The organism is Chromobacterium sp. CV08, assembly GCF_051129845.1.
Lineage (GTDB): Bacteria > Pseudomonadota > Gammaproteobacteria > Burkholderiales > Chromobacteriaceae > Chromobacterium.
In genome coordinates, this window is sequence record NZ_CP150453.1 from 1,127,867 (window position 1) to 1,185,192 (window position 57,326).

Annotated in this window: 52 protein-coding genes and 1 tRNA gene (2 of these 53 running past the window's edge); 39 read left to right on the forward strand and 14 right to left on the reverse strand. The window is 59.5% G+C overall.

The annotated features are described in order from the left end of the window. Positions 1–135, reverse strand: the 5' end (the start) of a protein-coding gene (locus WNM05_RS05300; RefSeq protein WP_021478751.1) for an adenine phosphoribosyltransferase. Its footprint begins 423 nt before the window's first position; only the first 135 of its 558 coding nucleotides appear in the window; the start codon lies at positions 133–135; its stop codon lies off the left edge, out of view. Positions 136–240: 105 nt separating this feature from the next. After that, positions 241–1,554: an NCS2 family permease gene (locus WNM05_RS05305; RefSeq protein ID WP_434635119.1), complete on the reverse strand. Its 1,314-nt coding sequence runs from the start codon at positions 1,552–1,554 to the stop codon at positions 241–243. Between the two features lie 145 nt (positions 1,555–1,699). On the opposite strand from WNM05_RS05305, the gene gmk reads away from it, so the two are divergent. From gmk to WNM05_RS05380, 15 genes are all read left to right on the forward strand, one after another. Further along, on the forward strand, positions 1,700–2,332 hold the full coding sequence (gene gmk, locus WNM05_RS05310) for a guanylate kinase (protein WP_434633118.1): 633 nt from the start codon (positions 1,700–1,702) through the stop codon (positions 2,330–2,332). An 81-nt stretch (positions 2,333–2,413) separates the two neighbouring features. Beyond that, positions 2,414–2,620 carry a DNA-directed RNA polymerase subunit omega gene (gene rpoZ / locus WNM05_RS05315; RefSeq protein ID WP_043578754.1) on the forward strand — a complete coding sequence of 69 codons (207 nt, stop codon included), beginning with the start codon at positions 2,414–2,416 and terminating at the stop codon, positions 2,618–2,620. 20 nt (positions 2,621–2,640) lie between these two features. Continuing rightward, positions 2,641–4,797, forward strand: a complete 2,157-nt coding sequence (locus tag WNM05_RS05320) for a RelA/SpoT family protein (protein ID WP_434633122.1) — start codon at positions 2,641–2,643, stop codon at positions 4,795–4,797. Next, positions 4,794–5,003, forward strand: a complete 210-nt coding sequence (gene thiS, locus WNM05_RS05325; protein WP_434633124.1) for a sulfur carrier protein ThiS — start codon at positions 4,794–4,796, stop codon at positions 5,001–5,003. Before WNM05_RS05320 ends, thiS begins: the two co-directional genes overlap by 4 nt. Positions 5,004–5,051: 48 nt before the next feature. Beyond that, positions 5,052–5,846, forward strand: a complete 795-nt coding sequence (locus WNM05_RS05330) for a thiazole synthase (RefSeq protein ID WP_434633126.1) — start codon at positions 5,052–5,054, stop codon at positions 5,844–5,846. 163 nt (positions 5,847–6,009) lie between these two features. After that, complete coding sequence (gene rpsU / locus WNM05_RS05335) at positions 6,010–6,222, forward strand: 30S ribosomal protein S21 (RefSeq protein ID WP_043578765.1); 213 nt, start codon at positions 6,010–6,012, stop codon at positions 6,220–6,222. A gap of 116 nt (positions 6,223–6,338) precedes the next feature. Next, the gene (locus WNM05_RS05340; RefSeq protein ID WP_434633130.1) at positions 6,339–6,785 is read left to right on the forward strand and encodes a GatB/YqeY domain-containing protein; all 447 of its coding nucleotides are present in this window, start codon (positions 6,339–6,341) and stop codon (positions 6,783–6,785) included. A gap of 17 nt (positions 6,786–6,802) precedes the next feature. Then, positions 6,803–8,593, forward strand: a complete 1,791-nt coding sequence (dnaG, locus tag WNM05_RS05345; protein ID WP_434633132.1) for a DNA primase — start codon at positions 6,803–6,805, stop codon at positions 8,591–8,593. 77 nt (positions 8,594–8,670) lie between these two features. Beyond that, positions 8,671–10,602 (forward strand): RNA polymerase sigma factor RpoD, encoded by a 1,932-nt coding sequence (gene rpoD, locus WNM05_RS05350; protein WP_434633135.1) that lies wholly within the window; start codon positions 8,671–8,673, stop codon positions 10,600–10,602. A gap of 92 nt (positions 10,603–10,694) precedes the next feature. Next, positions 10,695–10,773: transfer RNA gene (locus tag WNM05_RS05355), tRNA-Ile, on the forward strand. A 286-nt stretch (positions 10,774–11,059) separates the two neighbouring features. Further along, the gene (locus WNM05_RS05360) at positions 11,060–11,902 is read left to right on the forward strand and encodes a hypothetical protein (RefSeq protein WP_434633138.1); all 843 of its coding nucleotides are present in this window, start codon (positions 11,060–11,062) and stop codon (positions 11,900–11,902) included. Between the two features lie 329 nt (positions 11,903–12,231). Beyond that, positions 12,232–12,441 carry a hypothetical protein gene (locus WNM05_RS05365; RefSeq protein ID WP_434633141.1) on the forward strand — a complete coding sequence of 70 codons (210 nt, stop codon included), beginning with the start codon at positions 12,232–12,234 and terminating at the stop codon, positions 12,439–12,441. Beyond that, a complete protein-coding gene (locus tag WNM05_RS05370; protein ID WP_434633142.1) occupies positions 12,438–13,955 on the forward strand; it encodes a YfjI family protein in 1,518 nt (505 codons plus the stop codon). Before WNM05_RS05365 ends, WNM05_RS05370 begins: the two co-directional genes overlap by 4 nt. Positions 13,956–14,615: 660 nt before the next feature. After that, positions 14,616–15,224 carry a YagK/YfjJ domain-containing protein gene (locus WNM05_RS05375; RefSeq protein WP_434633144.1) on the forward strand — a complete coding sequence of 203 codons (609 nt, stop codon included), beginning with the start codon at positions 14,616–14,618 and terminating at the stop codon, positions 15,222–15,224. Between the two features lie 84 nt (positions 15,225–15,308). Further along, positions 15,309–15,617 carry an H-NS family nucleoid-associated regulatory protein gene (locus WNM05_RS05380; RefSeq protein WP_434633145.1) on the forward strand — a complete coding sequence of 103 codons (309 nt, stop codon included), beginning with the start codon at positions 15,309–15,311 and terminating at the stop codon, positions 15,615–15,617. Between the two features lie 797 nt (positions 15,618–16,414). Here WNM05_RS05380 and WNM05_RS05385 read toward each other — a convergent pair. From WNM05_RS05385 to WNM05_RS05395, 3 genes are read right to left on the reverse strand one after another with little or no spacing between them, the layout of a single operon-like run. Then, complete coding sequence (locus WNM05_RS05385) at positions 16,415–17,464, reverse strand: SEL1-like repeat protein (protein WP_434633147.1); 1,050 nt, start codon at positions 17,462–17,464, stop codon at positions 16,415–16,417. Further along, positions 17,457–19,397: a phospholipase D-like domain-containing protein gene (locus WNM05_RS05390; protein ID WP_434633150.1), complete on the reverse strand. Its 1,941-nt coding sequence runs from the start codon at positions 19,395–19,397 to the stop codon at positions 17,457–17,459. The genes WNM05_RS05385 and WNM05_RS05390 overlap by 8 nt, the downstream gene beginning before the upstream one ends. Further along, positions 19,394–22,324 carry a type VI secretion system Vgr family protein gene (locus WNM05_RS05395; protein WP_434633152.1) on the reverse strand — a complete coding sequence of 977 codons (2,931 nt, stop codon included), beginning with the start codon at positions 22,322–22,324 and terminating at the stop codon, positions 19,394–19,396. The genes WNM05_RS05390 and WNM05_RS05395 overlap by 4 nt, the downstream gene beginning before the upstream one ends. 515 nt (positions 22,325–22,839) lie before the next feature. Here WNM05_RS05395 and WNM05_RS05400 point away from each other — a divergent pair. From WNM05_RS05400 to WNM05_RS05450, 11 genes are all read left to right on the forward strand, one after another. After that, complete coding sequence (locus WNM05_RS05400; protein ID WP_434633154.1) at positions 22,840–25,581, forward strand: DUF499 domain-containing protein; 2,742 nt, start codon at positions 22,840–22,842, stop codon at positions 25,579–25,581. Then, positions 25,581–26,588 carry a hypothetical protein gene (locus WNM05_RS05405; RefSeq protein ID WP_434633155.1) on the forward strand — a complete coding sequence of 336 codons (1,008 nt, stop codon included), beginning with the start codon at positions 25,581–25,583 and terminating at the stop codon, positions 26,586–26,588. The genes WNM05_RS05400 and WNM05_RS05405 overlap by 1 nt, the downstream gene beginning before the upstream one ends. A 10-nt stretch (positions 26,589–26,598) precedes the next feature. After that, positions 26,599–27,528: a hypothetical protein gene (locus WNM05_RS05410; RefSeq protein WP_434633157.1), complete on the forward strand. Its 930-nt coding sequence runs from the start codon at positions 26,599–26,601 to the stop codon at positions 27,526–27,528. 2 nt (positions 27,529–27,530) lie between these two features. After that, entirely contained in the window at positions 27,531–30,734 is a 3,204-nt protein-coding gene (locus WNM05_RS05415) for a hypothetical protein (protein ID WP_434633158.1), read from the forward strand. Next, entirely contained in the window at positions 30,734–31,246 is a 513-nt protein-coding gene (locus WNM05_RS05420; RefSeq protein WP_434633160.1) for a hypothetical protein, read from the forward strand. Before WNM05_RS05415 ends, WNM05_RS05420 begins: the two co-directional genes overlap by 1 nt. A 9-nt stretch (positions 31,247–31,255) precedes the next feature. Beyond that, a complete protein-coding gene (locus tag WNM05_RS05425; protein ID WP_434633161.1) occupies positions 31,256–34,066 on the forward strand; it encodes a DEAD/DEAH box helicase in 2,811 nt (936 codons plus the stop codon). 158 nt (positions 34,067–34,224) lie between these two features. Then, a complete protein-coding gene (locus tag WNM05_RS05430; protein WP_434633163.1) occupies positions 34,225–35,178 on the forward strand; it encodes a DUF932 domain-containing protein in 954 nt (317 codons plus the stop codon). Positions 35,179–35,190: 12 nt separating this feature from the next. Continuing rightward, on the forward strand, positions 35,191–35,484 hold the full coding sequence (locus WNM05_RS05435; protein ID WP_434633165.1) for a hypothetical protein: 294 nt from the start codon (positions 35,191–35,193) through the stop codon (positions 35,482–35,484). Positions 35,485–35,494: 10 nt separating this feature from the next. Continuing rightward, a complete protein-coding gene (locus WNM05_RS05440) occupies positions 35,495–35,725 on the forward strand; it encodes a hypothetical protein (RefSeq protein WP_434633166.1) in 231 nt (76 codons plus the stop codon). Between the two features lie 88 nt (positions 35,726–35,813). Then, the gene (locus WNM05_RS05445) at positions 35,814–36,797 is read left to right on the forward strand and encodes a YqaJ viral recombinase family protein (RefSeq protein WP_434633168.1); all 984 of its coding nucleotides are present in this window, start codon (positions 35,814–35,816) and stop codon (positions 36,795–36,797) included. Further along, the gene (locus WNM05_RS05450; RefSeq protein ID WP_434633170.1) at positions 36,794–37,699 is read left to right on the forward strand and encodes a hypothetical protein; all 906 of its coding nucleotides are present in this window, start codon (positions 36,794–36,796) and stop codon (positions 37,697–37,699) included. The genes WNM05_RS05445 and WNM05_RS05450 overlap by 4 nt, the downstream gene beginning before the upstream one ends. On the opposite strand, the gene WNM05_RS05455 is transcribed toward WNM05_RS05450, so the two are convergent. Further along, entirely contained in the window at positions 37,688–37,993 is a 306-nt protein-coding gene (locus tag WNM05_RS05455; protein ID WP_210563788.1) for a helix-turn-helix domain-containing protein, read from the reverse strand. The two genes, WNM05_RS05450 and WNM05_RS05455, sit on opposite strands and share 12 nt — an antisense overlap. Before the next feature lie 198 nt (positions 37,994–38,191). On the opposite strand from WNM05_RS05455, the gene WNM05_RS05460 reads away from it, so the two are divergent. Next, positions 38,192–38,392 carry a hypothetical protein gene (locus WNM05_RS05460; protein WP_434633172.1) on the forward strand — a complete coding sequence of 67 codons (201 nt, stop codon included), beginning with the start codon at positions 38,192–38,194 and terminating at the stop codon, positions 38,390–38,392. 70 nt (positions 38,393–38,462) lie between these two features. Here the strand turns inward: WNM05_RS05460 and WNM05_RS05465 are convergent, their stop codons facing one another. Then, positions 38,463–38,810, reverse strand: a complete 348-nt coding sequence (locus tag WNM05_RS05465) for a helix-turn-helix domain-containing protein (protein ID WP_434633174.1) — start codon at positions 38,808–38,810, stop codon at positions 38,463–38,465. Between the two features lie 172 nt (positions 38,811–38,982). Here WNM05_RS05465 and WNM05_RS05470 point away from each other — a divergent pair, with 172 nt between their 5' ends. The 4 genes from WNM05_RS05470 (at position 38,983) to WNM05_RS05485 (ending at position 42,039) form a co-directional block, all read left to right on the forward strand. After that, the gene (locus tag WNM05_RS05470; RefSeq protein ID WP_434633176.1) at positions 38,983–40,611 is read left to right on the forward strand and encodes a hypothetical protein; all 1,629 of its coding nucleotides are present in this window, start codon (positions 38,983–38,985) and stop codon (positions 40,609–40,611) included. Between the two features lie 54 nt (positions 40,612–40,665). Next, positions 40,666–41,115, forward strand: a complete 450-nt coding sequence (locus WNM05_RS05475) for a hypothetical protein (protein WP_434633178.1) — start codon at positions 40,666–40,668, stop codon at positions 41,113–41,115. A 62-nt stretch (positions 41,116–41,177) separates the two neighbouring features. Continuing rightward, the gene (locus WNM05_RS05480; RefSeq protein ID WP_047238968.1) at positions 41,178–41,447 is read left to right on the forward strand and encodes a hypothetical protein; all 270 of its coding nucleotides are present in this window, start codon (positions 41,178–41,180) and stop codon (positions 41,445–41,447) included. Between the two features lie 97 nt (positions 41,448–41,544). Beyond that, entirely contained in the window at positions 41,545–42,039 is a 495-nt protein-coding gene (locus tag WNM05_RS05485) for a DUF3768 domain-containing protein (protein WP_434633180.1), read from the forward strand. Between the two features lie 12 nt (positions 42,040–42,051). On the opposite strand, the gene WNM05_RS05490 is transcribed toward WNM05_RS05485, so the two are convergent. Then, the gene (locus WNM05_RS05490; RefSeq protein ID WP_081541839.1) at positions 42,052–43,338 is read right to left on the reverse strand and encodes a tyrosine-type recombinase/integrase; all 1,287 of its coding nucleotides are present in this window, start codon (positions 43,336–43,338) and stop codon (positions 42,052–42,054) included. 541 nt (positions 43,339–43,879) lie between these two features. Between WNM05_RS05490 and WNM05_RS05495 the strand changes: the two genes are divergently transcribed. After that, entirely contained in the window at positions 43,880–44,203 is a 324-nt protein-coding gene (locus WNM05_RS05495; protein ID WP_434633182.1) for a hypothetical protein, read from the forward strand. 168 nt (positions 44,204–44,371) lie between these two features. Further along, positions 44,372–44,701: a hypothetical protein gene (locus WNM05_RS05500; RefSeq protein WP_434633184.1), complete on the forward strand. Its 330-nt coding sequence runs from the start codon at positions 44,372–44,374 to the stop codon at positions 44,699–44,701. A 39-nt stretch (positions 44,702–44,740) separates the two neighbouring features. Here the strand turns inward: WNM05_RS05500 and mltA are convergent, their stop codons facing one another. Beyond that, entirely contained in the window at positions 44,741–45,997 is a 1,257-nt protein-coding gene (gene mltA, locus WNM05_RS05505; RefSeq protein WP_434633186.1) for a murein transglycosylase A, read from the reverse strand. Between the two features lie 189 nt (positions 45,998–46,186). On the opposite strand from mltA, the gene WNM05_RS05510 reads away from it, so the two are divergent. Further along, entirely contained in the window at positions 46,187–46,507 is a 321-nt protein-coding gene (locus WNM05_RS05510; RefSeq protein WP_434633188.1) for a BON domain-containing protein, read from the forward strand. A gap of 64 nt (positions 46,508–46,571) precedes the next feature. Here the strand turns inward: WNM05_RS05510 and lysA are convergent, their stop codons facing one another. Beyond that, positions 46,572–47,798 carry a diaminopimelate decarboxylase gene (gene lysA, locus WNM05_RS05515; RefSeq protein ID WP_434633191.1) on the reverse strand — a complete coding sequence of 409 codons (1,227 nt, stop codon included), beginning with the start codon at positions 47,796–47,798 and terminating at the stop codon, positions 46,572–46,574. Between the two features lie 121 nt (positions 47,799–47,919). Between lysA and WNM05_RS05520 the strand changes: the two genes are divergently transcribed. Then, positions 47,920–48,837 (forward strand): LysR family transcriptional regulator, encoded by a 918-nt coding sequence (locus WNM05_RS05520; protein WP_434633194.1) that lies wholly within the window; start codon positions 47,920–47,922, stop codon positions 48,835–48,837. 253 nt (positions 48,838–49,090) lie between these two features. Here WNM05_RS05520 and WNM05_RS05525 read toward each other — a convergent pair whose 3' ends face one another. Continuing rightward, positions 49,091–50,062 (reverse strand): hypothetical protein, encoded by a 972-nt coding sequence (locus WNM05_RS05525; protein ID WP_434633196.1) that lies wholly within the window; start codon positions 50,060–50,062, stop codon positions 49,091–49,093. A gap of 515 nt (positions 50,063–50,577) precedes the next feature. Here WNM05_RS05525 and dtpA point away from each other — a divergent pair. Continuing rightward, positions 50,578–52,065: a dipeptide/tripeptide permease DtpA gene (gene dtpA, locus WNM05_RS05530; RefSeq protein WP_434633198.1), complete on the forward strand. Its 1,488-nt coding sequence runs from the start codon at positions 50,578–50,580 to the stop codon at positions 52,063–52,065. A gap of 49 nt (positions 52,066–52,114) precedes the next feature. Here the strand turns inward: dtpA and WNM05_RS05535 are convergent, their stop codons facing one another. Further along, positions 52,115–52,822: an alanyl-tRNA editing protein gene (locus tag WNM05_RS05535; protein ID WP_434633200.1), complete on the reverse strand. Its 708-nt coding sequence runs from the start codon at positions 52,820–52,822 to the stop codon at positions 52,115–52,117. Between the two features lie 125 nt (positions 52,823–52,947). Here WNM05_RS05535 and WNM05_RS05540 point away from each other — a divergent pair, with 125 nt between their 5' ends. Both WNM05_RS05540 and WNM05_RS05545 read left to right on the forward strand, forming a co-directional pair. Continuing rightward, positions 52,948–53,934, forward strand: a complete 987-nt coding sequence (locus WNM05_RS05540; protein WP_434633203.1) for a GNAT family N-acetyltransferase — start codon at positions 52,948–52,950, stop codon at positions 53,932–53,934. A gap of 66 nt (positions 53,935–54,000) precedes the next feature. Beyond that, the gene (locus WNM05_RS05545; protein WP_434633206.1) at positions 54,001–54,678 is read left to right on the forward strand and encodes a pseudouridine synthase; all 678 of its coding nucleotides are present in this window, start codon (positions 54,001–54,003) and stop codon (positions 54,676–54,678) included. Positions 54,679–54,737: 59 nt separating this feature from the next. Here WNM05_RS05545 and queF read toward each other — a convergent pair whose 3' ends face one another. Together queF and murJ are read right to left on the reverse strand one after the other, a co-directional pair. Next, positions 54,738–55,571 (reverse strand): NADPH-dependent 7-cyano-7-deazaguanine reductase QueF, encoded by an 834-nt coding sequence (queF, locus tag WNM05_RS05550; protein WP_434633209.1) that lies wholly within the window; start codon positions 55,569–55,571, stop codon positions 54,738–54,740. 43 nt (positions 55,572–55,614) lie between these two features. Continuing rightward, positions 55,615–57,150 (reverse strand): murein biosynthesis integral membrane protein MurJ, encoded by a 1,536-nt coding sequence (gene murJ / locus WNM05_RS05555; protein ID WP_434633212.1) that lies wholly within the window; start codon positions 57,148–57,150, stop codon positions 55,615–55,617. A gap of 131 nt (positions 57,151–57,281) precedes the next feature. On the opposite strand from murJ, the gene rpsT reads away from it, so the two are divergent. After that, positions 57,282–57,326, forward strand: partial view of a 30S ribosomal protein S20 gene (gene rpsT / locus WNM05_RS05560; protein ID WP_101706965.1) — the 5' portion only. The gene runs 219 nt beyond the window's last position; 45 of the gene's 264 nt are visible here — the first part of the coding sequence; its start codon is at positions 57,282–57,284; its stop codon lies off the right edge, out of view.

Here is a 57,326-nt window from a genome sequence, read left to right on the forward strand (position 1 = left end):
CATGCGGAAGGTCTTCGGGTTCTGCAGCAGCGGCGTGATGTCGCGGAACATCACGCCCTGTTGCGGCCAGTTCGGCACGGTGCGGATCCAGCCTTTCAGATAGCTGGAGTAGTCGAGATTGCTGAGGTTTTCCATGGGTCTATTGTACTTCGAAATCAAGAGACTGTGCCGACTGGCGTCGTTCAGGAAAAACGGCCCGCCGCAAGCGGCAGGCCGTCGGATGGGCCGATTATTGTGCGTTCAGTGGAAGAACGCCAGCTTGAAGATCCACAGCGCGGCGATCACCAGCACCGCCGGCTTCAGATCGGCGAAGCGGCCGGCCAGGATCTTGATCACGGCGTAGCTGATGAAGCCGAAGGCGATGCCGTCGGCGATCGAGAAGGTGAACGGCATCGCCAGCGCGGTCATCACCGCCGGCGCCGACTCGGTCAGGTCGTTCCACTCGATCTCGGCGAGGCCGCGCGCCATCAGCACGGCGACGTAGCACAGCGCCGGCGCGGTCGCGTAGGCCGGCACGGTGGCGGCCAGCGGCGACAGCCACAGCGCGGCCAGGAACAGCAGGGCCACGACGACGGCGGTCAGACCGGTGCGGCCGCCGACGGCGGTGCCGGCCGCCGACTCGATGTAGGCGGTGGTCGACGAGGTGCCCATCACCGCGCCGGCGGTGATGGCGATGGAGTCGGCCATCAGCGCGCGCTTCAGCCTGGGCAGCTTGCCGTCCTTGTCCAGCAGGCCGGCGCGGTGCGACACGCCGACCAGGGTGCCGGTGGTGTCGAACAGGTCGACGAAGAAGAACACGAAGATCACGCCTATCAGGCCGGCGTTGAGCGCGCCCTGGATGTCCATCGCCATGAAGGTCGGCGCCATGCTGGGCACCGGGGCGACGATGCCCTTGAACGGCGACAGGCCGAGCGCGATCGACAGCACGGTCACCACCAGGATGCCGATGATGATGGAGCCGGGCACCTTGCGGTATTCCAGCGCGACGATCAGGAAGAAGCCGAAGATGGCCAGCAGCGCCGTCGGCTTGTGGATGTCGCCCAGCGTCAGATAGGTTTCCGGATGCGGCGCGATCACGCCGGCGTTCTTCAGCGCGATGATGGCGAGGAACATGCCGACGCCGGCCGAGATGGCGAACTTCAGCGACTGCGGAATCGCGTTGACGATGGCTTCGCGCACCTTGAACAGGCTGACCGCCAGGAAGACGATGCCGGAGATGAACACCGCGCCCAGCGCGGTCTCCCACGACAGGCCCATGCCCTTGACCACGCTGAAGGTGAAATAGGCGTTCAGGCCCATGCCGGGCGCCAGCGCGATCGGGTAGTTGGCGACCAGGCCCATGATGGCGGTGCCGAGCGCGGCGGCCAGGCAGGTGGCGACGAATACCGCGTTCAGGTCCATGCCGGTCGACGACAGGATCAGCGGGTTGACCAGCACGATATAGGCCATGGTCAGGAAGGTGGTGAATCCGGCGATGACTTCGGTCCGGACCGTCGTGCCGTGTTCCTTGAGCTTGAACAAGCTTTCCAGCAGTTGCATGAAGGAGCGCTCCAGGCGGGTTACATTGATGAAAAACGCGGCATTATCGGCCCGCGGGTGTCCAAACGCCTAAATCTTGACGTGAAAATATGTCATCGCTTAACAATGGCAGCCCCGCTGTGCTATCCTGAAAAATTACTCTTTGGCAAACGTTTGTTCTATGAGCCAGCCCATCGGTAACATATACATCGTGGTGGCGCCGTCCGGCGCCGGCAAGACTTCGCTGGTGGCGGCGCTGTTGCAGGCCGAGCCCAGCGTCGAGCTGTCGATCTCGTACAGCACCCGGGCGGCGCGCAAGGGCGAGGTCGACGGCCAGCACTACCATTTCGTCGAGCGCGCGGTGTTCGACGACATGATCGCGCGCGGCGACTTCCTCGAGTATGCCGAGGTCTACGGCAATTACTACGGCACCAGCGCCCCGTGGATACGCGGACGGCTGGAGGCCGGCCGCGACATCCTGCTGGAAATCGACTGGCAGGGCGCCGAGCAGGTGCGCGAGGTGTTTCCGGACGCCATCGGCATCTTCATCGCGCCGCCGTCGATAGAAGAGCTGGAGCGCCGCCTGCGCGGCCGCGACACCGATGCCGAGGAAGTGATACTGCGCCGGCTGGCCTCGGCCCGCGCCGAGATCGACAAGGTCGCCGAGTACGACTACATCGTCGTCAACGACGACTTCGAGCGCGCCCGGCTGGACCTGATCAGCATCGTCCGCGCCCAACGCCTGAAGAGCGGCCCGCAGTGCCGCCGCCTGGCCGACATGTTCCGCCGCATGGGCACGGCCGGCGCGCAGTAAAAATAGTTCCGCCCTGGCTGTCTTGCCAAGGCGAAAATTCGATATAGTGAACCCTGTAACCGTCATTTAGCTGAGGAAGCCATGGCCCGTATTACCGTTGACGACTGCCTGGACCGCATCCAGAACCGTTTTGACCTGACCCTGGCCGCCGCCTACCGCGCGCGCCAAGTGGCGTCCGGCGCCAGCGCCTTTGTCGAGCCGGGCCGCCACAAGCCGACCGTGGTCGCCCTGCGTGAGATCGCCGCCGGCCATGTCGGCAAGGAAATCCTCAACCGCGGCAAGGCCTGATTGCCGGACGGAGCAAGACGATGGGCACCGGCATTGAGACAGGCATAGACTACAACGCCCTGATCGAGTCCGAGGCGGCTGCGTTTTTCGACAGCGCCGCGCGCTACCTCAAGCCGGAAGACATCGAAATGCTCAGGCTGGCCTTCCAGGTCAGCCGCGAGGCGCACGAAGGGCAGACCCGCAAGAGCGGCGAGCCCTACATCACGCACCCGCTGTCGGTGGCGACGATGCTGTGCGAGTGGCGGCTGGACGTGCAGGGCCTGGCCGCCGCGCTGCTGCACGACGTGCTCGAGGACACCGGCGTCACCAAGCCGACGCTGATCGAGAAGTTCGGCAAGATCGTCGCCGACCTGGTCGACGGCCTGTCCAAGCTGGAGCGTCTCGAATACCAGACCAAGGAGGCGGCCCAGGCCGAAAGCTTCCGCAAGATGGTGCTGGCGATGGCGCGCGACATCCGCGTCATCATCGTCAAGCTGGCGGACCGGCTGCACAATATGCGCACGCTGGACTCGATGCGCGAGGACAAGCGCCGCCGCATCGCGCTGGAAACGCTGGAAATCTACGCGCCTATCGCCAACCGCATCGGCCTGAACAAGGTCTACCGCGAACTGCAGGACCTGGCGTTCAAGCATCTGCATCCGCATCGCTACGGCGTGCTGTCCAAGGCGGTGCGCGCTGCGCGCGGCAACCGCCGCGAGGTGGTCAACAAGATATTGCAGGCGGTCAGCCAGCGGCTGGTGCAGAGCAATATCGAGGCCACGATCAAGGGCCGCGAGAAGAATCTCTACAGCATCTACAAGAAAATGCAGGAGAAGCACCTGTCCTTCTCCGAGGTGCTGGACATCTACGGCTTCCGCGTCGTCGTCAACGACATCCCGGCCTGCTATCTGGCGCTGGGCGCGCTGCACAGCCTGTACAAGCCGATTCCCGGCAAATTCAAGGATTACATCGCCATTCCCAAGGGCAATGGCTACCAGAGCCTGCACACCACGCTGTTCGGCCCGTACGGCACGCCGGTGGAGATGCAGATCCGCACCCGCGAGATGCACAATGTCGCCGAGGCCGGCGTCGCCTCGCACTGGATGTACAAGAGCGGCGAGGGCGTCAACACCGCGCAGCAGCGCACCCACCAGTGGCTGCAGAAGCTGTTGGACATGCAGGAGGAGAGCGACGACGCCGTCGAGTTCCTCGAGCACATCAAGATCGACCTGTTCCCGGACGAGGTCTATGTGTTCACGCCCAAGGGCAAGATCATGGTGATGCCTCAGGGCGCCACCCCGGTCGACTTCGCCTACGCGGTGCACACCGACATCGGCCACCGCTGCATCGCCGCCCGCGTCAACCATGCGCTGGTGCCGTTGCGCACCGTGCTGCGCAACGGCGACACGGTGGAGATCATCACGTCCACGCAGGCCAAGCCCAATCCGTCGTGGCTGGCCTTCGTGCAGAGCGGCCGCGCCCGCTCCGGCATACGCAACTACCTGAAGAGCCTCCAGCGCGAGGAGGCGGTGGCGCTGGGCGAGAAGCTGCTCAGGCAGGCGGTCGGCGCGCTGGCGTCGACGCCGCTGGCGGTCGGCGACGAGTTGCGCGCCGAATACCTGTCCAGCTACGGCGAGAAGCTGTCCGGCTTCGACGACGTGCTGGCCGAGATCGGCACCGGCAAGCTGCTGCCCATCGTCGTCGCGCGTCGGATGCTGGAGCTGGCCGGCGAGCGGCTGGGCGAGGGCGTGCGCGTCGGTCCGATCACCATCCGCGGCAACGAGACCGGGATGGTGCAGCTGTCCAGCTGCTGCAACCCGTTGCCGGGCGACGACATCCTCGGCGTCATCACCAAGGGCCAGGGCCTGGTCATACACCGCGTCGACTGTCCGAACGCCCGCCGCGCCGACCACGACAAATTGCTGGAAGTGAACTGGGAGGCGCAACGCGACCGGATGTTCGGCGTCACTGTCGGCGTGCTGTCGCGCAACGAGCGCGGCGCCCTGGCCGACATCGCCACCGCGATCTCGCAGGCCTCGGCCAATATCGAGAGCGCCGACACCCAGGACAGCAGCCGCGACGGCGACAGCCTGTTCAATATCCACTTCCGCCTGCAGGTGGAAGGCGTGGAACACCTGGAACGCGTGCTTGCCGCCGTCCGCCAGCTGGCGGTGGTGCAGCGCGTGGAGAGAAGATGAGCCAACTGAATCTGCGTATCAACGGCGAAGACAGGAGCTTCGCCGGCATCGCCACGTTTGCCGAGCTGATCGAGGCCCTGCAGCTGACCGGCAAGCGCATCGCCATCGAGCGCAACGGCGAGATCGTGCCGCGCAGCCGCCATGCCGAGGCGACGCTGGCCGACGGCGATCAACTGGAAATCGTGGTGGCCGTCGGCGGCGGTTAGCGCGCCGACGGGGCCGTGCTGGGAACGGATCAAGCAAGGGGAGTGCAGGTGAACGATCAACTGGTGATAGCCGGCAGGGCGTACGACTCGCGGCTGCTGGTGGGGACCGGAAAGTACCGGGATTTCGAGCAGACCGCGGCGGCGCTGGACGCGTCCGGCACGCAAATCGTCACGGCGGCGATACGCCGGGTCAATCTGGGGCAGAACGCTAAGGAACCGAATTTACTGGACTTTTTGCCGAAAGACCGGTATAAACTCCTCCCCAATACGGCGGGATGCTATTCCGCCGACGACGCGATCCGCACGCTGCGGCTCGCGCGGGAGCTTCTCGACGACCATCGTTTCGTGAAGCTGGAAGTGCTCGGGGACCCGAACAGCCTCTACCCGAATGTCAGGGAGACGCTGAAGGCCGCCGAGGTGCTGGTGGCCGAGGGCTTCGAAGTCCTGGTCTATACCTCGGACGATCCCATCGTCGCGCGCGAGCTGGAGCAGATAGGCTGCTGCGCGATCATGCCGCTGGCCAGCCTGATAGGCTCGGGCATGGGCATATTGAATCCGTGGAACCTGCAGCTGATCATCGAACAGTCCAAGGTCCCGGTGATCGTCGACGCCGGCGTGGGTACGGCGTCCGACGCCGCCATCGCGATGGAACTGGGCTGCGATGGCGTGTTGATGAATACCGCGATCGCCGCCGCCCGTGAACCGGTGCGGATGGCGCACGCAATGAAACTGGCCGTGGAAGCTGGCCGCGCCGCCTATCTGGCCGGCCGGATGCCGAAACGTTTTTATAGTGCAACGCCGAGTTCTCCTAGTGAGGGGGTGATTTCTTCCGTCAAGCCGTGACGTTTCTTCGGCCCTTAGCCGGGCGCGCCGCAGGCGCGAAACGCCACAAGATGGCCTGACGTGGCTTTTAGACTTTTATAAATGCGTCAACATTGCTAAAATGCTGTTTTTACAGGCAGCGGCCCCGGTCGCGCCCTAAAGAAATCTAAGGACCCTTAAGTAAATGCCGAATATTCGCGTTAAAGAGAACGAACCGTTTGAAGTTGCTCTGCGTCGCTTCAAGCGCGCTGTGGAAAAGACTGGCCTGCTGACCGAACTGCGCGCCCGCGAGTTCTACGAAAAGCCGACCACCGAGCGCAAGCGCAAGCACGCCGCCGCCGTGAAGCGCCACTACAAGCGCATCCGCAGCCAAATGCTGCCGCCGAAACTCTACTAAGAGCTTCCCCGGCACCAAGCAGGACCGCAGGCCATGCCTGCGGTTTTGCCATTTGTACTTCCCGAATTCCTCCCCCGCTGCCGCCGGCAGTGCCCGTATCCTGTAGAGAGCCCGATATGAGTCTCAAAGCCCGCATCACCGACGACATGAAGTCCGCCATGAAGGCCAAGGAAGCCGGCCGTCTGGCCGCGATCCGCCTGCTGCTGGCCGGCGTCAAGCAGAAGGAAGTGGACGAGCGCATCGAGCTGGACGACGCCGGCGTCACCGCCGTCATCGACAAGATGATCAAGCAGCGTCGCGACTCGATCGCCCAGTACCAGGCGGCGCAGCGCCAGGACCTGGTCGACAAGGAGCAGGCCGAGATGGATGTGCTGATCGGCTATATGCCGCAGCCGCTGTCCCAGGCCGAGATCGAGGCGCTGATCGCGAAGGCGGTCGCCGATACCGGCGCCGCCGGCATGCAGGACATGGGCAAGGTGATGGGCGCGTTGCGTCCGCAGCTGGCCGGCCGCGCCGACATGGCGCAGGTATCGGCGCTGATCAAGTCCAAGCTGAGCGCCTGAAGCCCGGGTAGCAGGGTTTGATTCCGCAGGACTTCATCGACCAGCTGTTGTCCCGCGTCGACATCGTCGACGTGGTGGACCGCTACGTCCCGCTGAAACGGGGCGGCCAGAACTATATGGCCTGCTGCCCCTTTCACAAGGAAAAGTCGCCCTCATTTACCGTCAGTCCCAGCAAGCAGTTCTACCACTGCTTCGGCTGCGGCGCGCACGGCTCGGCCATCGGCTTCGTCATGGAGTATCAGGGCATCGGCTTCATCGATGCCGTCAAGATGCTGGCCGAAGGCATAGGCATGCAGGTGCCGAACGAGCGCAGCGCCAATCCGGAGGCCAGCCGCAAGGCGCGCGAGAAGCAGGTGTCGCTGGAGCAGCTGATGCAGCAGGCCAGCGATTTCTACCGGCGCGAGCTGAAGGGCGCGGCCAACGCCGTCGCCTACTGCAAGGGACGGGGGCTGTCCGGCGAGGTCGCCGCGCGCTTCGGCCTCGGCTATGCGCCGGACGGCTGGCAGAACCTCGAAGCCGCTGTCGAGAACTATCAGGACGACAAGCTGGTCGAGGCCGGCCTGGTCATCGTCGCCGAGGACAGCGGCCGCCGTTACGACCGCTTCCGCGACCGGCTGATGTTCCCGATACGCAATCAGCGCGGCGCCATCGTCGGCTTCGGCGGCCGGGTGCTGGGCAAGGGCGAGCCGAAATACCTGAACTCGCCGGAGACGCCGCTGTTCGAGAAGGGCCGGGAATTGTACGGCCTGTACGAGGCAAGGCAGGCGATACGGGAGAAAAACCGCGTTCTGGTGGTCGAAGGCTATATGGACGTGGTGGCGCTGGCCCAGTACGGCGTCGGCTACGCGGTGGCCACGCTGGGCACCGCCACCACCGGCGAGCATGTGCGCAAGCTGTTGAAGCACACCGATCAGGTCTATTTCTGCTTCGACGGCGACGCCGCCGGCCAGAAGGCGGCCTGGCGGGCGCTGGAGAACAGCCTGCCGCAGTTGGTGGACGGCAAGGCGCTGAGCTTTCTGTTCCTGCCGACCGAGCACGATCCGGACAGCTATGTGCGCGAATTCGGCTCCGATGCGTTTGAGGAATTGTTGACCCGGGAAAGCCTGCCCTTGTCGACCTACTTCACCCGCGAGCTGTGCCGCGGCGTCAATCTGGCCACGCCGGAAGGCAAGGCCGACCTGATCCGTCAGGCGACGCCGCTGTTGGCGCAGATCGCCGCGCCGGCGCTCGGCTACATGATGCGCAAGCGGCTGGCCGAAGTGGCCGGCATGGAAGTCGACGAACTGGACATGCTGACCGGCGGCAAGCCGCAGCGGTCGGAACGCAAGGGCGGCGGTCGCCGCGACTACAAGCTGCCGGCCGAGTCGCAGCGACAGATCAACACCACCATGGTCAAGAAGCTGATCAAGTGGTTGCTGATGAATCCGGGTTGGGCCGGCGACGTCAAGCTGCCGGACAGCCTGGCGCTGTCGGACGAGCTGGCCTGCTTCGCGATGCTGGCGGAGCGGGCGCAGGAGCACGGCGAGTCGCCGAACACCGCCCAGCTGATCGAAGGTTTGCGCGGCACGCCGTACGAGGGCCTGATCGACAGCGTGCTGCAGCAGGCGATGCAGGATCCGGACGAGTTCGCCGACCCCAGCGCCGACGACAGGCAGTTGTTCCAGGACGGCAACGGCAGGCTGCTGAAAATGCTGCATGCGGCGCAACTGGAGCGGCTAAAACTGAAGGACCGGAACGAAGGACTGAGCCCGGAGGAGAAGGTGCTGATGGGCAGGTTGCTGCAGGAAATGTTCTCGCCGCCGAACTAGCGGGTTCGGCGGAATAATCCAAGTAGTTGTGTTATAATCAACTGTTTTTTTCGGCTTTTTTTCAAGCAGGAAGCGAAATGGCGGCCTCTCCCGAAAACCAGAAAGATGTGCAGGACAGCCAGCAGGAAGTGATGAGCCTGGAAGAGCAGCGGAAACGCCTGCGCCAGCTGATCGCCCTGGGCAAGGAGCGTGGGTATCTGACCTACGCCGAAATCAACGACCACCTGCCGGAAGACGTATCCGACGCCGAGCAGATCGAGAACATCGTCACGATGATTTCCGGTCTCGGCATCCAGGTATATGAAGAAGCGCCGGACGCCGAAACCTTGCTGATGTCCGACGCCACCCCGTCGGTGGCGGACGAGGATGCCGTGGAAGAGGCCGAGGCGGCCCTGTCCTCGGTGGACTCCGAATTCGGCCGCACCACCGACCCGGTGCGCATGTATATGCGCGAGATGGGCTCGGTCGAGCTGCTGACCCGCGAGGGCGAGATCGAGATCGCCAAGCGGATCGAGGACGGCCTCAAGTACATGATCCAGGCCATCTCCGCCTGCCCCGGCACCATCGCCGAGGTGCTGGAGCTGATGGAACGCGTGGCGCGCGAGGAAATCCGCGTAGACGAAGTCGTCGACGGCTTCATCGATCTGAACGCCCCGACCGAGGACGACGGCCAGTTCGCCGAGCCTGAGGACAGCGACGACCTGCTGGATGAAGAGGACGAAGAGGATGAGGACGAGGACGGCGCCGCCGTCGACGCCGACGCCGATGCCGCCGCGAATCTGGAAGAACTGAAGCAGCAGGCGCTGGAGCACTTCGCCGGCGTCCGCCTGCTGTTCGACAAGATGGTCAAGGCGCTGAACGCCAAGGGTTCGCAGAGCAAGGAATATCTGGAGCTGCAGGACGCGATCACCACCGAGTTCATGCTGGTGCGCTTCGCCACCCGCCAGGTCGAGAGCCTGTGCGAGTCGCTGCGCGGCCGCGTCAACGAGATCCGCACCTACGAGCGCGATATCCAGGACATCTGCGTCAGCCGCGTGCGCATGGATCGCGCCCACTTCATCAAGGTGTTCCCGGGTAACGAGACCAATCTCGACTGGGTCGAGGACGAGATCGATTCCGGCAAGGCCTGGAGCGAGGCGCTGACCCGCTTCAAGCACGCGATCATCGAGAAGCAGACCCGCCTGTCCGATCTGCAGGACAAGGCGATGCTGACGATCAAGGCGCTGAAGGAAATCAACCGCCAGATGTCGGCGGGCGAGTCCAAGGCGCGCCGCGCCAAGAAGGAAATGATCGAGGCCAACCTGCGTCTGGTGATTTCGATCGCGAAGAAGTATACCAACCGCGGCCTGCAGTTCCTCGACCTGATCCAGGAAGGCAATATCGGCCTGATGAAGGCGGTGGACAAGTTCGAATACCGCCGCGGCTACAAGTTCTCGACCTATGCCACCTGGTGGATCCGTCAGGCGATCACCCGCTCGATCGCCGACCAGGCGCGGACCATCCGCATCCCGGTGCACATGATCGAGACGATCAACAAGATGAACCGCATCTCGCGTCAGATCCTGCAGGAAACCGGCCGCGAGCCGGATCCGGCGGAACTGGCCGAGAAGATGGAGATGCCGGAAGAGAAGATCCGCAAGATCATGAAGATCTCGAAGGAGCCGATCTCGATGGAAACGCCGATCGGCGACGACGACGATTCCCATCTCGGCGACTTCATCGAGGACCAGAACAACCTGGCCCCGTCCGACGCGGCGATGTACTCCAGCCTGAAGGACGCGACCAAGGAAGTGCTGGACACCTTGACGCCGCGCGAGGCCAAGGTGCTGCGGATGCGCTTCGGCATCGACATGAACACCGACCACACGCTGGAAGAGGTCGGCAAGCAGTTCGACGTGACCCGCGAGCGTATTCGCCAGATCGAGGCGAAGGCATTGCGCAAGCTGCGCCACCCGACCCGTTCCGAGCGTCTGCGCAGCTTCCTGGACAATGAGCCGGGCGGCCAGTAAGCACCGCGGTTGAAATGCAGCGAATCCCCAAGCGTCTTGAATAAAGGGCTTGGGGATTTTTGTTTTTCTCGCTATAATTGCCCACTCTTTCAGGGCCTCTAGCTCATGCTTGGTTAGAGCAGCGGACTCATAATCCGTTGGTGCCGAGTTCGACTCTCGGGGGGCCCACCAGATAAAACAACGACTTACAGCGAGAGCTGTAAGTCGTTTTGCTTTTGGGCTGCAAGGTTGTAGGGCTACTGTAGGGCGCAGCGACTAGTCTAGGTCTACTATTTATCTCTGAAGTCGTGCTTGAGGCTTGTGTGATTTCGATCTGATGTATGCGAGGGATGATAGAATCTGTGCCTAGGATACCGTAGCAGGCTGGAGTTGTTGCTTATGGTCACAGCTTGGAGTCCAGAAATAGTACACATCATCAAGCAGGCTAGTAGCCTTGCTGCTTTGCAGTGGACCTGACATGGAATTCATCACTGTAGCCAAACTCCTGAACGCAATCAGCCAACGGATCGAACTGCCTGACAACTGGGACGAGCTGATTGGGCTTCCTGAGCCCACTGAGCGCCCAGCAGATAGTAGTGTCCCGCAGTGGAAGCGATTGCAAAATGTTGACATCCGCATCATCCGAGCAAGCTTGGCATCCGACTATCAGTATTCTGCAGCTGCTCGGGGCTTAGACATGGTGTTGGTTAATTACGTTGAGTCTCGCCCACCGTGGTATGACCTGAAGGATACTGGTGCCGCAAAGAAGAATCCGTCTTGCCAATCCGAGGTTGAGCAGATCCTAGTTGGTATTGCTAACGTTTTTGATTCCGTGCTGGATTGCCTTCAGCGTACCGGCGTGGTCTGGGAGTCATTCCGGCAGGCCTCCAGTATCGAACGCGCCCGTAGCCATTCTAAGCGTTTGCAAGAGGTGGGCTTCTACTATCACGATCTGAAGCCATTTTTCGCTGCGATTCCTATCGACAATCCATTTGAAGATGAACAAGTGGAACAGGAAAACAGTCTAGAGGTTGGCAGGGTGGGAGCGGGCAATACAAAGCGAGTTTACTCAACAAAGGGGCAGCGGATAGATCTGCTAGCACCTGTCATTGAAAAAGTCATCGCTGAAATCCAGCAGGATACAACCGCTGCGGTATTTCTTGCGCTTAGGGAAAAAGCAGAGCGTGGTGAATCTGTTTTTACCATGGTTGAAGGTGAGGCCCTTAAATGTAAAAAGTGGGCGGGTTTGCCAGATAGGCTAACCAAAAAAGCACTTGGAGCACGCCTAGCGCGCCGCAGAACAAGACTCTGCAAGCTATGAGTTCGCCTTCCTTAAGACCCATCACTCTCATCTTTTGATCACAATCGGCGCCTGTAGCATAGGTGCCGATTGTGCATTCGGCTCTAAGAAATTTAGGCTGAATGGTCTCACTTGTTCTCATCCCATCATCTTGATCTAGTGCGGCCTACATGGCTGTGCGCCACGCTAAGCCACGCTTTTCCTCACATAAGCTCGCTAAGCCACGCATGGGTTACGCCTTGTCGGGCCAGTCAGTACAGTGCGTCATCGATTCACGAGGACTGCTAGGGAAATGAATCTCCTTGGCTCTTTTGAAACGACCATCTGTTTACAACTGACAAGGACTAACGATGAATAAACCGAATTTTTTGACAGCAAGCATACCTTTGCTAACGACGAATGCTCTGGCTGATCAACTTGGCATGCGAGCCCAGTCATTGCGTAAGCGCTTCGCAAAAACGGGCAGCTATTTTGGTGTTCGTCCGGCCAAGCTTCCGAATGGCCAGTTGCGTTGGCCCGCTGATACCGTTGCCCGCTTGATGAAAGGGGAGGCCGCGTGAAATTTCGTCCCACTGTGCTGCCGTCGCAAGGCTGGTTCCCTGAGCATGCCCTCCCTGAAATGATCCGTCGCGCCGTAAGGGCGACTTGCCGCAAGATTCAATCTCCTTGCCAAATGGTGGCTACGCTCGCCATCGGTGTTGTGTCGGAGGCAGTGCAAGGGCTGGCTGGGGTACAGATTCCCCATGGCCCGTATTGCCCCGTGTCCAATTGGGTGATGAATATCGCCGAGACCGGGATGGGGAAGACGCCGTCGTTGAATATGTTGCGTCAGCCCATCGTTGATTTTGAAATGCAAAAATACGCGCACTATCTGGTGTTGATGAAACAGTACCTAGCGGAATATCGCGCTTGGGAGTTGGAGCTGGCGGAGTGTGAGCAGGCGGTTCGTAAAGCCGTGCGTAAGGGGGGCGAGACGCATGCGAGCAAACAGCGTTTGACGGAACATATGGCGCATAAGCCTAGGCCGCCACGGGAGATTAGGCTGACCTATCTGGATGCCACTTCCGCGGCGTTCTGTCAGGGGCTGTGCGATCACTGGTCTAATGCGAGCTTGGTCAACGATGAAGCTGCAAGCTGCTTGAGCGGCCATATGGGGCAAGCGATGGCCATGCTCAATCAACGTTGGGAGTGTCAACCGTTGTCGATAGATCGGGTTTCGCGAGACAAGCCTTTGTTCGTGCAAGATCCACGTGTGACGTTGAACTGGGCCATACAGCCTGGTCCTTTCTGGCGGTATATGGAACGCCGTGGTCAGGAGGCGCGCGAATTGGGAACTCATTCCCGCTTCCTATGGTGCTTGCCGGATAATAATCAAGGGTTGCGTGATGTTCGACCTGTCGATATCGATCCGCAAGAGCTGGCAGGTTTCCATGATCGGGTGATGGAATGTTTGCAAGCCAGCGTCGGCGAAGATGGTGAGCCATTGAAGGAAAAGCTGGTCATGACCTTCAGTGAGGAGGCAACTGCTCGTTACCATCAGATCCGTGCCGGTATGGAAGAGGCATTGCGTCCTGGCGGTAGCTTGGCAAATGTGAAGGACTACGGGGCAAAAGCACCTCGTCATCTGGCGCGGCTGGCGGGCATGTTTGAATATTTCGAAACCGGCAACACTATCATTAGCCTGGACATGCTAGAACGTGCTCATACGGTGCTGACTTGGTTCATCAACGAGTACATCCGAATCTTTGTTCCACCTCCGGCGATTCCACAAGAGCAACTGGACGCGGATCGACTGCAACCTTGGTTGCACCAGTTCGCCCAAAAGCGATGCAACCGCTACTTGATCAAGAATGACATCCGCAAGCATGTGCTGAGCGAGCTGCGCGACAAAACGCGTTTGGAGTGTGCCCTCATCGTCTTGCAGCAGCGGGGGTGGATTAAGCTGTGCTTTGTGGGGAGGGTGGGTTTCATCGACATGATGCCGCATGCCGGCTATGACCAAGCGTCACTGAACACTGCACTTCAGGGCTATCGCTCGTCCCGGAGCAAACCCATGCTTTCCTTCCAATTTTGATCCTGCACTTTTGCGCCGATTGCGGCCAGGCCGCAATGGCGCAGGGGGTGCAATCTGATCTGAACCGGTGACCTGTTAGGTTACCGGTTTTTTTGCTCTTAGATTCAGATCCGGAAGTGCACTACATGGCGTACCAACTTTTATTACAGCTATTTTTTTGTATGGAGTTTGCAACAAGAATAGAGGAAATTATGCGTTGACTTGCGGTGTTTTATTCTGATTCTTGGGTATCTAATTCTGGAATTAAATATTAAGGGTTGACGCCATTGGTAGTTGGCTGGTTTACTGGCCGAAATTTATTGAGCGGATGGAGAGGGTTCGCGATACGGTCTTGGTGCTTTTATTGTGGCTAAATGTGAGAAGGAGAGAAATAACCCTGTATGTCAATATGAATTATAAAGCATGCGCAAATGGTGCATTTTTAGCATCAAAATGCAGGTGTGCCTTGTATTTCTGATGCTATTGCATTCTGGTATATGTTTATTATTAAAATGTTCTTTTCTTTTAATGAGAAGGAGAAATTTTACTTAGATAGTCCTTAAGGCTGCATTGTTGATATTGCATATTCATAACTTGTAAGGGAGCGAGCTAGACATCTCATTTGAAACAATTAAATTGTTACCAGTTAACCTTATTCATTGAGAGGCTAAAGGAGCTTTCATGAATTCTTCTTTTCAACCTGATTATGCATTTTCAGCGGATCATTGCCAGAGCGCTATTGATTTAATTTTGAGCTGTAAGCATAACGGCTACAAGAGAATCATGGTGGTACGTGTAGATTTTCTGATTAAAGAAGAATTTCAGCAGAGCATGTCTGTGTTTGAGATTCAGAGCTATAAGGCAAGGCTTTGGAATAATCGCCGTGGAAAACCTAGTATATTTGAGCACTGTCTGGGCTGGGTATGGGCTTTGGAATATACCACACAGGCTAGCTATCATTACCACTGCTTGTTTGTATTTGATGCCGATAAGGTTCAGGCGGATGCGTACTATGGTGACCAGATAGGTGAGTATTGGGTGGCCATATCGCAAGGGAAGGGGTGCTATAACAACTGTAATCGAGATAAGGAGCGGTATCGTTACCGTGGGATTGGCAGGATACACTTAGATAGTGAAGAAGAGCTGAATAATCTCTGCAGTATCGTTATCCCCTACCTGGCAAAAGACGACAATCAAGTACGATCTGCGATTAATCGTGATGCGATGGCCATGGGAGTGATGCCGATTAAGATCCGTACCTTTGGCGGTAGCAATAACTTAAAGTTTTGATTGATTACATGGGCTGAACAGATTTTTCTTGACCGGTATAGAATGGTTCGATTAAATGGTGCACTTCATCACTAGGAGTATGGCATGGATTTGCAAGCACTGAGTTTTGTCGAACTGAAAGATTTTCTTGCGCAGGTTCAAGTGGAAATTGGTCAACGTGAGAAGGCTGAAAAGGCTGAAGCTAAGAGTAAGATCCTTGAACTGGCTAAAGCTCATGGTTTGTCTCTGGATGACCTGTTGAAGCAGACAGAAGGCAAGGCCAAGAAGTCGGTAGAGGCGAAGTATCGTCACCCTGCTGATGCTTCGCAAACGTGGTCTGGACGCGGTCGCAAGCCGCTGTGGGTACAAGAGCTGCTGGACCAAGGCAAGACACTGGAAGAGTTGGCTATTTAATCGCTACATCGCAAGCCTCATTCTGTTGAAAGGAATGATGCCAGACAGGATTAACCGGGCTCATATTTGAGCCTTTTTTTATAGCGCTTACCAATCCGCTCAATGATGTCGCACTGCTTGCACCAATGTCCTCGTATAGCACTGTTAGGGGTTGCCATCCAGTGATGACCACGATGGCAGACCCAAGCCAGCTTGTGGTGAGTATTGATATATTTAGAAGACAGGCAAACTCCACCACGAGCCTTCGCCAAGGCCCGCATGGTGGCTATGGAATAGCGCTGCCTACGCCCATTGCAACGAGGACATCCAGGCGTTTGTTTGAGCGCACTGGCCGTAGCTAACCACTCATGACCATGCTCGCAGCGCCAGTGAAGCGGCGTGCTACTGTTGACGTAACGCTCCGACAAGCAAGTCCAGCTATGCTGACTTGCCCACTCCTGGCACTGCAATAGTTTTCTTGCTCTTGCTCCCTGGCACACAGGGCAGAAGATGCCCTCAATCAGCTTGCTGGTAGTACGAGAGAAGACATGGCCATGGGCGCAACGAAACTGTAGAGGCAGACGGCTATGATGGTAGGTGTCTGATAAGCATTCGCCACCCCATGCTTGGGAAATCTCTTGTACCGCAACCAGTTTGCATTTTGCAGATGCCTTGGCGACGGCTTTCCAGGCTTGCAATGTCTTCCACAGATCAACTGGGCCGAGAATCTGGTGCTGAGAAACGCTTGTACCGTTCATCGCTGATAAAAGAGTCAGCCTGCCATGGCAAGCTGACGTATCGAAATGAATAATTTATTGCTAGCTCTGACTACTCAGTCGACGACCCGTCTTCGGGTCCAGTCCCTTGGCCTTGGCCAGCTGCTCCATCAACGCTTCGCTTGGCTTGGGAGGAGCGATATTAGCCTTGAAGTCCTCCATCCATTTCAATTTGCCATCCCATGGAGGCAACTTGGCCGGTGGTAACGGTACAATATCATCCAACTCAGGGACAGAGGGGCGGGCATAGGAATAGTCACTGAGCACATTAGCGATGATTTTGTAACGCCGATGGCGCTCATCATCTTGTGCTACTCCCAAATCATCTGCTTGCCGATTCTTATCTGTAATTTGGCCAAAGCCGGCCTCTAATTCTGCAGCGGCAGTTTCATCACCCCACTTAGTACCAAGCTGCATATATTTGATGGCTTCATTGAATTTTTGCTCAAACTTCAACTGAGAACCATATTCCAACGCAGCTTTTCCATGTCCTTGCTCCGCTGCGCATTTCTTCATTTGATTCCCGATAGCAAATAGTCCCGGTTGCGCAATTGTCAGACTAGTCAGTTTATCCCCCACCAGATACTGAGCCTCAGGGTTGCCCAAGTCCGCGGCCTTACGATAGTAGCGATTGGCCAGTTCCTCATCTTGCTTAACACCATAACCTGCTTTGAGATAGCGCCCCATGTCGTAATAGCCACCGGGAATGCCGTGATCGATCAACTCTTGAGTTAGGTCCAGTGTTTCCTTCACTGGGTCATCACTCTTGGCTGTTCCTTTGCCTATCATGTCGCGCAGGTCCAAATTGGCCTTATAGTGCCCATAAGCCGTCGCGATGCGGTAGAAGCGCTCCATTTCCGGGTAGCGCAATGGATCTTCTTTCTCGATCTGATTTTTACGTAGCCAGCGGGCATAGCGGTACAGCTGGTCAGCTTCCGGATTCAACGCTGGCAAATGGTCTTTCTCATATGCGCATGCAAAGGCCAACTTGGCCTCAACATCTTTCAAGTCAGGCACGGAACGCTCCTTGGCGCCGCCGCAAGCGGCTAGGCTCAGGGTAAGAGTCAGGACAACAACAGAAAGCTTAGTCACTGTTACTCCGGTCGGGGTCTGTACGTAAGAATTCACGAAGTGGTGCCACGGGACGCCCACCGCCATTAAAGGCAGTTTTATTTTGACTCAAAATACGGCCCCACTGTTTAAACACCTCTTTTGCATTATCTTCCCTATCCATCCGGTCTGGATTGGCTCCAGGCCAACTTTTAGTATGCCGATCCCACAACTCTTGCCGTAGCGGCTTGGCGATTTCCGGTCGATCCAAGCCAATATTCATCTCGCTGTCTACCTGCATGCTGCGGGTATTGATGTTGGCCGAGCCGAGCGTGAGAAAAGCATCGTTCACAATCATCAGCTTGGCATGGATGTAGACCTCAGCCCACTGTTTGGGTGGGGAGTCTTGCGCTACCAGCGAACAGATGTGGGTCTTCAGGCCAGGCTGTTCGACAGCGGTAACCGGAGCATCCGGCTTTTGTGCCGCTTCGTAGGCTTTTTCCACCTGCTGGCGTCGTGCGGTCGCATCTGCCAGTTCTTGTCTGGTTTTTTCCTTGAGCTTGGCAGGGCTCAAAACATTGAGAGCGTGAATCGCGCTTGCCAGTCTCTCATCTTGTTTGGCATCTCCCAGCCTGGCTTCCAGATCGTCGGCCTTTTCCGCGCGAGCTACGCCAGGGATGGTATCCGCCCGCCCCAGGCTGTCCAGCATACGGTAGGTATTGACGGTGCCCGCACCGACACCGGCGTCGCTAGTATTGGTCACAACGAAAAGGTAGATCGGGTAAGGCCGGCCGCACTCTTTTTGAGCTTTGGCGGCTTCTTTGATCTTTTCCGCCAGCGGCGGCCAGCGGAAGTACTGGTTTTCGATGTAGATGAAGGATGTGACGTTGTTCACCGTCTGCAGATACATCTTCTTGATGTCCTGCTTTTGGTACTCCGGCTGGGTTCGCAGCAATTGCGCCATGGCAGCTTTGTTGGCGTTACCGTCCACCCGCGGTTGATAGGATGCGAAACCGCCCGGCGGCAGCGCAAGGTCTTCCTTCGTTTCATCCCGCCAGGCACGGCGGAAATTATGGAACATATCACCGACAACCGGGCCGGTGACTAGGCTGGAAAAATCCTCACGAGGTCCAACTGTGCCATTGCGCCCCAGGTTTGGCGCCTTGCGCTGAGCACTGTGATCGTTGGTATCCCAGTACTCATCCAGCATGTTGTGGCCCATCACGAAACCAACATGCGCTTTGGCATCATCGTAATCCACTAATACCATTTTCTGGTGATGGCTGGGGCCACTGGCCAGCATGGACTTAGTCAACTTCTTTAGCCCCTTATCTTCGTACGACTGAGTCGCGATTTGCTTGCGCGTACGGGGGCCAAAGCCGCGGCTGCGGAAGTGCAGGTATTTGCTCGGTATGTCGGGGCGCTGTTGATCCCTATAGGCTTTCTCTGAGGAGCCGGCGGCCGCCTGATCCTCGTCATACCAAGAGTACCAACGCTTGTCGTAGTCATATTGGGCGGGAATCTCGAAGTCCGGTTTGTCCTTGATGCCCACCGCCCAACGTCCTGGCGTTTGCGACTCCTTTACGGTCGCCCCTGTTGTATTGATATACAGACCACCGGCCTTGGAGGCAAAACTCAGCACACGAACCTGAACACCCTGTTTAGCTTTGTGCTCCAGCAGCTTGCCAATCTGTGCCGGCACTGCTTCATCGATATCACGGTACTTCACCATGTCCGCGCCCTTGCGGACAAAGTACATGGATGGCTGAAAACCCCAACAAATGATGCACACGTTCCTCTTGGCTTTAGCTATGGCGTAATGGACAGCAGCAAATGCAGACTCGCCATTGACCAACACCTGAAAGCTGGCTGGGTGAGGATGGTATTCGCTTTTCTGGACAAACCAAGGCAGGGTCAGATTCGCCTTCATCTGATTCTTGGTACATATCGGGGCGGCAATGGCTTTATCGCTCATTTTTGTTCTCCAGCATCGGGGCCATTTAACAAGCTATTGTAGCGAGACCGGGCATGATCATCGGCCTCAACCCGCCCATCTTGCGGAGCACCGCCCGCGTCCACTTTATGGAAGCCGGCATTGGCCAGGGTACCTTTTTCGGGATTGCTAAGCTCACTGGCGACCGGGACGTCGAACTTGACGCCATTGGCTAGTTTCACCGTGTACTTTTGCGTGGTGGGAGCATGTTTGAGATTCAGCTGGCCAGACTCGTCAATGATGCCCCTCTGGACTTCGCCGCCATCCGCCAGCAGGGTATAAGGCATGCCGGTCCAACTGCTGCCCCCGCCTTGTGGCGCCTGGTCCATATGCAGTGTTAAGGGCACTTTAGGGATACTCTTCGGATAGTCAGGGTGCGTGACCGTCATACTGGCTGGCCCGCTCAGATTGTGCTGTGCGCCCTTGATGCTGACCGTACCGGGACAATGCACTTCGATGTTGCCGCCCTTGATGCGGATATAAGCGCCGCCACTGGTGAGCAGGATTTCCTCCTTTGCCGCGACTGTGATGCGCTCTTTGCAAGACGTGATGGAAATGTCCTTATCGGCGGTCAGCTCCATCGAATCACTCTGCGCCAGTATCTGCACTTTGCCCTTGGCGGCGATCAGCTTCATCGCCGCTTTGTCTTTCACCCCGGCGACGAACAGGCTGATGTGCTTGCCCACGTTGTGAATCCAGCGCCGGCCGGTAGTGTGGTTGGCATCGCGCTGGGCGACGAGGTTGAGATTGGCGCCTGCAGCCAGCGTTTGGCTCTGCTCGGTCAGGCTGGCGATGCCGGCGGGGCCGGACAAAACCAGTTGCGGCTGCTGGCCCGCCTGATCTTTCGCTGTTTTGCCGTCTTTGTCGGTATTGGAGCCGGCCTCCCAGGCGGCCAGGGCATCTAGTTGGTACTGAATGTGGCCCTTGGCTTTCTTGCCGGCTTTGGCGTTATCCTCGCCGATCCCATCCGGGCCGGTTTCCATAGTGTCAGCCAGTTGCGTGGTGGCGGTTTCCGCCAGCGCCTGGCTCAAGGCCACTGCGGATTGCAGCTGACTCTGCGCATGCTCGCGCGCGAGTTGTTTGCCACCGGCACCGTTCTGCGCTTCAGTGGACAGCAACAGGCCGTGGGCGGCGCGAATCGCGCCGTGGTTGTCGGTGCGCAGTTCGAAGCCTTCGCCGCGCGGCTGGGCCTTGCCGTTGCTTCTGGGGTGAGTCAGGAAGCCTTGGTTCAGCTGGGTCTTGCCCGGCTCGCTGGACAGCTTGGCGCGGACTTCGCCGGGGGTGTCGTCGAACAGCAGTTCGTTGTAGCTTCCGCCTTGATGCTCCTTGGACTTGATGCCGGATAGGGTCTTGTTGGCCGGTAGGCTGCCGGCACCGCTGAAGTCCGGTGGTGGGTGACTGCCGTTGTACAGCACGCCGGTAATCAAGGGGCGGTCGATGTCGCCCTCGATAAAGTTGACCAGCACTTCCTGGCCAATGCGCGGAATGAACTGGTGGCCCCATGCCGCGCCGGCGGAGGGCATGGCCACGCGCAGCCAGCAGGATGACTTGTCATCCATTGCGGCACCGATGGTCGGGTGTTCCTCCGGCCTCTGCCAGTGGAACTGCACTTTGACACGGCCCTGCTCGTCGGTATGCACTTCTTCGCCGGCTGGCCCCACCACGGTTGCGGTTTGGCTGCCCTGGCTAGTCGGCTTGGCATGCGTGGTGCCGGCATAGGCCGGGGTCAGCGGGATGCCGCGGCGTTGTGCCTGGATCGAGGTAGTGAACGAAGCAGCATCCTGCTCCGCGCCGATATGCTGCGCCAAGTCGGTCGGCAGGTTGTTGCGGGCCTGGAAGGTTTGTCCGGTGACGACAAATTCGCGGCTTGCTGGTGCATCGCTATCGTGAGCAGGGTGTTCGTCCAGGCGGAACCACTCGCCCGGCAACAGGCCGCGCACCGAACCCGTGCCGCTGAAAGACTTCGCTTGAAGGTCATTGGCCTGCTGCCGTAGCGTGGCGTATTGGCCCAGTTGCTCCTCATCACCGGCGTAATACAGGCCCGGCGCGTCGTAGTGCGTCAGGCTGCTCTGCAATGACTGGCCGGCTTGCCCTTGATCGATACGGCTTTGGTCGCCGCTCTGCAGGGCGTAGACCGGTTTGTAGTCGTAACTGGCCAGCGCAGTGCCGCCCGGCACGATCTGGCACGCCGATTCCCAGCCGGTAAGACCATCCTCTTCTTCGGTGGCATCGCTGCGGTGGAAGCGCACCCGTTCCAACTTGGAGCCCGGCAGACTGTGCGCATCGTCGAAAATGGCCAATTCGACTTGCGAACCGTCATCATCCAAATGGAGGAAGCGCCAGGCGTAGCCTTCCTCGTGGATCAGCCTGACGATGAAATCGAAATCGCTCTCGCGATATTGCAGCGTGTAGCTGCGGGGCTGGGCAGGTTTGACCTGGATGTCCAGCGTCTGCACGTGGGCAAAGGCGGGATTCGCGGCCTGATGCTCTGAAAGGATTTGCCTGACGATGTCCGGGACCGACAGGTCCTGAAACACCCGGGAGGTCTTACGGTGGCGAAGCAGCGCGAACGGCGGCTCAATGGTCAGCTGGTACTGGGCGAAGCCGCCATCGGCGCCAGCCTGGCGCGCCTGGCTAACCACGCCGCAGCGGATGGACTCGCCGCCAGAGGCATCCTCAATGCCGATCCGCGCCGGCTGGCCCAGCAAGGATTTCAGTTCGATATGGGTATCCGGCGACAGGCAGGTCAGGGTATAGCGGCAAGGTTGGGACAACCCCTCTTCGGCCTGCAGGCTCAGTGGCAGCAACTGCTCGGCAGCGATCTGTCCGGTCCCCAGCCGCAAAGTCAATACCCGTCGATCTTGGCCAAAGGCGGATGCGAAACTGGCCAGCAGTGCGTTCAAATCCATCCGAGTCTCAAATAAAAATACCCTCATGGAGAGGGTATGTCATTGAACTAAAGGAGGATAAGAATTTTATGATGTTACGCGGGCGCCAACAAGATTGGTGCAAGAAAAAATAGAGAAAACTGAACAAAAGTACAGCTATATTTTGTTCCCGTTACGCTTGGATTCCCCCCTCAAATCCCTTTTCGCAAAGCTATACGAAAAGCCATGGTCCGTTTAAAATTTAACCTCATGCGGGCCGCTACCCAATTTGCTTGAGAATGATGTCAACCTGGAGCCAGCTCCAACTCAATCATTTCGCTTGAAGTTAACTTGATGACTGCGCTCTCTCAGGTAATGCAAAAGAAATATTTGTGCGCCACGCTCATGGCCGGGAGCCTTCGGCAACCTGGTTACCTTAGGTTATGTTAGGGCTTACATAAAAGTATGGCCTGGGACTAATGCAGAGTGCCCATGCCGCCAAGGATCTCGGGGGAGAGGTCGAGGGGGCAGACAATTTAATGATTGGAAAATAAACAATGCTTGGACTGACCCTAAGGGACGAATTTAAGGGCAAGCGCCTCAAAGGGACAGCTATTGAGCTCTCCAACGACTCCCACACTGGTGCGACACAGATTGCCGCGCAACAGTTCTTGGAGATCACGTATCCGACCCATGATCTTTTGAAGGGCATCGAGGCTGTTGGCCCGAGTCAAGGGCGACCGGTAGTTGTGATTGGAGAGCGTGGCTTGGGTAAGTCGCACTTGATGGCAGCACTGTATCACGCTGTCAGCGATCCCAACTCGACCAGATCATGGCTAAATTCTTGGGCCACGATGTTAGGTAACGCCAGCATCGGCAAGATTGGATTGCGCGATGGAATGCTAGTTATCGGTGAAAGTTTGCACCGTCAGCGCTACAAATTCCTGTGGGACTTGTTGTTTGAACGTCATCCTCGTGGCGAGTTCATCAAGGGTAAGTGGGAAGGTATGGGGGCGGCCAAGACCGACATCCCCTCCGACAAGCTCATCATGGAGCTTCTGGAGCACACCCCGACGATGTTGCTGTTGGATGAGTTCCAGACTTGGTACGATGGTCTGACCAATACTAAGCAGTATCCCTGGAAGAATTGGGCGTTCAACTTTATCCAGATCCTTTCGGAGATCGCTAAGGAGCGGCCTGATCTGTTGGTGCTCGTGATCTCCGTTCGCAATGGCGGCAGCGATGCCTATCAGCAGGTTCACCGCGTCAATCCAGTGGCCATTGACTTCAAGGCCGGGGGCAATGCAGAGCGTATCCAGCAGGATCGGCGACGAATGTTGCTGCACCGTCTATTCGACAACCGTCTGCAGATAGCCGACGGTACCATCGAGTCACTGGTCGCTCAGCACGTCTCAGAATACTTTCGCCTGCTTGATGTGCCGCCTGCCGAGCAGGAACGCAAGCGCCGCGAGTTCAACGAGTCTTGGCCTTATGCGCCTCACCTGTTGCGTTTGCTTGAGGAACAGGTGCTGATCGCCACTGATGCGCAGGAAACACGCGATATGATTCGCATCCTGGCCAATCTTTACAAGAGCCGTGGCGAAGCCGTGCCGGTGCTCACAGCTGCCGATTTCCGGCTGGATGATGATGCCTCAGGCATTGGCGCGCTACTGGATTCGGTGTCAAACGAACACCATCGCACTCTTCGTGAAAAGGCACAGCACAATATCATCTCTGTGACTGAGGCGGTGTACGACCACGCTAACCTTGCGCCACACCTGCAAGAGATCGTGGGGGCTCTGTGGCTACGTTCGATTGCTGTTGGCAACCTTGCTGGTGCCGATCCAGTCACGCTGCAGGTGGATATCACCCGAAGCAAGCCAGTGGACAGCAATGCCTTTCAGGTCGAGCTGGCCACGATTGTCGAGAATAGCTTCAATATTCATCAAGACGGCGCACGTCTGGTCTTCCGGGAGGAAGAAAACCCTCGTGCCAAATTGATGGCTTGTGCCCGTAACGACAAGCTTTTCACCGATGGCTCCGATCAGGCGCAACTGGCCAAACAAGTTCGCTATGTCATTGGCGGCAGCGACGAGGTCGCAAAAAACTTCCGCGTGATCGCGTTGCCCAGATCTTGGCAGATGGACCCATGGACACCACTCGACGAAGCAGAACAGCCCGAGCGTTGGGATGACCGCCTGCCCATCCTAGTACTGCCGGAAGAGCCAGAGAAAATCGATCAGACGCTTGGCCGTTGGCTAAAGGATCACCTGCAAAAGCGCCGCAACACCATTCGCTTTTTGCTTCCCAGATCTGGCTCCACCAATGCATTCCTTGATCGAGACCTGCTCATTCTCGCACGCGCTGAAATGAAAGCGCTGGAATGGTGTAGCCAGAACCCAGAATACAAAAAACTGCACAAAGAATTTGAAGGCACCCTGCGTGACAACCTGAAGAAGCGCTTTGACCGTTTCACTGTACTACACCGCTACGATCACCAAAATCCACAGCAATCTCTGTTCAATGTCGAGCATCTGAAAAAACAAGGTGCACAAATACCTGAAGCAATCGAGGAAGCGCTGACAAACGATCTCTTCGTTCCTGAAGATTTCGAAGACCTTGTCCTTGAGGCCGCCTCGGAGAATGCACCACTCGGCAAGTTGCTTCGCGAGCTACAGGAGCCACGCCCGGCAGGCCTGGATTGTATCCCCTGGTTGGGTGAAACAGTGATGAAAGAGCGTATCCTACGCCTGTGTGCACGCGGCAAGATCGCCATCAACCTGCGCAATCTGGAGCATCTGCAAACCCACTCTGGCGAAGACGAAGACACCGCGTGGCGGCGCTTGCGGGCCAAACTCTTCTACACCGGGCGTCAGCTTGATGAAGTGTTCCTGATGGAGCCCTCGGCGGTGCCTGCTACCGGTGGCACCACGCCACCCGCGCCGCAACTACCTGTTGGTGAAAATGGGGGAGATATATTTGGCGGCAGCACAACCACGCGACCAGCCCCACTTGCCGGTGGCAATAACACTCCCGGCAGCGGCTCATCCTCGGGCGGCGACGACATCTTCGGTGGCGGCAAAAGCACCACCAAACCGCGCATCTCGCTCTCTAACCCGCCTACTTCGCCGCTCAACCTGATCGGCAAGCTCGAAGGTTGGGGCATCGGCCCGGCCACGCCCGTGGCTGAAGTTTCGATCAAAGTATCTGCAGCGACCGGCGCGCAGCTCAAGGAGCTGCTCAAAAAACTGCCCGATGGCATGACTTTCGAGTTGAGTCTTGAGAAGGAGGACAACTGATGGCGCTCGATGCAGGAGTATTGCAACGCCTAACCCAGGGCACTGCTGCTGATGCGTGGCGTTTAATCATCGATCGCACACTCGAAATTGCTTCAAGACCACTAGAGGAAGGCAATGCCCCTAGCGAGGTCGTCAAGCGAGACCGCGAGGTCGGAGAACTCGACTTGTTCCTGGCATCCAGCGGTTGGGATCTGTGGAAAAGCTTCGGCCAGCCTGAGATCAGTGGAGTGGAGCGCACCTCCGACCGTCTTGCGCGCTGGTGGGCAGAGCCTTTTACTGCCCATGCCGTGCTGGTTTTGGACGCCTTGTCCTTACGCGAGCTGCCCTGGTTGCTGCAGGGGGCCAAAAAGCGCGGCTTCACACTACATGGGGTCACAGCTACCGCCTCCGAATTGCCAAGCGAAACCAACGAATTCGCCCGTGCACTGAGTTTCGCCAGTCGTAGCCAGTTGCAGGCCAATGGCGGTGGTTTGGCGCATAAACTGCAACCCGCGCAGACCGAAGCCATTGATCTGCCTTGGAAGGACTGCGAAAGGCTGGTGGGAAGCTCCTCAGGCGCGAAGAACTGGGTGTTCTGGCATCACTGGCCGGACGCCAAGCTGCACGAGTACGGTGCAGGCCAAGGGCTGGAGCTATTGACCAAGGACGCAGCACAGCAGCTTTCCAGCGACGACTTCTGGGCCTTTGTTGAGCGCCTGGCTACGGGGCGGCGCTTGGTCGTTACCTCGGATCATGGCTACGCCGCCACGGGTTACTTCCCTGACGCCAATGGCGAGGTTGCCGCCCACCTCAAGCAGACCTTTTCCAGTGGGCGCAGCAAGGCAGGTAAAGGTGATGCAGGTCCCTTTGTTCCTCCTGTGGCGTTGCAAATCGACAGCGCACTGGGTGCGCATCTGTTGGCGCTGGGCCGCCGAAAGTGGCGCAGTCAAGGTGGTTATCCTACGTTAACTCACGGTGGCTTGTCGTTACTTGAAGTGCTATCGCCTTTCATCGAACTTACAAAATAACGACTGAGTCATGAAAAAAATACCATCATGGGTTGATCCGAGCGATGCACCATTGATCGAACAAAATGTTCATGACTACATTGTATCCGTATATAGAAGAGTAACTGGCCCATTTAATTCTGTTAATATTGTCCCAATATCTCCAGGTGCCGAGGTGGATCGAGGTTGGGATGCTGCCGTTATGGAAGCGCAGCCTCTCTTCTTTCAATACAAATTACCAGACTACACCTCAAGACCTGCGAAATCACAATCTGATGCATACAGGCAGCGTAGACTATTTAAATATGACGATAGTGACGGCTGTTTCCATTTTTCGCTTCGAAAAATGGCGAAAAAAGCACCTAAGTCACAACATCAATTGATGTTTGAGATGGAAAGTTCCGGGTGCCGAGTCTATTACGTTGCCCCAACTTTTATTGACCCAGCTAGGCTGAGAGTTGGGGGCTATCCATCCTATGATGATAGACCGTGGATTGACTCGCACCACCCATTTTTTTCGCGAGGGCATCTTGCTTACGCATCTGTGCCGTTATTCGATGGACTGATATGTATTCCTCCCACAGTGAGTGTGCCGGGAGCGCCAGAGGATCATAAGTTTTTCTTCAATACTAGGTATGAAGTGAGCTTGCACAGTGAGCCGATTGAGGTACATTCACGCCAATTGCGAATAGTGCTGGACGATCATATAAGTGATTTAATGACCGGCGAAGCTATAACAAGTGAATCCGTCGATGAATTTGTTAGTCGTTTTGTTAGCCTAATGGCGAGCAATAATGATCAGGACGATTCGAGATATCTCATTTCTCGCTATATTGAGTCAAAAATGTCCGTTGAAAATAATTGGCGAGATAACAAGCTAATGATAAAAATGAGGGCATTAGCGCGTGTTGTCAAAGCACTTTACGGTATCGATATGTTAATTGGGGCGGTAAGAAGATAAAAATGGCTACTAAAAAAGAATTACTTGCTCAAGAAGTCGCCAAGGCCGTCGGCGCCGGCAAGATGGTCGCGCTTGAAACCGTCGATTTCAATGATCCAAACCGCCCCAAGACTTGCCTGGAGGTGGACTTCCCGATCCTGCCTGTCAATCAAGTGGCGATCATCGAAGGCAATGCAGGCAAGCCGATTTATCAGATGTCGAAGTGGTGGGCGCGGCGTCGCTCCAGCGTGTTCCGTTCGATGTTGATCGCGGCGGCCACCAAGGCCCCAGAAGACAAATCGTACGCAGCAAAACTTGTGTGGGACAACTATTACGCCAATCATCAGAAGAAAGGCGCGTTCAAGCACTTAAAGGTGGCTGACATTTTCATGGGGGGAGGCACCACGCTGGTGGAAGGCTCTCGTCTTGGCATGCAAATGGTCGGCAACGACCTAAACCCGGTCGCGTGGTTTGTGGTCAAGCAAGAGCTCGCCAACGTTGATCTGGAGGAGGTAAAGCGCCTGCTCGCCGACATCGAAGCCGAGGTTAAGCCACAGATCATGCCGTACTACTATTGCGACGGTCCGAAAGGCGAGAATGGTACATGGACACATCTGCCGACCTCGAAGGTGATGCCCGCTGATTTTGACCCGTTGGCCATTCCGAGCAACGAGCGCAAGGATTACCGCTACGAAGGCCCGGAAATTATCTACACCTTTTGGGCCAAGCACGGTCCTTGTCAAGTGACAGGCTGCGGACACCGAACGCCGATCATGTCCAGCCCAGTGATGGCAGTGAAGACGCTCAGCGTCAAGCACTGGGAACACACCTGCCGCGAGTGCGGCAGCGAGTTCCACATTGAGGAAAACACCGCGCGGATGGCTCCGGATGCGCCTCTGTATGTAGTACCTTCAGAACATCCATTTTCTGTGCTCGACCACCGGAAAGGGGTGATCTGTCCGCATTGTGGCCATATGGCAACGGTCAACCTTGGTAAGGGGAAGAACAAGAAGGTCGCACTTAGCCTGCTAGTGCATCCCCAATGGCTGGCCGGCTCGCCCAAGCAGGATGCGACCGACCAGCCTTATGGTGGTGCTGTACAGGATGATGTGGCGTCCACCGCTCGATGGAACAAAGAGCGCGCTGGGAAGATTCGGTTGTTGGAAGTGCGTGGCGAACTACCCGAAGTAGTAACGTGTCCGGAAAGCAAGGTAACGATCAAGACCAGCGAGGGAACAATTGCCAAAAAATCTGCTTTCGCCTGTGCGTCATGTGGCACGGTGCAAGATGTCCTGAAATCCATGACCGGCAATGGTGGAAAGGCTCCGATGGCTGCTTACGCAGTGCAAGCCATTTCGCCGAGGCTCAAGGCCAGTGGAGCTTGCTATGGAGGTAGGTTTTTTGCTGCGTTGAATGACTCTCGCCAGCTTGATGAGGCGTTTGCTGAATGGGAGTCTCGCAAGAACGGCGACCTGAGCGATTACTGGCCGAGGACGGCCGTTCCAGAGGGATTCAAGACAACCTATCAGAAGATCCCTGAACACGGATACCCTACATTTGCGGACATGTTCAATGCGAGGCAGCTGCTTGTTCAATCTCAGCTGCTCAAGGCGATCCTTACCGTTTCTTCTCACGAGTATCAGTGGGCGACACGAGAATATGTCTTGGCAGCATTCCAGCAGTACCTTCGCAACCAGAACATGCTCTGCCTGTGGAATACACAGGCAGACAAGTTGGAACCGCATTTTTCGAATAATAACTACTACCCTAAGAACACTCCAGTTGAAAACTGTGTTTTCGGGAAACTGGGACGCGGTAATTGGAGTTCATGCGCAGAGGGACTGATTGAATCTCGCGAGTGGGCGACCAACCCATGGGAACTTGTATCTAATGAACGGGTTACGCTTGAGAATCCATCCCTGAGGGATGCTGTGTCTGGTAAGAGCGAGAAGGTCCGCCCCGGCGACGCGCTCTTGGGTGGTTTGGTACGTTGGGGTTCTTCGACGGAGCTTGACGATATTACAGCGGCTTCCGTGGATCTGGTAATCACAGATCCTCCGTTCGGCAACAATGTTCAATACGCTGAACTGGCTGATTTTTTCCATGTTTGGCTCCGCATTGCGCTCAAGGGTAAATATCCGCAGTGGGCGCTTGAGTTGACACCAAAATCGCTGGAAGCCGTGGACAACCCCGTCCGCAACCCAGATAACCCCCAAGGCTACTATCAACAGTTACTCACTGCCGTTTGGCGTGAATGCGCTCGAATTCTGAAGCCCAGCGGCATTCTGGCCTTCACATTCCACCACAGCCAAGACGAGCCATGGGTGTCGGTTCTGGAAAGCCTGTTCGATGCAGGCTTCTATTTGGAAGCGGCATATCCGATTCGCAGCGACGAAACCAAGGGTGAGGGTAGCAAACCCGGAACCTTCGGTTCTCAGCAAATTGAGTACGACATTGTTCACGTCTGCCGTAAACGTACCGAAGAGCCGAAGCCTGTAAGCTGGGGCCGAATGCGTCGCGAGGTGATGGCGGATGTGCGCCAGTTGCAGTCAATGCTAGAGAACCACGCCAAGGAGGGCTTGCCCGCTGCAGACATTCAGGTGATCCGGCGTGGCAAGGCACTGGAATATTTCTCTCGTCATTATGGCAAGGTTTATGTCGATGAAGGCCGCACCATCTCGGTTAGAGAGGCACTAGTTGGTATCAACCAGCTCATTGATGAAGACGCCAATAAAGGTAAAGAACCGCCACCATCAAATGCTGAACCGATGACACAGCAGTTTCTGCGTACCTTTGGTACCGAACTGTCTCTGCAACGTGACCAGCTGCAGAAATTCCTGCGCGGAACCATTACCACCACGGATGACTTTGTTCAGCGAAGCTGGTGTTCTGAAGTTAAAAAAGTGTTCACGCGCACCAACCCGCTTGATTTTGCCCGCGATTGGTCAAGCAAACATCGCCGCCGTCTGACATCCGATTTGGATCAGGCTCTAGTGTTAATCGGTGCTTGTGTGGACGGCAGCGGCATCAATGTCTCAGACACATTAAAGAACGATAGCTTCAAACCGCACATAGCGCTCAAACCGCTGCTGGAATGGTTTCAGAAAAATGGGCCGGATCAAATCACGCGTAATGCTGCTTCGCGCGCGGTGTCGATCTATAACGCTTGGTTCGCAAATCAACAGCCTATTCCGAAAACAGTGGACTGGATTGAGGAGGAGTATTAATGAGACAGGTGCTCGACACGGTGTGGCAACGGCGCGGTACCAGCTGGCTGTGGGATGAGGAGGCACGCAATATGGTATGCACGGCTGGCGAAGTGTGGAGCTTGCGACAGTTCTTACGGGCTGCCGCTCTGAATGGGAATGGGTGGCCAGAAGACCTACCCAGCAACGATAACCAGACGCTAGTGGTGGCTGGGCTGGAGGGCAGCCTTGATTTGCTGGCCCCTGATCAGGGTGAAATTTGGCTGGGGGACACAATCAAACGCGCCATTCTTTTGTTCCAGGACGCCTACGCGGGTGAAGCCGCACTGATTTTCTGGTTACCGCAGGGGAATAACCGCCTATCGGTGCAAGCTTCGACCGATGCCGTGTCGTGGTTGTGCGAAGCGCCGTACCGGGGCAGTCAGCTCGATTTTGGCCGCTTACTCTGGGGGGAGGCCAACGAGTACCCACAGGAAATTCTGCTGCGCGAGGGTGCAAAAGCGGCAGGCCTTTTTCACTTGCGTATTACCTGAGGTGGGTACGTGGAAGCAGAAGCTCAGTTTCAACCTGGCGAACGGATCACCCACCATGAATTTGGCCAAGGTGTCGTTCTTGACCTAGCGCACGATGGTTACTTGCGCGCCTTCTTCGGCGCGGGTGAGCGCCGCGTGCCTGTTGGCGCGGTGCGTCGTCAGCTATCTCGTACCGAGCGCATCCTGCGTGGCCTGAGCGATAACAGTGATGGCAGCGCAGATCGGGCGCGCAAAGCGTGGTTGTCCTACGAGGCCCACGCACTGCCAGTCTTGGAAAGCGCGTCGGCACTCACCTCGGCCAAGATCGACCTGCTGCCACATCAGGTGGTGCTGACGCACCGTATTGCCACCGCATCCCCGCGGCGCTATCTGATTGCCGACGAGGTGGGTTTGGGCAAGACCATCGAAACTGCGCTGATTTTGCGAGAGCTGGCCAGCCGGGGCGAGTTGAACCGCGCCCTGATGGTGGTGCCTGCCGGACTGGTGAATAACTGGCACCGCGAGCTGAACGAAGTGTTCAACCTCGATTTTGAGGTTTTCGGCTCCGAAGGCGACATCACTGACCGCAAGACCAATGCTTTTGCCAAACACGACCGGCTAATCGCAAGCATCGATACACTCAAACGCTCGGCGCGTATTAAACGATTGCTCGATGCGCCGCGCTGGGATTTGGTGGTGTTTGACGAGGCCCACCATCTAACCGCCTATCGCACCGGTGGCAAGGTCAGGAAGACCGAGAATTACAAGCTAGCCGAGGCGTTGAAGGATCACTCGCGTGACCTGCTGCTGCTTTCGGCCACGCCGCATCAGGGTAATCACTTCCAGTTTTGGATGCTGGCGCAGCTCCTGAATTCCACGCTGTTTGGCAGTCCCGAAGAGATGCTGGAGAACCGTCATCGGCTCAATACTGTAATGTTCCGCCGCACCAAGGCCGATGCCTGCCAGCCCGATGGTTCGCCATTGTTCGCGCGGCGCGGGGTGCATACAGAGTCTTTCCTGATGAATCAGGACGAGCGACTGTTTTATGAGAAGCTGCGCGAGTATCTGGAGGACGGTTTCGATCTGGCCCGCCACCAAGGCAATCAGGGGCGTGCGCTCGGATTTCTAATGGCTATTTTCCAGAAGATTGCGGCCTCCAGTTTTTCGGCTGTGCGCCGCACGCTCAAACGCCGCCTGCTGATGCTGACGTTGCATGAAGCGTTACTGCGCGACAAGGAGCTGGATATTGAAGGCCGTGAGCGGCTGACTGAAGAAGCTCGAGCATTGATTCACGAAGAATTTGACCTGCCACACGACAGCACCGGGCGTAGCGAAGTAGATCATGTGCTGGCGGATCTGAAGTACCGTTTGGTCAGAAAACTGGATCAGGAGGCGTTAGAAATGGCTTCCGATCCCTACGGGAGCGAGTATTCCGCAACACACGCTGAGGAAGCTGCGTCGGCTGTCGTGGAACTTCACCTGCCCGAGGAGCGCTTGCGCATTGGCGATCTGCTCAAGGTATTCCCGCAGCAGCGAGAGACCAAGGCGCAGAAATTGCTCGATGGACTGGGCTATCTGTGGCGGCAGAATGTAAGCGAGAAGATTGTCATTTTCGCTACCTACCTCGGCACGGTAGAACTGATTGCCCGCGAGATTGAGCAGGCCTATCCCGGTCAGGGGGTGGTGGTGCTGCGTGGCGGTGACCACGGTGCCAAGCTGGCGGCAGAGCGGAAATTCCGTCTGAAAGATGGGCCGCGTGTTCTAGTGTGTACAGCGGCTGGGCGAGAAGGTTTGAACCTGCAGTTCGCGCGCATTCTGTTCAATTTCGATTTGCCATGGAATCCGATGGATGTGGAACAACGCATCGGGCGCATCCATCGCTATGGACAGAACCACACGGCACAGGTCTACAATCTAGTTCTGTCTGATACCATCGAAGGGCGAATTTTCCTGATGCTTGATGATAAGTTGACGGAAATCGCCAAGACGGTCGGCAAAGTAGACGATCAAGGTAACGTGGCTGAAGACTTGCGTGCGCAGATCCTTGGCCAACTCTCCGAGCGTCTCAACTATGACCGCCTGTACCAGGAAGCGTTGTCTGATCCAGAGTTGAAACGCACACAGGTGGAGTTGGAAGCGGCGCTCTCAAATTCACGTGAAGCGCGGCAGGTGGTGTTTGATCTATTCCAAGATCTAGAAGGCTTCAGCCTCGATGATTACAAGCCATTTTCCGATGTATCGTCTAGCCTAGACCGGCTGGTGCGTTTCCTGTCGGCTGCAGTGGCAGATCGTCAGCAGCGCTTGGTCAAGATTGACGAGGAGACCTACGACCTCGTGACTATTGACGGCACTCGCCGGGCACGATTTACCTTGAATCGTGATACGGCGACGAGCAGCGATAACGTGGAGCTGATGGGCCTAGATCATCCGGTGATACAGGAAGAGCTTGGACGCTGGTGCGGCGTTCCACCCGAGGATATTGGCATTGCAGTTTCAGGAGATGTGGGTGCTCCAGTTTTGCTTTCTCTCTGGATGGTCGAAGCATCCACGGGTAATGGAGAACGTCGAGTCGTCGTTCAATCAATAGCTGTTAGGCAGGATGGAACACGGGTTCCCATGGTCGAACGACTGGCTGAGCAATACCTGCAGGCACCGGTAACTTTGCCTATGTTCTCACCAGCGCAACGGCAGGAATTATTCGCACAGTTGATTGAGCCGACACTGCAGCGAGAACTCAAGCACAAGGGGCCCGTGAGTGGTGACAGCAGCTATTCGGCTGAACTCTTAGGTTATGTAGAGGTATTGCCATCACCTGTTAAATTGAAACCAAATCAATCTTAAAGGTATCAAGCACCCCATGTCTTTAAGACTTATTTAGACTTGAACAAGTCTAAATTATTTCACCCACATATTACCTCCCTGAGCTACCACCGGGCTACCGCCCGCATCCATTCATCGCCCCGGCCACGTGCCGGGGTTTCTATTTCTGGGAGAGTGAAATGGCACATCTAGTGGAAACCATGGCCTATGTCGGCGCCACGCCGTGGCATGGGCTGGGCAATCGTTTGTCTGAGGGGTTGCCGGTAGATATCTGGCAGCGCGAGGCGGGGATGGACTGGACCATCGAGCAGAGCGACGTGCTGTTCAATGTGGTGCCGGGCGGCATGCACATCCGGCCGCATGCCGACGCCAAGGTGCTGTACCGCTCGGATACCTTCGCGCCCTTGTCGGTGGTCTCCAACCGCTACAAGGTGGTGCAGCCGCATGAGGTGCTGAGCTTCTACAACGATCTGGTGCATGCCGGCGGCTTCGAACTGGAAACTGCTGGGGTATTGAAGGGTGGGCGCAAGCTGTGGGCGCTGGCACGCACCGGGCAGGAGACTCAGATCCGTAGCGGTGACTCGGTCAAAGCCTATCTGCTGCTGGCCACCAGTTGCGATGGCACGCTGGCGACTACCGCGCAGTTCACTTCGGTGCGGGTGGTGTGCAACAACACGCTGCAGCTGGCCGTAGGCGACAACAGCGGCGCGGTGAAGGTGCCGCATTCGACAGTATTCGATCCCAAGGCGGTCAAGGAAGCGCTGGGGATCGGCCTGTCGTCCTGGGATCGTTTCATCGGCAACCTGAAGCAACTGAGCCAGCGCATCGTGTCGCCGCAGGAAGCGCAGCAATTCTTCCAGGAAGTGATGGGAGAGGCTGTGGTGGACGACGACAGCCTGCCGATCTCCAAGCATACCCAGCAGTTGATCGCGCTCTATAGCGGGGCTGGCATGGGCTCCATGCTGACTGGCGCGCGTGGTACGGCCTGGGGCTTGCTCAATGCGGTGACGGAGTATGTGGATCACCATCGTCGCGCCCGCAATCAGGATTACCGGTTGGATTCAGCCTGGTTTGGCCAGGGCGCGCAGCTGAAACAGCGCGCGCTGGAGCAGGCGCGGGCGCTGGTCGCTTGAGAGGGTGGCGCCATGAACTGGATCATGACCCTTCCCGTGCTTTCCACCACCCATATCTGTGAGCAGACCAACGTCTGGCTGCAGAACCATGCCGGCGACTGGGGGCAGATGACCTTCGCCGAATACGGCAACGGCTATTTCATTGCCTTGGGCGAAAGCGATAGCGATCCCATCGAGCAGTTTCCGCAGCATCCCGATCTTCAGCAACTGATGCGCTGGGTACAGACGCATTACCCAGCCGCCACCTGGCTACGGCTGGATACCGATGGTGATGTGGTGCCGGAGCTGCCGGCGTATGACTGGTGAGGAGAACCCCATGACAGACAAACCGTTGAATGCCGCCCCATCCGGCGTGCCGCTGGAAATCATCATTACCGTTTCCGGTGGCATGGTCAGCGCCGTCTACGCCTCGCATCCTGATTGCGCCGTCACCATCGTGGACTGGGACGATGCCGCGGACGACGGGGCTGACTATTTCCCGCTGCGGGGCTTTGCCAGCCGCGCGGCGTGCGAAGCCCAGCTGCGGCAGTTGATTCCGGTGGGCTGAACGCTTCCCTTCCGTTTTACCTGTTTCCCTTTCCTTCCCGCCCGGTCTGGCCTGCGCCAGATCGGGCGTTATGCTTTTGGAGCGCATCATGCGTGAACGTTACGGCCAGGCGCTGCGCCTGGCATCCACCCTGAAGCTGTCGCGCGAGGCCTGGCTGGCGATTCGCCGCCAGGGCATCGGTTCGTCCGACGCGGCGGCAGCCATCGGCCTGTCGCCGTACAAGTGCGCGCTGTCGCTGTGGCTGGAGAAGACCAGCCGCAAGGCGCCAGATGACCTGGCGCAGAAAGAGCCGGTGCTATGGGGCACGATCCTGGAGCCGGTGCTGGCCGGGGTCTATGCCCAGCGCACCGGACGGAGAGTGCGCCGCGTCAACGCGGTGCTGCAGCATGCCGAGCATCCCTTCATGTTGGCCAATCTGGACCGCGAAGTCGTCGGCGTTGATGCTGGCGTCGGCACTCTCGAAATCAAGACCGCCAGCTACCACTGCGCCCCGCAATGGGAGGACGGCATTCCCATCGCCTACCAATGCCAGGTACTGCATCAGCTGGCCGTTACCGGCCATGCCTGGGCCGATGTGGCGGTGCTGATCGGCGGTCAGGACTTCCGCATTTATCGCATCGAACGGGACGAAGACAAGATCGCCGATCTGATTGAGCGCGAAGCGTGTTTCTGGCAAAGCGTGGAGCGGGACGAGCCGCCGCAGCCGGACGGCTCCGACGATTCAGGCCAGGCATTGCAATGGCTGTTTCCCCAAGACAGCGGCACCACGGTGGATCTGTCCGAATCGAGCGAAGGCACCGCACTGTTCGACACCCTGTTGGCGCTGAAACTGCGCCGTGAGGACATCGAAGCGCAAGAGGCCTATGCCAAGCAGCAGTTGCAGAACGTGATGGGCAGCGCCAGCACTGCCGTGTTTACCGGCGGCAGGGTGAGCTGGAAGCGAACCAAGGATCGCACCCTGACCGACCTGGAACGGCTGGGCCTGGAGCAGCCGGAGGTGTTGAAGCAATACAGCAAAACGGTGGCCGGCCGCCGCCGTTTCCTGCTGCAAACCGAAAGGAACGTATCATGATCAAGGGACTCGCCATCACTCCGCCCGTTATCGGACGGATCAGCATCGGCAAGCTGGTGCAACGCCACGACAAGCTGCTGCCGGAGAAGGACGACAGTTTCACCCTCACCACCCAAGTGCAGAACCGCGATGGCTGGCTGCTGCACCCGCTGCATCAATCACTGGCCGAGCAGGCCAACAACGGCAAGATCCGCGCCATTCCGGTACGGCTGCCATTCAACCACAGCGAGTTGAATCTGCGTGCCGAATACAGCGCCTTCGACCGCGCCAGCGGGCGCCCGCTGTGCGTCGGTAACGGCGAAACCGCACGCCGCGTGGCCCCGAATGGTCTGGAAGAAACCGCCTGCGCCGGCCCGGATCGCTGCCCGTTCGCCCGCGACGCCGGCTGCAAGCTGTATGGCCGGCTCAATGTGCAAGTGGACGGTCAGCAGGATGAGCTGGGGACGTTCATTTTCCGGACTACGGGCTACAACTCGGTGCGCACGCTGGCGGCGCGATTGCATTACTTCGAAGCCGTCAGCGGTGGTCTCACCCGTTACCTGCCGCTGACGCTGCGGCTGCGAGCCAAGAGCACAGCCCAGTCCTACCGCACCCCGGTCTACTACGTCGATCTGACGCTGCGCGACAGCCAAAGCCTGATCGATGCGGTGGCCCAGGCGCGTGCCGAAGCCGAACAGGCCGAGTCGGCAGGCGTCGATACCGTGCAGATGGAAGCGATGGCCAAGCGGCTGCTGCAGAACGGCCAGTTCGAAGAGACGGAAGAAGACGTGCCGCAGTTGCTGGAAGAGTTCTATCCGGAAACGACCCCGGAGGGGGAGTCACAGGCGCCCGCTACGTCGATCCGACCGGCGCGACTGACGCGGCAACTGGGCAAAGTTAATGGAACAGAACTAGTCCGCTAGCCATGCATGCACGTTTGCCCGCTGTTCTTCGTGCAGTTGGGTAAACGCCAGAATCCACTTCGCGAGTTCATCATCCTCGGCATAAAAGTAGGCGGTCGGTACGCCCAGAACTGCCGCCAGATGCTGGGCGATCTGATAATCGGCTTTATGGATGCCCAACTCGTAACGATTGATGCGGGTGCTGGCGACAGAAGGATCCAGCCCGGCCTGAATCCCTAACTGCTTCTGAGACAACCCCGCCTTCAACCGCGCTTCCTTCAGGCGCATTCCCCAGATTTCGTTGTGGCCAGCCATCTTCTAGTCCTCATTGATGCAAGAGGACTACGAGAATCGTTGTCAAATTTCTTCAGGCATACTACGATTTTCGTAGTTTTCTTAAGAAAAGGGTCTGGATGTGTGTTTGCACGCATGAAAAGACGGCGATGTCATGGGGCACAGCACGAAATCAGAGGGGCGATTGCGTATTCGTTTTACGACCAACAGGAGTTACTCATGCAGAAGTGCATGCCCAAACATCCCGTCAAACCCATCCATCCCTTGCTGATCGCAGCGGCTTACCTGCTCTACCACGCCCTCTATTCAGGACGATTCGGCCGGTTCGGGCGGATTTGCCTAGCCCTGGTCATGGTGATGAGCTTGGTAGGTCAGCTGCCTCAGCCTCCCTTCCCAACCCGGATGATGAATAAGGAGTAATGGCAAATGAGAAACCAATCAGTTTTATCCAGCTTGCGGGTCGCCACTGTTGGTGAGAGTTGTCGTGAAGTTATCGCAGTCGGCTGCGTTTGACTTGGGGAGGCGTCGCGGTATTCACCCGGCGTTCCCCGCTTGGCGCCGGGGGCACTTCCGTCATCGGCGCAAAAAACTCCGCCAGACTGATCCCGATTGCATGACAAATATCCGCCAATGTCTCGATGGACGGGTTGGCGACGCCACGTTCAATCGCCGAGATGTAGGTGCGATCCACCTGTGCCTCAAACGCCAATGTCTCCTGCGATTTGTTGGCGTTGTGTCGGCAGTGCTTGAGACGTTTGCCCAAGACAATGGAGAGCGGCGATGGATGAGCTGCGGGGGCGTTGGGGCGCTGATCTGTCATGGTAGTCAGAATGCCCATCTGACTACAGATTCACGACGCTATAAACACGTCAAAATATGTAGTGTATATTCTACATTTAATCGACATGAAGGCCTGTTTTTCCTTTTGGAAAAGTCTGTGCTTCATCTCTGGCAAGCCAATACGGCGTCCCCATTCCCCCGCTTACATCAATAACAAGGAGTGAAGTGGCATGAAGAAAATATTTACGGTTCCTGCGTTGGCTGGCAGCGCGCTGCTACTGAGCGCCTGCGGAGGAGGCGGTGGCGACGGCAACTCGTCGAGCGCGACGACCACGCCGACGCAGCAGGTCTCCGGCAAGGCCATCGACGGCTATCTGGTCGGCGCGATGGTCTGCCTGGATCTGAACGACAACGGTGCCTGTGATCCAGGCGAGCCCAGCACCACCACTCAGGCGGATGGCAGCTACAGCCTGCCGGTCAGCGGCACCGTCACCGGCAAGAAGCTGTTGGTGATGGTCACGTCTTCGACCAAGGATCTGTCCCGTCCCGGTTACACCTTCCCGGCCAGTTTCACCCTCAGCACCATTCTCAGCGATACCGCCAATCAGCACGTCACGCCGCTGACGTCGCTGGTTGCGGCACAGATGGAGGCCGGTCTCAGCCGTGCGTCGGCACAGCAGAACGTGGCAACGCTGGTGGGGGGCTCGGTCAATCTGAACGCCGATTACATCGCCGGTCAGGACAGCGCGACCTCGGCGCTGGCCAGCAAGGTGGTGGACAAGATCACCACTTTCGCCGCCAATGGCAAAACCGATCCAGACACCGTGCGGGCGGTATTGAACGCCATCACGGAGAAGGGCAATGTCGATCTGGTCACGCCAGCCGACGTGACGGCGCAAGCCAGCCTACCGGTGTACAGCCGCAACGTCGATGCGGCCGCCATCCTCAAGGCTGGCACCTACAGTTGGTATGGCCTGCTGAATGGCAGCGGCGCTCAGCCGGTGGCAGTTCGCGAGCTCGACACCTTGAGCAATGCCGGTTACCAGAACCAGCAGCAGAAGTACGTCAGCCCGCAATGGCAGGCCATGGTCTGGGGGGAGTTCTCGCCCAACGCCGGCGAGTACGAGCTGAAGGCCGATGGCAGTTGGACCGACTTCCTCAGCAACCAGAACCCGGAACCCGCCTGGACGTTGCAGCAGGTGGACGGTAACGCCATCACGGCCACCCATCCGCTGACGGGCATCAATGCTCGCTTGGAGCTGCGCGCGGCCAAGCTGGATGGCAAACCGATTGCCGCGGTGATGAAGGGACTGCTGGATAGCACGCTGCTGGGCCAGATCCATGGCAACTTTGCCGTCGGCAGCACCGGCTACGCCACCTTCATTCGTCGCAGTCTGGATCAGGTCAGCATCTCCGACTGCAATCCCTCCACCCACAACAATCAGCCCTGCAATGTGATTGGCGATCCGACCCAGTCATACCGCGCCGTCGATCAGGTGTTCGGCCTCGACATTCCGATCAGCGCTAACGGCAATCTGCTGCGGCTGAACGCCGACGGCACCGCCGCCATCCGCGATGCCAATGGTCAGGTGTTGACCAGCCAGGTCCGCTGGAGCCGGTTGGCGCGCAACGCCAATGTGCTGGTGCTGAGCATCGCGCTGAACGATGCCAAAGCGGCCCAGCTGAATCAACTGGATGACATCCAGGCGGGCAATCAGATCGCCATCGCGCTGCGCGCCGGCCATCTGCAGCTGGCGCTGGTGGAGCCGGCCAGCATCGACCGCGGCGGCATCGCCTTCTCGTCGTCCACCTTCGACCAGTTCTTCACCGCGCTGAAAACCGCCCTCGGCTGGAGCTGACGGCATACATCGCCCCGAAGACGGGGCGATCCATCTTCAATATCAGGAGTCAGTATGAAACCGCTATTACTCGCCGCCTTGGCGGCATTGATCAGCCAGCAGGTGCTGGCCTTTGGCGAAACCGGCCGTTGGAGCAGCGGCTGGGGTCAGGGCGTGTCGGAATACATGGTTAAGGATGCCAAGGGCAACCAGCTCTACATCGCCTGCAACAATGATGGCCAGACGCCGGCCATCATGACGTTGACGGTGGGCGGCAAGGAATACGGCTACGGCAGCAATCAGGACTTCGTGCTGATCATAGACGGCAAGGCGCCGCTGGCGCCAAGCGATGCCGGCTCGAATGCCGGCGGCGACAACTTCCGCCTGGCGTGGGACGGGATCCGCAAGGCCAAGACCCTGGTGGCCAAGACAGTAGATGGAAGAGTCATACCGTTGCCTTTGACCGGCGCGGCCAAGACATTGCCGTCCAGCAAGAGCAAAACCTATAGCTGCGTTACCTGGTAACACCACGGCGGGCGCGGGCCTTTTGCCTTCGTCTGCCTTACTCATCCGATCCCCGACAACCTATGAAAACCCCTTACCTGATCTTTGTGCTGCTCACGCTGCTGGCCGGCTGCTCATCCGGCTACGACAGCGATGTGCAAGAACGCTTCGTCAACGGCTGCATGGGACGGGGCGCGACCAAGTCCTACTGCAGCTGCATGCTCAAGGTCTACGAAAGCCGCCATACGCAGGACCAATACGTCGCACTGGAAACCGAGATGAGGCTGACGGGTGCCATCCCCGCCGGCTTCAGGGAAACCATGCTCGCCGGCCTTCAGCAATGCCGGCCTTGATGGACCGCTACCGAATCGGCTGAACGCTTACGCCTTATCTACCCCTTGCCCCTGGTCTGGCCTTGCCGGACAGGGGCTTTTTTACGAGGACACGATGATGAATCACCGCATTCACACCCTGAATGGTCTGGTCTGCCCGTTTCAGGACGCGGCGGGTATCCGCAGCTGGCTGCAGTCGCTACTGCACAATCAACACCTGCCCACCCCGGACGCCATCCTGCTGCAGGTCAACCGGCTGCCGCAAACCAGCACTTGGCTGCTGAACCAGCTCAAGACCGCCGAGCTGAATGACCAACTGCGGCACAGCTTGCCATTTCCCTCATCCCGCCTGGGCCAGGTCTGCTGCACCCAAGGCTTCGCCAGCCTTGCCAACTCAGATCAGTTCATCGACGCGATCCGGCAGGTCCAGGACTTCACCGCCGACAACGATCCTTATCTGGAGCATGACTTCGGCCAGGTCGAGATCGATGGCGTCGCCGTGTTCTGGAAGATCGACTACTACGCGCCGGATTCAGAGCAGGGCAGCGAAGCGCCGTGGGATGCCGAGGCGACCCGGCGGGTGATGACGCTGATGCTGGCGGAGGAGTACTGAATCTCAGTATCTTCAGCTGGTGGTACTCTGGATATTCGCTTGCGCTAAAATCCAGTCTTCAATCTGAATATGCCATTTCCTTAGAAGGTCAAGCGGCCGACGACGGTAATGCTTTTCAGCTGTGGCGCTTGGTTTATGTCCTTGAATTTGTGCAACCACGCCTGTTGGGCACTCAATCCACTCGGCAAGAGTGCCAAATGAGCGTCTTAACCCATGCAGCGTTAAGGGGGGCAAGCCTGCCGAAGATAGGGCTTGGTTGTGAGCGTAACGTGGGTCTTGTATGCGGCCGCTTTGCGCGGCGGTGCTGCTGAAGACCCATTCATTTCTGAAAGGAAGGTTTGCTAGAAGATTGGCAACATAGGGGGTGAGGGGGATGTGGCGCTCTCCTTCTATCTTGTCCGAGATGCGTATGCTCTTCCATTGGAAGTCCACATCCGACCATTTCAGGTCTGCTAGCTCCTCTCGTCTGGCACCAGTTAATAGCAGTGTCTGCAAGTAAGCACTGAATATTGGGCTTAGCTTTTGTACATTGGCAAACCAGACAGGCAACTGTTCTTTTTGCAAACAGTCATCCTTGGCTTTTGATTTTGCCACTTTTTGACGGACCTTCTTGGCGGCATGATTGATTTCTGGGATGAGTCCAGAGTACTCAGGTTGCTCGTCGCACCAGTTGAGAAATGCTCTCAGCATTCGGAAGGCTAGCGCTGCCACCGTGGGGCGGGTTTCATTTTCATGCTCTAGCCATGTGGTGAGCCGGTCTGCATCTAAATCTACTAGCTTGACATCAAGCAACGCTGCAAGCGGTCCGGGGATGGTTTGCTTTGCTTTCGAGCGGGTTCTGGGGTCTCCACCTCGATGTGCGAGCCGTTCATGGTCTGCAAGATGTCGAGCTCCCCAGCGGCTGGCATTGGCTTGGATGTACACGGGCCACGCGTCTGAAAGGGTGATGCCTTTTTTATTTGCAGCGGCCTGCAGCTTTTCATGCTCAGCCTTGGCCTCCTTCTCTTGAAGGCGCGGGTCGATGCCTTGGTCAATCAGTCCACGCAATTCACGGGCACGCCGTCGGGCGCTGGGTTCATTGCTGCCTTGCGCGGTGTCAAGCAGCCATGCAGGGTACTCACCAATCGTGATGCGAATAGTCTGACCGTGTAGGTCTGCTTCAAAGATGAAGGTCTTGCGCTTTGGGGTGCAGCGAAGCCCAAGTCCGGGGACTTCGCTGTCTCTCATGAAAACTTGGGATTTCCCTTCTGGGCAGGAAAGCTTTTCGATTCGATTGATGGTTAGTGGAACGCGTGCCATGATATGCCCTACATGCTTTGTTGTAGGGTTATTGTAGGGCCGTTGAGTGCCTTTTGGTCAATTCTTATCATCTATTTTTTGTGGGTGGTTATATTTTTTTACTTTTAAAGCAATGAATTACGTTTGTTTTGTCAACGCATATCACCGCCTGGATATGGTTTGAATTTAGGACTCATAATCCGTTGGTGCGGGGTTCGACTCCCCGGGGGCCCACCAGATACAGCGACGGCTTACGGTTGATACCGTAAGCCGTTTTGCGTTCCGCGCCGGCTCAGGCGCCCCGATGTCCCGCTCCGCGCCATTCCGATCGACGCGCCGCGATGCCTGCTGCCCTTGTCCGCCGCCGCGCCTTGCCGGCGCGGCATCGCGGCGAGCCGCCGGCCGTGAGAGGATGGTGGTCTTTCGGCCTGAAACCGCAATCTAAAATGACAATTGGAAGCATTTTGTTATTTTTATATGCTATATCTTTGGCGCAGGATGTTTTCTGCCTTTTCAATTGAATAGCGGATTCATTGCTTGTTCTTGCCAAGGAAAATTCAAGATGAAACAGATCGCCCTCGGTTTTTTCGTGATGTTGATCGCCGTCTCGGCATATGCCGATGATTACAAGAAGAATTATTGCGGCAACAAGACCTATGTCGCGGTCGGCGACAAATATCCCCACCTGCACTGCGACAAGTCTTTTTTCGTTTATTCCGAAGCGTCCAACAAGCACAAGGACATGGCGCAGGGCGACACGCGATATTGTGAAAATACGCGCGCCGCCATCGACGACGTCAAGGCCAGGGGACCGAGCAAGGTGGTCGGCTACCAGGAGGTGCTCGACAGCATGCTGAGCTTCGCCCGCGTCTACTGCAAAAAATGAGCTTGAGCGCGGCATCGCCGGGACGGGCAGGAGCAGGGGCGCGGAGCGGGTCTTTCCGGCAGGTGGCTGATCAGACAGGTGGGCGCGTCGCGTCGCGGTGCTATGCTGGTCCCGCCGCAGATATTTGCGGCCAGGATTATCCGTCAACCCATCCAGGGAGCCTGCATCATGTCGCCAGCCGAAGCCCGCAGCATCGTGGAAGCCCTTGCCAATGGAATCGACCCGCACAGCGGCCAGCCGCTGGCCCCGCACGCCGCGCTGAGCCGTCCCGAGGTGATCCGGGCCTTGTTTCTCGCCAGCCGGGCGCTGGAGGGCGCCGAGCGGCGCCTGCCGCCGGACAAGGCCGGCCGCGGCTGGTCGGCGGGGGAGGAGGCGAGGCTGTTGCGGGCTTTCGACGCCGGCGTGGCCTTGAAGCAGATCGCCATCGAGCATGGGCGCAGTCGCGGCGCGATCGCCGCCAGGCTGTCGAGGCTGGGACGGCTGGCCGAGGCGGCCTGAGGCGGGATGAAGAAACGGGGCCGCGCGGCCCCGTCCTGTTTACAGCGCCGACGCAGGCGTCATGCCCTTGGGCAGCAGCAGCCACATGCTGCCCTGTTGCTTCATCCGCCCGGCATACATGCCGGCCTCGGTGCCGTAGCCCCAGAACAGGTCGGCGCGCAATGCGCCCTTGATCGCGCTGCCGGTGTCCTGGGCGTTGACCAGCCGCGTCAGCGGCTCGCTGGAGTTCGGCCAGCTTGTGGCCAGGTAGACCGGCGCGCCCAGCGGGATGTAGCGCGGGTCGACCGCGATGCTGTAGCCGCCGGTCAGCGGCACGCCCAGCGCGCCTATCGGGCCGCCGTCGTCGCCGGACAGCGGCTTGAAGAAGATGTAGCTGGGATTGGCGGACAAGAGCTCGTCGCGGCGCTGCGGGTTTTTCGCCAGCCAGTCCTTGATGCCCTGCATCGACGCGTCGCCGAGCGTCATCTCGCCGCGGTCCACCAGCCATTTGCCTATCGACTGATACGGATAGCCGTTCTGGTCGGCGAAGCCGACGTGCAGAAAGCTGCCGTCGTCCAGCTGGATGCGGCCCGAGCCCTGCACCTGCAGGAAGAACAGCTCGACCGGATCCTCGACCCAGGCGATCACCGGCGCGCTGCCGGCGATGCTGCCCTGATTGATCTGGCCGCGGTTGAAATAGGGCAGCAGCCGCGAGCCGGACAGTCGTCCTTTCAGCCGGATACCGCGCGGGTCGTTGGGGAAGTCGGCCGGATTGATCTCGATGTCGCCGCCGGCGGCCAGCGCCAGCCTGCCCGGCGCCACCTGCCTGGCGCGCAGCGTGCCGCGGCCGCGCTGGCTGACCGGCACGTCTACGCCGACCAGGTCGCGCGGCACGCCGTACACCGGCCAGGGCGTCCGCTCGGAACGGCTGTGGCTGCCGTTCAGCAACGGCTCGTAATAGCCGGTGATCAGGCCGCTGTCGCGGCCGCCGTCGCGAAGCTTCCAGGCGGTGAAGCGGTTCTCGAAGAAGCGGCGCACGGCGTCGGCGTCGTTGGCCGCGAGGATGCCGGCCTCGCGACAGACGCCGCTCCAGGCCGGCTTCTTCTGCAGCGTGCGGCAACTCCGGCGCAGGCCCTGCAGCGAATCGCCGAGCGCCTGGCTGTTCCAGGCCGGCAGCGCGGCCGGGCTGGCGCTGTCGGCGCCGGAGTAGGAGGGGCGGGACGGAGAGGGGCCGACGGGCGGCGTGGTGGTGCAGCCGGCCAGCGCCAGCAGGGCCAGCCACGGCAGCCAGCCTGTCTTCAGTGATTTCAGCTTCATGCTTTACGGCCGGATGGCCTTTCTTTGACGGTGGCTCGGATTGTAACCCGCGAAGCGCCCAGGCGGCGGCATGGCGGACGGCTACGGTGTGATGTCATGGAGCTGCAACAAAACGGAAAAGTTTCCTGGTTAACATGACTCCGTTCCGTGTATGGCATCGGGCCTAGAGCGAGAAATCTGGAGAAGACGATGAAACGAGTTGCAGGGCAAACCTTGTTGCTGGCCGCGCTGGCCCTTTCCGGCGGTTTTTCCGTCCAAGCTTACGCCGACACGCCGGCCGCCCAGAGCGCTGCCGCGCCGAGCGACGCCGAGCTGGCTGCCGGCGTCAAGCAGGCGCTGGACGCCGATCCGGAGCTGAAGGCATTGAATCTGCAGGTCAGCAGCGCCAAGGGCGAGGTGACGATAGCGGGCGTGATGAGCGACGACCAGCAGATGTTCAAGGCCGGCCAGATCGCCGAGAAGGTGCCGGGCGTCAAGTTCGTCATCAACAAGATGGAACAGAAGGGCTGATCATCCCGCGGGGTGACGGAATGTGCGCAAAGCCGGGCGGGGCCCGGCTTTGTCGCGTCCGGGCTCAGGCCTCCAGCGCCAGCAGCTCGGCCATGGTCTGGCGGCGGCGGATCTGCCGGACTTCGGCGCCGTCCACCAGCACCTCGGCCAGCAGCGGCCGGCTGTTGTAGTTCGACGACATCGTCGCGCCGTAGGCGCCGGCGTTGTGGAAGACCATCAGGTCGCCGATCCGCGCCGGCGGCAGCGGCCGCGTCTCCACCGTGCCGCCTTCGCGCTGGGTGAATACATCGCCGGATTCGCACAAGGGACCGGCCACCACGGTGTCGATCCGCCCGGTCTTCCCGGCGCCGTCTGCGTCCAGCAGCGTGATGTGGTGGTAGCTGCCGTACAGCGACGGCCGCATCAGGTCGTTGAAGCCGGCGTCGACCAGCACGAAGTGGCGGCGGCCCATGTCCTTGACCGCGCGCACCTCGGCCAGCAGCGCGCCTGCCTCGGCCACGAGGAAGCGGCCCGGCTCTATCTCCAGCCGCACCGGATGGCCCAGCCTGTCGGCGATGCGCCGCCTGGCCGCGTCCCACAACTGGAAGTAGTGGCCGGTATCGATGCGGGCGTCGCCGTCGCGGTAGGGGACGGACAGGCCGCCGCCGGCGGAGATCGCCTCCAGGTCGCAGCCCAGCGCGGCCACGGTATCGACCATCGCGCCGCACACCCGTTCCAGATGGCCGTAGTCGACGCCGGAGCCGATGTGCATGTGCACGCCGACCAGCCGCAGGCCGTGCCGCCGCACGGCTGCCAGCGCCTCGGCGAGTTCGCCGTGCCAGATGCCGTGCTTGCTGTTCTCGCCGCCGGTATTGGTCTTCTGGCTGTGTCCGTGACCGAAGCCGGGGTTGATGCGCAGCCAGACCGGGTGGCCGGGGGCGGCCTCGCCCAGCTGGCGCAGCATGTCTATCGAGCCGGCGTTCACCGGAATGCGCTCGGCGACGACCTTGGCCAGCGTCGGGCGGTCCAGCAGGTCGGCGGTGAACACGATGTCGGCCTGCTCGCCGCCGAGGTAGCCGGCGGCCAGCGCGCGCTCGATCTCGCCGAGCGACACCGCGTCCACCTTGACGCCCTGTTCGCGCATCAGCCGCAGGATGTGGGTGTTGGAGTTGGCTTTCTGCGCGTAGCGTATGGTGTCGAAAGCCTTCAGCTCGGCGATGCGCTCGCGGATGGTGTCGGCGTGGTAGACCCACAGCGGCGCGCCGTACTGGCGGGCGATGCTGGCGAGTTGGCGGGTGTCGAAGGCGTGCATGGCGGGCGGTTCCGTTTCAGATGCCCTCTATCATGGTGCAGGCCTGGACAAAAATAAAATAGCAATTTGTCGGTATGGCTTTCATTTATGATATGGATTTTGCGATTGGGGACGGTCGGCCATGTCGATCAATCTGCGCCATATCGAGGTGTTCCGGGCGGTGATGACCACCGGCAGCGTCAGCGGCGCCGCGCGCTTGCTGCACACCTCGCAGCCTACGGTCAGCCGGGAGCTGGCGCGCTGCGAGCAAGTGCTGGACCTCGTCCTGTTCGAGCGCGGACGCGGGCGCCTGCGTCCGACACAGCAGGCGCTGCAGCTGTTCGCCGAGGTCGAGCGCAGCTTCGTCGGCCTGCAGCGCATCGCCGGCAGCGCGGCGGCGATACGCCAGTTCGCCGGCGGCCAGCTGGCCATCGCCTGTCTGCCGGTATTCGCCCAGGCTCTACTGCCGGCTGCCTGCGCCGATTTCATCGCCGCCTTTCCCGATGTCGGCGTCGACATCAGCCCGCAGGAATCGCCGTGGCTGGAGGAGTGGCTGGCGGCGCAACGCTGCGACCTTGGCCTGTGCGAGCAGCAGCAGGCGCCGGCCGGCTGCCTGGCGACGCCGCTATGGCAGGGCGACGAGTTGTGCGTGCTGCCGGCCGGCCATCCGCTGGCGGGCAAGCCCAGGCTGGAGGCGCGCGACTTCGCCGGCCTGTCCTTCATCAGCCTGGCCGCCAGCGACAGCTACCGCCAGCAGGTGGACGCCTGGTTCGCCGGCGCCGGCGTGTCGCGCCGGCTGCAGCTGGCCAGCCATCACGCGGCCTCGGTCTGCGCGATGGTCAGGCTGGGCCTCGGCGTGGCCATCGTCAATCCGCTGACGGCGCTGGCCGAGGCCGATCGCGGCCTGGTGGCGCGGCCGCTGGCGGTGTCGATACCGTTTCGCGTGCAGCTGGTGCAGCCGCAGTTCCGGCCGGCCTCGCCGCTGCCGCGGCGTTTCGCCGAGGCGCTGGAGCGGCAGGTGGCCGGGCTCGACGCGCGGCTGGCGGCGCTGAGAGCCTAAGAGCCTGTTCAAAGTAGCGCAGCCCAGCCAGCAGGCCAGATGCAAGGCGGAGGGCGTAGGCCTTGGTCATTCCAAGGCCTAGCCTGACAACGCCGCAGATGGCCTGCTGGCTGGGCTGCCCTTCGGGGCCGTTTTCTGCCGGCGCATGGCTTTGTCAAACGTCCCTTGCAGTGAATGACACTGCGGCGGGCCGCTTTCCGCGCCCTGCATCCGGCAGAGGTGGCCGCTGCCGCAAAAAGACTTTGAACAGGCTCTAAGGCTTCAGCGTGGCCCAGGATTTCGGGCTGTCGGCCGCGTCCGGCGGGCCGTTCGGGCAGTCGGAGGCGAACAGGCAGCACCATTGCGGCTTGACCGGACACATCTGGGCCACCTGGTCCCAGGTTTGGGCCGGATCCGGCTTTTCGGCGCGGAAGTTGTCGTAGTTCTGGCTGACTATCGGCGCGTTCGGCTCCGGGCTGGGGTCGCCGGAGAAGTAGAACGATTGCGGATGGCGGTACGGCGGCGTGCGGGACCGGCCGGCGTCGCGCGTCGCTTTCTTGTTGAAGGCGTAGCCGAACAATATTTTCTGCGGTCCGACCAGCCGCGAATAGGCCTGCAGGCTGTTGTCCACATGGCTGCTCTCCGCCTGGTTGTACGGCAGGTGCCGGATGAAGTCCTGCCGCGGCGGATGATTGTTCAGCGAGAACTGGCAGCATTGCGGCATGCCGGGCGGGCGGTCGGCGTAGGTCAGGAAATAGGCCTTGTTGCCCAGGGAGACGAAGCTGCAGCTGTAATGGTTGCTGCCGGGAAATATCGGCAGGCAGCGCTTGTCGTAATGCTCCATCATCGCGCCGCTGCCGTCGCCGTCGGGCGGCACATAGCTGGCGTCGTAGTAGCTGGCGCCGTAGGACACTTCGTAGTCGTCCGGCGTCAGGCCTTTCGGAGGCGAGGCATATGGCGGCGGATACTTGTCGTAGCCGCTGAAGACCCGGTACATCGTCCATTCGCTGACCCACCACTTCGGAAAGCGCGGGTCGCTGGGCTGGCCGGGCTGGCGCGGGTAGGTGCACTGGAACGGCGGCAGACAGCCTTTCTCGTTGTGCACGCCGCCGGTGTAATAGGTGTGGCGCAGGCGGGCCGCCAGTTCCTGCCACGGCAGCGGCGGGGAGTCCGGCGGCTCGGCCGCCGCGGCATACAGGGGCAGCAGCAACAGCAGCAGCGATGAAAAGCGGCGCGGCATCGACATGACGGTTTCTCCACGGCGGCGATGATATTGCAGGGATAGCCGGCGGCCCGCGCCGACGAACCTGTTCTTTGTACCGGTTTCCTTCGTCGATTTTGTCCGCGGCGGAACTTTTCGGCGGCCGGCGGCATTTTGCAATGATGTTTCAAATATTAACGATTATTAAAATAATATTTTCGTGATATTGCGGCCGGGCCGGCGCTGCCGCGCGAGCCGGCATCCGCCACGGCCGGATAATGTCATTGCATTTGACATATCCGCCCGCCGATGTCGCATTGTCGATTGACAGCGGAGGCGGCTTGCTTCATCAATAGGCGCTGAAAGCCATCTTTTGTGCTCGAAAGCCGTAGTTGCATGGCATTTTCAGCCGATGGCGGAAGTTCGCTTATTTTCAGTAGTGCCCACTGTCTGTCTCACCCTGGCGTGACCGGCGTTGGCCGGCGCCGGGAGCGTCGTTGTCATCCGCCGGCGGGAGATCGTCCCGGAGGCGGCAGTTCCGGAATCACAAGGAACCGATTATGACGTCGACTGCGCTCAATCCGCTGCGGCAACCGAAGCCGTTTTACCTGATCTTCTCGATCGAATTCTGGGAGCGTTTCGGCTTCTACGGCCTGCAGGGCATCCTGGCGGTCTACCTGGTGAAGGCCCTGGGCCTGCACGAGGCCGAGTCGTTCACGCTGTTCTCCTCCTTCATCGCGCTGGTGTTCGGCCTGATCGCCGTCGGCGGCTGGCTGGGCGACAAGGTGCTGGGCACCAAGCGCACCATCCTGCTGGGCGCGCTGGTGCTGACCGCCGGCTACGCGATGGTGACCGCGTCGGCGGACAATATCGGCCTGCTCTATCTGGGCATGGGCACCATCGCCGTCGGCAACGGCCTGTTCAAGGCCAATCCGTCGTCGCTGCTGTCCAAGTGCTACGAGGAGAACGACCCGCGGCTGGACGGCGCCTTCACGATGTACTACATGGCGATCAATATCGGCTCGCTGCTGTCTATGCTGGCCACGCCGTGGCTGGCCGACCGCTTCGGCTACGCCCACGCCTTCGCGCTGTCTGTGGTCGGCATGCTGATCACCGTCGTCAACTTCGTCTTCATGAAGAGCTGGGTCAAGGACTACGGCTCGGACGCCGATTTCCGCACGCCCAAGCCGTCCACCTGGCTGGCGGTGCTGGCCGGCGTCGCGGCCGCCTGCGTCGCCGCCGCGTTGCTGCTGAAGCACGAGATCATCGCCAACGCGGTGCTGGCCGTGCTGTCCATCGGCGTCGTGGGCCTGTACGTCAAGGAAACGCTGCAGCTGAACGGCGCCGAGCGCAAGAAGATGATCGTCGCCGCGATCCTGATGCTGCAGGCGACGGTGTTCTTCGTGCTGTACAACCAGATGCCGCTGTCGCTGAACTTCTTCGCCATCCACAACACCGAGCACACGCTGTTCGGCATTCCGGTGCAGCCGGAGCAGTTCCAGTCGCTGAATCCGTTCTGGATCATGCTGGCCAGCCCCTTGCTCGCGGTCTGCTACAACAAGCTGGGCAACCGCCTGCCGATGCCGCACAAGTTCGCGATCGGCATGGTGCTGTGCGCCGCCGCCTTCCTGGTGCTGCCGCTGGGCGCCAAGTACGCGAACGCCCAGGGTCTGGTGTCGTCGAACTGGATGGTGTTGAGCTATCTGCTGCAGAGCGTAGGCGAGCTGCTGATCTCCGGCCTGGGGCTGGCGATGGTGGCGCAACTGGTGCCGCAGCGGCTGATGGGCTTCATCATGGGCGCCTGGTTCCTGACCTCGGCCGCGTCGTCGGTGATCGCCGGCTGGGTGGCCGGGCTGACCGCGGCGCCGGACAAGGTCGCCAGCCCGCTGGTCACGCTGGAGATCTACAGCCGCGTGTTCACCCAGATCGGCGTCGTGACCGGCGTGATCGCGGTCGTGACCATCATCATCGCGCCGTGGCTGCACCGGATGACGCTGGATGGGGCATCGGAGCATCCGGAACACGAGATGGCGCTGGACGCGCGCTGAGCCGCCGGCCACCGATAAAAGACAACGGGAGCGAGGCTCCCGTTTTCGTTCAATCCGCCAGTTCGACGACCACCCGCTTGTTGCGGGCGCCCTTGCTTTCTATCTTCTTGATCCGGACCCGGCCGATCTCGCCGGTGCGCGCCACATGGGTGCCGCCACATGGTTGCAGGTCGACGCCCTCCACTTCGATCAGCCGGATTTCCGGCAGGTGCAGCGGCGGCGTCACCGACATCGTCTTGATCAGTTCCGGCTGCGCCTTCAAGGCCTCGCCGCTCGTCATCTTCACCGCCACCGCCAGATCGGCTTCGATCAGCCGGTTCAGTTCGGCCTCGATGCTCTCCTTGTCCAGTTCCATGCCCTCGGGCAGGTCGAAATCCAGCCGGCCGGATTCTGCTGTCAGATTGCCGCCGGTGACGCCGGCCTTGATCACCACCGACAGCAGGTGCAGACAGGTGTGCACCCGCATGTGGCGATGGCGGCGCGCCCAGTCCAGCTCCAGCGTCACTTCCGTTCCGGGCGCCAGCCTGGCGTCGCCGTCGGTCTGGTGCAGGATGACGCGGGTCTCGCGGTCGCGGCGGGTATCGGCGATGCGCAGCGCCGAGCCGTCGGCCAGCGTCAGCGTGGCGCTGTCGCCGGGCTGGCCGCCGCCGAGCGGGTAGCACAGCGTGTCTTCCAGCGCCAAGCCCGCATCGTCGTGGCGCAGCACGCGGGTGGCGAGGCGGGTTTGATAGGCATCTTTGTAGAATTGTTCGCTCATATAGATTCTTGCCTTTAAGTTTTTGTGTGAACTATAGTCAATTTATCTGATCACTCACTGAGTCGGGGGCGAGCCCGCCCGCGACCGTTCTGCGCCATTTCCTGAAACCACCGGTTTGTCGGCTCATGCTTACTGTACAAGATCTGCCTTGCCCGCCGAATGATTTCTCCATCGGCAATCCCGATGGCCCGGACTTCTACCGCGCCTTTTCCCTTGGTTGCCTGCCGGGCTTCCGGCACGGTTTCTTCGTCGTAGAGCGGGGCGGCCATCGCCTGTGCTGCATCCCTTATTTCGTCACCGGCCTGGAACTGAATACCTTGCTGCCCAGAGGGCGGCTGTTCGGGCTGCTGCCCAAGCTGACGATCCCCATGGCCTGCGCCGGACATCCGGTGACCGATCTGGGGCGGATGGAGGGGGCGTTGACGGCGGAGATCGTCGAGGAGGTGACGCGACGGCTCGGGCAGAAGGGGAGGCTGATCGCCTGGAAGGGGTTCGGCGACGATTTGCCGCTGGATGGCTACGCCAGGGTGAAGGGCTTGCCGGTTCCGGTCATCCGCTTTGACGGGGACTATTACGCCTCGCTGAAAAGCGAGCGCCGCAATCTGCTTCGGCGCAAGCTGAAAAAGGCGGCCGGCTTGCGCTACGAGGTGTCGGACGGCCTGCCTGCCGATCTGCTGGGCAGGATTTACGCGCTTTATCTGCAGACCTGGCGAAAGGCGCCGATGAAATTCGGCCGGCTGAGTCCCGATTATTTCACCGCCACCAGCGGCGACAGCACCTATCTGCTGTTTTATCTGCGGAACGAACTGATCGGCTTCACCCAGCTGCTGGGCAGGGGGGACGCGATGATGAACGCTTTTGTCGGCCTGGATTACGCGCATGCCTGGGACCACGGGCTCTATTTCGCCATGTTCATCCGCTCGGTGGAGCTGGCCCAGCAGCGGGGGTGCGCCGAGATCGAGCTGGGCGCCACCTGCTACGAGTTCAAGCGCATCCTCGGCGCGCAACAGCTGCCGACCTGGAATTACTTCCGCCATCAGTCGGCACCGCTGAACTGGCTGTTGTCGCGTTGTGCGTCGCTGCTGGAGCCGTCGGCCGAGGACCTGAAGTGAGTGGGCCTTGTCTGCTTCCGGGGGAGCGCCGATAATCGCCGCCAATCGATTTCAAAGCCGTCAGCCATGCAACGACACAATCTTGAACATTACAATCCGCCGCCGGACACCGGCCTCGACGTCGTCTACGTAGACGACTGCCTGCTGGTGCTGGACAAGCCCAGCGGCCTGCTGTCGGTGCCGGGACGCGGCGAGGACAAGGCGGACTGCCTGATCCGCCGCGCGCAGCAGGTCTATCCGGACGCGCTGACCGTGCACCGCCTGGACATGGCCACGTCCGGCCTGGTGGTGATGGGGCGGGGGCCGGAGATGCAGCGCGCCTTGTCGATCGCCTTCATGGACCGCAAGGTGAAGAAGCGCTATATCGCGGTGGTGGACGGCATCGTCGACAGCAATAGCGGCACCATAGACCTGCCGCTGATCATAGACTGGCCCAACCGGCCGCGGCAGAAGGTCGATTTCGACGAGGGCAAGGAGGCGATCACCCATTACCGCGTGATCAGCCGCGACACCGTGCGCAATATCAGCCGGATGGAGCTGGACCCGCAGACCGGCCGCGCCCACCAGCTGCGCATGCACATGCTGCATCTGGAGTCCGGCCACCCCATCCTCGGCGACGACATCTACGCGCCGCCGGAGGCGCTGGCCAAGGCTGACAGGCTGCTGCTGCACGCGTCGCGCCTGGTCTTGCGCCACCCGGTGACTTTCGAGGAGATGGAGTTCGAGGCGCCGGCGCCGTTCTGAATTCGGCCCGATCATAAAAAAAGGGATGCCGCGCGGCATCCCTTTTTTGTTCGGCGCGTCTACTGCCGCGCGGTGCGTGTGTTGTCGGCCGGCGCCTTGTCGGCGTTGCTGCGCCACGGATTGATGTCGAGGCCGCCGCGGCGGGTGTAGCGGGCGTAGACGGTCAGCGTCTGCGGCGCGCAGGCGCGCAGCACGTCGACGAAGATGCGCTCGACGCATTGTTCGTGGAACTCGTTGTGCTGGCGGAAGCCGATCAGGTAGCGCAGCAGCGCCTCGCGGTCCATCTTCGGCCCGGTGTAGCGGATGGACACGCTGCCCCAGTCCGGTTGGCCGGTGACCAGGCAGTTGGACTTCAAGAGATTGCTGCACAGCGTCTCGCTGACGATGTCGGCCGGATCGGCCTTCAGGACTTCCGGACACGGCGCGTAGTGGTCCACTTCGATATCGAGGTCGTCGATATATTCGCCGGCGAGCTCGGCGATCCGTTCGGCGGCGAAGGCCGGCGGCAGCGCGACGGAGACGGAGACGTCGGCGCCGGCGGCGGCGGACAGGTCGCGCGCCAGCTGGGCCGACAGCGAGTCGACGCCGTCTATCCGCGTCTGATTGTAGCTGTTCAGGTAGAGCTTGAACGATTTGGACTCGATCAGCCGGGGACTGTCGGCCGGGATGCGGAAGGTGGCGATGCCGACCTGCGGCTTGCCGCGGGCGTTCAGCCAGGACAGCTCGAAGCCGGTCCAGATGTCGACGCCTGCGAAGGGCAGCGCGGCTTCGGCCACGCCTATCTCGTCGCGCTTGGTCTGGCGCGCGATCGGGAACAGCAGTTCCGGCGCGTAATGGTCCTGGTACTGGACGGTCTTGCCCAGCGGCGAGTGTTCGGGTGTCAGATGGCTCATCGTTGCGACTTTCTGGCCGGTGGCGGTTGGATCATGGGCGGGCTCAATGTTCGCGGCGCATGAACTGGCGCGGACGGAAGCCCAGCGCGAACAGCACGGCGAAATAGACGACGGCGCCGAGGCCGACCAGCAGCAGCAGCCACAGCATGCGCTGCCAGGCGTGGCCGTGCCAGTCTATCGGCAGCCAGCGCTGGCAGGCCAGCAAGGCGGCCGCCATCGCCGCGATGGCGACGGCCAGCTTGCCGAGGAAGGCCTCCCAGCCGGCCTCGGGCCGGTAGATGCCGCGCTTGCGCAGCGTGTACAGCAGCAGGCCGGCGTTGACGCAGGAGGCCAGGCCTATCGACAGCGCCAGGCCGGCGTGCTTCAGCGGGAACACGAAGGCCAGGTTCATCACCTGGGTGGCGATCAGCGTGGTCACCGCGATTCGCACCGGCGTCTTGATGTCCTGGCGCGCGTAGAAGCCCGGCGCCAGCACCTTGACCAGGATCAGCCCCAAGAGGCCGAAGGAGTAGGCGATCACCGCCTGCTGCGACATCAGCGCATCGTGCGGCGTGAACTTGCCGTACATGAACATCGTGTACAGCAGCGGGCCCGACAGCAGGCCCAGGCCGACGGTGGCCGGCACCGCCAGCAGCAGCGACAGCCGTATGCCCCAGTCCAGCAGCACGCTGAACTCGGCGTCGGACTTGCTGGCTGCATGCTTGGACAGCGACGGCAGCAGGATGGTGCCGAGCGCGACGCCGAGGACGCCGGACGGGAACTCCATCAGCCGGTCGGCGTAATACATCCAGGACACGCTGCCGGTGGGCAGGAAGGAGGCGAAGGTGGAGTTGATCAGCAAGGAAATCTGCGCGACCGACACGCCGAAGATCGCCGGTCCCATCTGCCTGATCACCCGCCAGACCTCCGGGTCGCGGAAGGCCAGGATGGGCTTGGCCAGCATGCCGACCTGTTTCAGGAACGGCAGTTGCCACACCAGCTGGATCAGGCCGCCGACGAAAACCGCCCACGCCATCGCCATGATGGGCGGATGGAAGTATTGGGTGAAGCCCAGCGCGAACACGATGAAGCTCAGGTTCAGGAAGGTGGGGGTGAAGGCCGGGATAGAGAACCTGCCCCAACTGTTCAGTATGCTGCCTGTCATCGACGACAGCGAGATGAAGAAGATGTAGGGGAACGAGACCCTGAGGATGTCGGCGAACAGCGCGGCCTTGGCCGGCTCGCGATAGAAGCCGGGCGCCGAGATCCACATGATGGCCGGCGCCGCCAGCATGCCCAGCGCGGTGACCAGCAGCAGCACGGAGCCGAGCACGCCGGTGACCTTGGCGACGAACTCGCGCGTCTCCTCGTGCGTCCTGTTCTGCTTGTACTCGCCGAGTATCGGCACGAAGGCCTGCGAGAACGCGCCTTCGGCGAACAGCCGGCGCAGCATATTGGGAATCTTGAAGGCGGCGTTGAAGGCGTCGGCGGCCATGCCGGCGCCGAAAATGCGGGCGACCAGGGTGTCGCGCACCAGGCCGAGAACGCGGGATACCATGGTCATGCTGCTGACTGCAGCCAGGGCCTTTAGCAGGTTCATTTGGGTTTGACGGCCAACGCGGGGCGGATTGAGCAAGCCGGCTAGTTTACGCTGGCGGCTTTATTGTTGCAAAACCTGAGTTTAGGGCTTAGAATCGCGGGTTTCAGATTCCGCTATCAGGAGAAAGATTCATGGCTAACAGCGCACAAGCTCGCAAGCGTGCACGCACAGCCCTC

Coding starts and splice junctions, on each gene's coding strand:
- WNM05_RS05320 (WP_434633122.1), top strand. CDS start 2,641: ATGGGCACCGGCATTGAGACAGGCATAGACTACAACGCCCTGATCGAG.
- WNM05_RS05340 (WP_434633130.1), top strand. CDS start 6,339: ATGAGTCTCAAAGCCCGCATCACCGACGACATGAAGTCCGCCATGAAG.
- WNM05_RS05395 (WP_434633152.1), bottom strand. CDS start 22,324: ATGGATTTGAACGCACTGCTGGCCAGTTTCGCATCCGCCTTTGGCCAA.
- WNM05_RS05485 (WP_434633180.1), top strand. CDS start 41,545: ATGAATCACCGCATTCACACCCTGAATGGTCTGGTCTGCCCGTTTCAG.
- rpsU (WP_043578765.1), top strand. CDS start 6,010: ATGCCGAATATTCGCGTTAAAGAGAACGAACCGTTTGAAGTTGCTCTG.
- WNM05_RS05520 (WP_434633194.1), top strand. CDS start 47,920: ATGTCGATCAATCTGCGCCATATCGAGGTGTTCCGGGCGGTGATGACC.
- lysA (WP_434633191.1), bottom strand. CDS start 47,798: ATGCACGCCTTCGACACCCGCCAACTCGCCAGCATCGCCCGCCAGTAC.
- WNM05_RS05415 (WP_434633158.1), top strand. CDS start 27,531: ATGGCTACTAAAAAAGAATTACTTGCTCAAGAAGTCGCCAAGGCCGTC.
- WNM05_RS05490 (WP_081541839.1), bottom strand. CDS start 43,338: ATGGCACGCGTTCCACTAACCATCAATCGAATCGAAAAGCTTTCCTGC.
- rpoZ (WP_043578754.1), top strand. CDS start 2,414: ATGGCCCGTATTACCGTTGACGACTGCCTGGACCGCATCCAGAACCGT.
- WNM05_RS05500 (WP_434633184.1), top strand. CDS start 44,372: ATGTCGCCAGCCGAAGCCCGCAGCATCGTGGAAGCCCTTGCCAATGGA.
- WNM05_RS05435 (WP_434633165.1), top strand. CDS start 35,191: ATGAACTGGATCATGACCCTTCCCGTGCTTTCCACCACCCATATCTGT.
- WNM05_RS05360 (WP_434633138.1), top strand. CDS start 11,060: ATGGAATTCATCACTGTAGCCAAACTCCTGAACGCAATCAGCCAACGG.
- WNM05_RS05430 (WP_434633163.1), top strand. CDS start 34,225: ATGGCACATCTAGTGGAAACCATGGCCTATGTCGGCGCCACGCCGTGG.
- WNM05_RS05535 (WP_434633200.1), bottom strand. CDS start 52,822: ATGAGCGAACAATTCTACAAAGATGCCTATCAAACCCGCCTCGCCACC.
- WNM05_RS05380 (WP_434633145.1), top strand. CDS start 15,309: ATGGATTTGCAAGCACTGAGTTTTGTCGAACTGAAAGATTTTCTTGCG.
- queF (WP_434633209.1), bottom strand. CDS start 55,571: ATGAGCCATCTGACACCCGAACACTCGCCGCTGGGCAAGACCGTCCAG.
- WNM05_RS05455 (WP_210563788.1), bottom strand. CDS start 37,993: ATGGCTGGCCACAACGAAATCTGGGGAATGCGCCTGAAGGAAGCGCGG.
- WNM05_RS05465 (WP_434633174.1), bottom strand. CDS start 38,810: ATGGGCATTCTGACTACCATGACAGATCAGCGCCCCAACGCCCCCGCA.
- WNM05_RS05365 (WP_434633141.1), top strand. CDS start 12,232: ATGAATAAACCGAATTTTTTGACAGCAAGCATACCTTTGCTAACGACG.
- WNM05_RS05470 (WP_434633176.1), top strand. CDS start 38,983: ATGAAGAAAATATTTACGGTTCCTGCGTTGGCTGGCAGCGCGCTGCTA.
- WNM05_RS05410 (WP_434633157.1), top strand. CDS start 26,599: ATGAAAAAAATACCATCATGGGTTGATCCGAGCGATGCACCATTGATC.
- WNM05_RS05475 (WP_434633178.1), top strand. CDS start 40,666: ATGAAACCGCTATTACTCGCCGCCTTGGCGGCATTGATCAGCCAGCAG.
- mltA (WP_434633186.1), bottom strand. CDS start 45,997: ATGAAGCTGAAATCACTGAAGACAGGCTGGCTGCCGTGGCTGGCCCTG.
- WNM05_RS05400 (WP_434633154.1), top strand. CDS start 22,840: ATGCTTGGACTGACCCTAAGGGACGAATTTAAGGGCAAGCGCCTCAAA.
- WNM05_RS05440 (WP_434633166.1), top strand. CDS start 35,495: ATGACAGACAAACCGTTGAATGCCGCCCCATCCGGCGTGCCGCTGGAA.
- WNM05_RS05510 (WP_434633188.1), top strand. CDS start 46,187: ATGAAACGAGTTGCAGGGCAAACCTTGTTGCTGGCCGCGCTGGCCCTT.
- thiS (WP_434633124.1), top strand. CDS start 4,794: ATGAGCCAACTGAATCTGCGTATCAACGGCGAAGACAGGAGCTTCGCC.
- rpoD (WP_434633135.1), top strand. CDS start 8,671: ATGGCGGCCTCTCCCGAAAACCAGAAAGATGTGCAGGACAGCCAGCAG.
- WNM05_RS05525 (WP_434633196.1), bottom strand. CDS start 50,062: ATGTCGATGCCGCGCCGCTTTTCATCGCTGCTGCTGTTGCTGCTGCCC.
- WNM05_RS05450 (WP_434633170.1), top strand. CDS start 36,794: ATGATCAAGGGACTCGCCATCACTCCGCCCGTTATCGGACGGATCAGC.
- dtpA (WP_434633198.1), top strand. CDS start 50,578: ATGACGTCGACTGCGCTCAATCCGCTGCGGCAACCGAAGCCGTTTTAC.
- gmk (WP_434633118.1), top strand. CDS start 1,700: ATGAGCCAGCCCATCGGTAACATATACATCGTGGTGGCGCCGTCCGGC.
- WNM05_RS05420 (WP_434633160.1), top strand. CDS start 30,734: ATGAGACAGGTGCTCGACACGGTGTGGCAACGGCGCGGTACCAGCTGG.
- WNM05_RS05405 (WP_434633155.1), top strand. CDS start 25,581: ATGGCGCTCGATGCAGGAGTATTGCAACGCCTAACCCAGGGCACTGCT.
- WNM05_RS05480 (WP_047238968.1), top strand. CDS start 41,178: ATGAAAACCCCTTACCTGATCTTTGTGCTGCTCACGCTGCTGGCCGGC.
- WNM05_RS05540 (WP_434633203.1), top strand. CDS start 52,948: ATGCTTACTGTACAAGATCTGCCTTGCCCGCCGAATGATTTCTCCATC.
- WNM05_RS05460 (WP_434633172.1), top strand. CDS start 38,192: ATGCAGAAGTGCATGCCCAAACATCCCGTCAAACCCATCCATCCCTTG.
- WNM05_RS05375 (WP_434633144.1), top strand. CDS start 14,616: ATGAATTCTTCTTTTCAACCTGATTATGCATTTTCAGCGGATCATTGC.
- WNM05_RS05390 (WP_434633150.1), bottom strand. CDS start 19,397: ATGAGCGATAAAGCCATTGCCGCCCCGATATGTACCAAGAATCAGATG.
- WNM05_RS05445 (WP_434633168.1), top strand. CDS start 35,814: ATGCGTGAACGTTACGGCCAGGCGCTGCGCCTGGCATCCACCCTGAAG.
- WNM05_RS05495 (WP_434633182.1), top strand. CDS start 43,880: ATGAAACAGATCGCCCTCGGTTTTTTCGTGATGTTGATCGCCGTCTCG.
- murJ (WP_434633212.1), bottom strand. CDS start 57,150: ATGAACCTGCTAAAGGCCCTGGCTGCAGTCAGCAGCATGACCATGGTA.
- WNM05_RS05545 (WP_434633206.1), top strand. CDS start 54,001: ATGCAACGACACAATCTTGAACATTACAATCCGCCGCCGGACACCGGC.